The sequence below is a fragment of the Acidovorax sp. GW823-FHT02H02 genome (genome assembly GCF_058797075.1).
This window is the reverse complement of the sequence record NZ_JBXAJH010000023.1, coordinates 1-40,822: the sequence shown is the minus strand read 5'-3', so window position 1 is coordinate 40,822 and position 40,822 is coordinate 1. Positions and strand designations below refer to the sequence as shown.

The following is a 40,822-nucleotide window of genomic DNA, read 5'->3' as shown; positions in this document are numbered from 1 at the left end:
GCGAGCCGTAGGCTCGGTGAATTGGGGCTCTGACCCCAAAAACCCGTCGCAGACAGCAGGGTCGCCTTTTCTTTGCTCACTTTCTTTTGGCGAAGCAAAAGAAAGTGAGGCGCCCGCCGGGGCGAGACCCGGCCCCCGCACTCAACACAAGCACCCCGCCAAAACCCACGAACAAGCCAAGGCTTCGACAAGCTCAGCCCGAACGGCCGGGGAAAAATCTGCTGTCAAAAACAATAGCTACCCGCGCTTGATACATAAGCGCCATAGGCAAATACGCCAAACAACGCCATATCGCCAAAATCGACTCACCCCCCACGCAACTGCCGCAGCTTGATGAAAGCCAACGCCGCCATCACCGCATCATTGAGCGCGTCGTGCGCATCGCGCCGGGGCAATCCCAGATCGTCCATCAACGTTGCAAAACGCAGGTCGATGTCGGCGTTGGCCTGCTGCTGGTAGGGCGGCAGCTGCCGGAACTTGTGCTCGTAGTACAGCGCCGACACCTCGATCTTGGGCTGCGGCAGGCCCATGCCCAACAGGGGCCACAGGGCGCGGTTGAGCATGGCCACGTCGAATTCGAGAAAGTAACCCACCAGGGGCCGGCTGCCGATGAAGTGCAGCAGCCGGTGCAGGGCCTCCTGGAGGGGCAGGCCCTGGGCCACGTCGGCACTGCGCAGGCGGTGGATGCGCACGCTGTCGGCCGGCACGCCTTTATCGGGGCGCACCAGCAGCTCCAGCCGCTCGCTGGTCAGGATGCGGTTGCCGGCGATGCGCACGGCGCCGATGGCGATGATTTCATCGCTGCGCCGGTTCAGCCCCGTGGTTTCGCAGTCCAGCGCCACCCACTCATCGGGCGGTGGCGGATCGAACAGGAAGGCATAGGCCGGGTCGGCCAGGTGGTACTGCAACCAGGCGCGCCGCAAGCGTGCGAACGGGTTCACAGCACGTCCAGCTTCAGGCGCTGGTGCAGCAACAGCTTGAAGCGCTTGACCACCGCCAGCGCGTCCTTGAGCAGGTCGCGCTCCAGGCTGCTCAGGCGCTCGGGATCGACGTTGCCGGTGACCGGGCGCCCGGTGTCGAGCTCGGCCAGGCCGGCCTGCAGGCGCAGGCCCATCAGGAAGTGCAGGCTCTGCACCAGCGCATCGCCCAGCGCCGCGTCGATCACGCCGGCCTCCGCCAGCGCGGCGATGCGCTCGGCCGTACCGGTGGCGGCCACGCGCCGGGCCAGGGCCAGGCTGCGCACGCCGTGCACGATGGGGAAGATGCCCGCTTTCTTGAGGCTGATGGCACGGCCTTCGTCGCTCAGGCCGAACAGGCGGCTCCACCATCCGGCGGGGCCACCGAAGTTGTCCACCGCCGCGGCAAAGCGGGCCAGCATGGCATCGTTGTCGGTGGCCAGCGCCATCACGCGCTCACGCACGGTGGCCAGCAGCGTGGCATCGCCCGCCACCGCATGCGCATCCAGGAAGATGGCCAGCTGCATCAGGCTGTCGCCCTCGGGCTGCAGCAGCCACTGGCGCACGCGCTGGCTGAAGGCACTGACCGTGCCGCGCCAGTCGGGGTTGCTGACCATGATGCGGCCGGGGCACTCGGGGTAGCCGAAGCTGGCCAGCACCTCGGAAAAGCGCTGGCAGATGGCGTCGAGGCCGGGCGGCGCGGTGTAGCCGTCGCGCAGCACCAGGCCGTTGTCCTGGTCGGTCTTGAGCAGCTGCTCGCCGCGCCCCTCGCTGCCCATGACGAACAGGCAGCTGTTGGCCACCAGGTCGGCTGGCGCCACCATGTGCCAGGCGCGCTCGAACAGCCGGGCGTTGAGCTGCTGCACCAGCCGGGCCATCAGGCCGATGCGCGTGCCGCCACGGTACAGCGCCGCGATCAGCCGCGTGATCTGCGCCGCCGCCTGCGCCAGCGCCGGCAGGTCCTGTGCATGCTCGATCTGCACCGTGATCAGGTGCGAGTGGTTGGCCAGGAAGCTGAACAGGTCCAGCGCCTCCAGGATGCCGCGCACCTGGCCGTCGTCCTCCACCACCACCAGACGGTGCACGCGGCGGCGCAGCATGAGGGCCATGGCATCGCCCAGCGGGTCCGATGGCCGCACGGTGACCACCGGGCTGCTGGCCAGCGCACCCACCGCCAGCTGGGCCAGTGGGCGGCCATCGAGGATGGCGCGCTGCAGGCTGGTGTTGGTGAAGATGCCCAGCGCCCCGCCGGGCAGGCCCGTGACCAGCACGCTGGTGGTGCGCTGGGACTGGAACAGCCGCACCACCGAGACGATGTCGGTGGCGGCATCCACGGTGTGCGCCGGGCGCAGGAAGGCCTGGTCCACGCGCGCCAGGGTGAGCGACTGGCGCTCGTGCTGGTCGGCCCGCTGCGCCAGTGCGCTGAGCTTCTGGCCCAGGTCGGAAAACAGCAGCGCGCCAAAGGTGGTGTTGCGCGCGATGAGTTCGTTGACCGCCGCGCGCGCGAGCTGGTAGGCCACCACCTCCTCGGCGGCCACAAAGCGGCTGCCCACGCGCCCGGTCATCAGGCCACAGCCGTCAAAGCAGTCGTCCGGGCCGTAGGTGGCCAGCACCTCGTCGCCCTCGGTCTGGGTGACATGGCCCTTGATGATCACGAACAGGTGCGTGGGTGCCACGCCCACGTCCAGCACCACGGCACCCTCGGGGAAGTAGGCGATGTCCACGCTGGCGCGCACCAGGCGCTGCTCGTCCAGGCTCAGGCAGTCGAAGGGCGAGGCGTTGAAGTTGAAGGCATTGGGCATGGTCGGGCGATGCGTGGGCCGTGCGGTTGAACGGCCACTCCATTCAACCCGGCAGGCCTTGCGCCACGCTTGCAGCGGCGTCCCAGTCGCGCTCGAACCAGCAGTCGCCTTCGAGGCAGGCGCGCAGCATGGGCAGGCTGTCATAGCCCCAGAAGACCTTGCCATCGACCTCGAAGGCCGGCACGCCGAACACGCCGCGCGCGGTGGCGGCCTCGGTGTTGCTGCGCAGCAGCGCCTTGGCGCGTGCGCCGTCGTCATCACCGGGCTTGCGCTGCGGCTCCAGCGCGGCCGCCAGTTCCGTGAGCCGCTGTGCATCCAGCGCCTCGTGCCCGCCCTGCCAGACATGGCGAAACACGGTGCCCGTGACAAAGCGGTTGATGCGGCCGTCCTCGCTGCAGGCCAGGGCCTGGCGCAGCAGCGGCAGCGGGTTGAACGGGTGGCGCGCCGGCATCGCCAGCGGCACGCCGATCGAATGGCCCAGCCAGACGGCATGGCGGTAGGTCCAGGCGCGCTTGGGCACAATGCCGGCCGGCCCCGGGTTGCCATGTTGCTGGAGCAGCGCGCCCAGCAGCACGGGCCGGTATTCCACGCTGTGGCTCAGGCCCTCCAGCACCTCGGGCAGGCGCTCGAAGGCCAGCCAGGCGTAGGGCGAGACAAAGTCCAGGTAGAACGTGATGTGCTTCATGGCAGCTCCTTGGCCACGCCTTCCGGGGGAAAGGGGATGCCGGCGCGCTGCGCCAGCCGCGCCCAGATGGCCAGGCGCTCGGCGCTGTCGGCCTGCGCCCAGGCGCGGATTTCGGGGATGGTGCGAAAGCATCCTTCGCAACGGCTGCGGTCTTCGGTCATGCGGCACACCGAAATGCAGGGCGAAGGGACCACCTCCTCGGACCCCGCATCAAAATAGCCCGCAGTGCTTAACAGATGTGCGCGAGCAGCTATTGCTTCTGCAGTACTCATGCCCCCACCTCTTGGGCCACGTCCACCACCGGGGCGCCGGTCAGGCGCTGCAGATCCGAGGGGTGCAAGGGGAACACGCCGTGCGGGTGCCCGGCCGCCGCCCACACCACGTCAAAGCGCAGCAGGTCCTGGTCGATCAGCGTGACCGGCGGCGTGGCATGCGCGATGGGCGACACGCCACCAATCGAGAAGCCCGTGCGCTCCTTCACAAACGCGGCATCCGCCCGGCCGACCTTGCCCACGTGGGCCTCGACCTTCTGCTCATCCACGCGCCGGTCGCCCGAGGTGATGACCAGCACCGCCGCATCGTCGCTCTTGCGCCGGAAGATGATGCTCTTGGCCACCTGCCCCACCAGAATGCCCAGCACATCGGCCGCCTGCTGCGCGGTGCGCGCGGCGTCGTCGAGCATGCGGGGCATGTGGGGGTGGCCCGCGGCCTGCAGTGCGGCGGCCACGCGTTGGGTGCTTTCAGGAAAATCGGTCATGACAGGCAAGGCAGTGCGCGCGCCGCGTGACAGGTGCAGCCAGAGGGCACACACCGCCGGAACGCAGCGTACACACGGTTACAGTGTGAAACTTGTTCCCTCCATTGTCCATGAAGCTGCTCCGCGCCTGCCTGCTCCTGTGCTTCCTCGTTGCCAAGCTGGCCGTGGCCGGGGCCGCGCCCATCGTCCTGGATGACCACCCGCAAGGGCTGGCGCTGCAGGAGACCGGCCAGCTGCTGTGGCTCACGGATGACAGCGGTACGCTGACACTGGACGAGGTGCGGCAACCCGCCCACGCCAGCCGCTTTCAGCCCGCTCCGCCCACGCAACGGCACGACGACAGCGCCCAGCCCCACTGGTTCAAGGTGGTGCTGGAGCAACGCGCCGAAACCGGCGACTGGGTGCTGGCCACACAGACCACGGCGCTCAAGGACGTGCGCTTTCATGGCCCCTTCGACGCCACCGGCCGGGCGCTGGCGCCGCCGGTGCACACCGGCCTGTCGCAGCCGTTCGCCACCCGGCCCCTGGGCAGCGAGCGCTATGTGATGCGCCTGCAACTGCCCGGCCCGGGCGTGTACACCGTCTATGTCCGGCTGCTGGGCGAAACGGCCCCCAGCCTGGGCCTGTCGGTCTGGGACACCGCCGAATACCTGCAGTGGCGCCAGCACAAGCGGCTGTTCGACGGCATCTGCTACGGCATCCTGATCGCGCTGCTGGTCTACAACCTCGTGCTCGCAGGCATCTTCCGCGACGCCACCTACGGCTTCTACATCGGCCAGTGCGCCTTTGCGCTGCTGACGCTGGCCAGCTTCAACGGCCACGCGGCGCACTACCTCTGGGGCCACTGGCCCTGGTGGCAGGAGCGCGGTCACGTGGTGCTGCCCAGCCTGTGGCTGCTGTTCGGCGCGCTGTTCGCGCGCAGCTTTCTCGACACGCGGCGGGTGCCATGGCTGGACCGTTTGTTGCTGACCTGGGGCCTGCTGGCGGCATCGGTGGCCGTACTGGGTCTGCTGGGCCGGTTCGACGCCGCCCAGACTGCCAACGAGATCGTCGCCAGTGCGGGCGCCCTGCTCGCCACGGTGGCGGCCGTCATCATCCTGCGGCGCGGCTTCATCCCCGCGCAGTGGTATCTGGGTGGCCAGGTGCTGCTGTTCCTGTCGGTGCTGGGGGTGGTGCTGGTCAACTGGAGGGTGATCGATGCACCGTTCCTGCTGGCCAACGGCCTGCAGATCGGCGTGGCGGCCGAGCTGGTGGTGTTCGCCATCGCGCTGAGCCAGCGCATCAATGGCCTGCGCACGTCCCAGACCGCGCTGCGCCTGCATGCCGCCCACCTGGCACAGGCCGCCGCCACCGACCCGCTGACCGGCCTGGCCAACCGCACCGGTCTGGCGCACGGCGCAACGCCGGTGCTGGCCGATGGCGCTGCGCACGCCCTGATGCTGCTCGATCTGGACCGCTTCAAACCGATCAACGACACGCACGGCCACGATGCGGGCGACGCAGTGCTGCGCGCCGTGGCCACGCGCCTGCAGGCCCAGTTCCGCGCCGACGACATCGTGGCCCGGCTGGGGGGCGACGAATTCGTGGTCCTGCTCGCAGATCCCTTGCCCGACGAACAGTTGGAGGTGCTGGCCCGCCGCGTGGACAGCGCGGTGCGCCAGCCGGTGGATTTCCAGGGCCAGGCACTCACCGTGGGTGCCAGTACGGGCATCGCCCGCAGTCCGCAGGATGGCCGCACACTGACCGAACTGATACGCTGCGCCGACCAGGCCATGTACCAGGCCAAGCAGACCGGCAGCGGACATGCCTTCTGGAGCCAGGCGACGAGCTGAGAACCTGTTGACGATCTCGCAGGGGATCGCGTTGGAGCGCAATCGGGAGGAGTGGATGCTTCGGGTGCGCCGCATGGGCTGGTGCCCATGCAAGCAGCCGGGGCGGCCTTGTCGCCCGATTTCGCTCCAACCCTTGGGGCAGCGGTCTTTGCGGGCGGTCTGCGGCGTTGCGGCGCTTGTGGATAGCCGGGCTATCCACTGCGCACCGCGCCTTGCGCCCCCTCCCGCAAAGGCCGCTGCGCGACCCCTGGGAGATCGTGAACAGGCTCTCAGAACCTGGAGCGGGGATGCGCCCCGGCGCGTCAGTGCTTGCGCCGGGTGAGCAGGGCCACGGCCACACGCGAATTGGGCTTGCGGCCCAGAAAATCGCTGATGTAGGCCCCTGCATCGATGAGCAGGTCCAGGTCGATGCCTGTCTCGATGCCCATGCCTTGCAGCATGTAGACCACGTCTTCGGTGGCCACGTTGCCGGTGGCGCCCTTGGCATAGGGGCAGCCGCCCAGCCCGGCCACGGACGACTGGAAGTTCCACACGCCCAGCTCCAGCGCGGCCAGCGTGTTGGACAGTGCCTGGCCGTAGGTGTCGTGGAAGTGGCCCGACACCTCGTCGATGCCAAAGTGCTGCAGCGTGGCCTCCAGCGCCTTCTGCACCTTGCGCGGCGTGCCCACGCCGATGGTGTCGGCCACGTCCACGCGCTGCACGCCAATGCCCTGGAGCAGGCCGGCCAGGTAGGCCACGCGTTCGGGGGCAATATCGCCTTCGTAGGGGCAGCCCACGGTGCAGCTCATGGCGCCGCGCACGCGGATACCGGCGGCCAGCGCGGCCTCCACCACGGGCGCAAAACGCTCGATGCTCTCGGCGATGCTGCAGTTGATGTTGCGCTGGCTGAAGGCCTCGCTGGCCGAGCCGAAGACCACGATCTCGTCGGGCCGGTCCAGCACCGCCGACTCAAAGCCCTTGAGGTTGGGCGTGAGCACCGAATACGCCACGCCCCTCTGGCGCGTGATGCCGCTCATCACCTCGTGGTTGTCTGCCATCTGCGGCACCCATTTGGGCGACACGTAGCTGGTGACCTCGATCTCTTTCAGGCCCGCCTGTTGCAGGCGGTGCACCAGCTCGATCTTCACGGCGGCGGGCACCGGGGTCTTTTCGTTCTGCAGGCCATCGCGGGGGCCAACGTCGATGAGGCGGACGCGGGAAGGAATGCTCATGGGGGCTACCAGGTGAAGAGGTCAGTGGAGGCTTGATTGTCCGGCGTGCGCGCCGCCAGGGCCACCCCATATCCTGCCAGACCACTCACGGGACGTGCCATCAGCCGCCCGGCGTGCCGGCGCCTTCCACCTCTTGCCGCAGCAGGGCCACCATCTCCTGCGCTGCCAGCGACAAGGGGCGCCCGCGCAGCGTGATCAGCCCGATGGGCCGGTGCAGCACGGGTGCCTTGAGCGGGCGCGTGACCACCTCGGGCCGGCGCACCACCTGGGCGGCCAGCTCGGGCAGCGCACTCACGCCCAGTCCCGCCGCCACCATGGCCGCGATGGTGGCCAGGTGCTCCACCTCATAGCGCGGCGCAAAGCGGATGCGGTGGGTCAGCAAGGCCTCTTCCGCATACTGCCGCACGCTGGTACCTGCGGGCATGGAGATGTGCGGCAGCTCCGCCACGTCCGCCCACGCAACGGCGCTGCGGCCCCGGGCCAGCGGGTGCGCGCGCCCCATGAGCAGCACGAAGCGGTCGGACACCAGCGGGGTGTAGTCCAGGTCGGCATAGGCGGGGTTGGCAGCGGTGAGGGCAAAGTCCACCCGCCCGGCCCGCACCATGTCAAACGCCGGGCCGGCCAGGCTGTCGAACAGCTCCAGCTGCACGCCAGGGTGCAGCGCCGCAAACCGGGCAAACGCGCGCGGCACGGCTCCGGCTGCCAGCGACGGCAGCGCCGCCAGCGCAATGCGGCCCACCTGCAGCTGCGCCACCTCCTGCACGCGGCGCACGGTCTGCTCCATCTGGTGGCGCAGAAACCGCGCCTGCTCGGCAAACACCTCGCCCGCCAGCGTGAGCTGCACGGTGCGCGTGGTGCGCTCGAACAGGCGCACGTCCAGCATTGCTTCAAGCCGCGCCACCGTGCCCGACACGGCCGACTGCGACAGGTGCATCTGCAAGGCCGTGCGCCGAAAGCTCAGCGTCTCGGCCAGCGACAGGAACACATCCACCTCGCGGGCAGACCAATTAATCTTCATAGCCGATCAGTCTATCGAAAAAGACGTCTGGACCGCGCAATGCAGGCCGCCTAGACTGAACTGAACGCTCGCATACCGCTTGAGCAGCTTGAAAACGACAAGGAGACACGATGGAGAACAGTTCGCCGCGCAAGGCACGCACCGTGGTGGTGGGTGGAGGCACCATGGGGGCCGATGTGGCCGTGGTCCTGGCCCGGGGCGGCGCGCAGGTGACGGTGGTGGATCCCCACGCTGCACGCCGCGACCATCTGCTGCCCCACATTGCCCAGGAGCTGGCCGCTGCAGGCCAGACCACCCATGCCGGCCCGGTGCAGGTGTGCGCCAGCCTGCAGGAGGTGGACTGGACGGGCGTGGTGCTGGTGGTGGAATGCATCACCGAGCAGCTGGCCGCCAAGCAGCAACTGTTTGCCGAGCTGGAAGCCGTGGCGCCCCCCAACGCCGTGCTGGCAAGCAACAGCTCGGGCTTTCCCATCAGCGCCATTGCCCAGGGGCTGGCCACGGCGCAGCGCATGCTGGGCCTGCACTTTTTCATGCCCGCCCACCTGGTGCCGTTGGTGGAGGTGGTGCTGGGCGAGCGCAGCGACCCGGCGCTGGGCCAGTGGCTGCATGCCTTCATGCGCGGCTGCGGCAGCGTACCGGTGCTGGTCAAGAAAGACAAGCCGGGCTTTCTGGCCAACCGCATGCAGCATGCGCTCTCGCGCGAGGCCTTTGCACTCATCGACGAAGGCATTGCCTCGCCGGAGGACGTGGACGCCGCCGTGCGCTTTGGCTTTGGTTTTCGCTTCCTGGCGGCCGGGCCGGTGCTGCAGCGCGACCACGCGGGCATCGAGATCCACACCGCTGCTGCCGCCACCATGTACCCCACGCTGTCGAACACCGACGTGCCCGCCCAGGCGCTGCGCGACAAGGTGGCCCAGGGCCATCTGGGCATGAAGACCGGCAAAGGCTTCTTTGACTGGCCCGAGGACCGCAAGCAGGCCGAGCGCACGCGCTACGACGCGCTGCTGCGCCAGGGCCTGGCCCTGCTGGCCAGCGAGCTGCCCGCCATCGAGCCCCCCACTGATACCCCATCGACCACCGGAGCCCGCGCATGAGTGCATCGCCAACCACCCCCAGCCAGTGGGCCGACCCGCTGATCGTGACCGTGGCGCCCAACGGCGCCTACAAACAGCCCGCCGACCACCCGGCCGTGCCCATCACGCCTGCCACGCTGGCCACCAGTGCCAAGGCCTGCCTGGACGCAGGCTCGGCCATGCTGCACATGCACATCCGCGACGCCCAAGGCCGCCACAGCCTCGATGTGGAGGGCTACCGAGAAGCCCAGCGTGTGGTGCGCCAGGCCGTGGGCGATGCCATGGTCATCCAGATCACCAGCGAAGCCGCGGGCGTTTACCAGGCCCCGGAGCAGATCGCCATGGTTGAAGCCCTGCAGCCCGAGGCCGTGTCCATCGGCCTGCGCGAAATCGACAAGCCCGAGATCGGCGAAGCCGGGCTGCAACGCTTCTTCACCGGCCTGGCCCAGCGCCGCACCATGGTGCAGGTCATCCTGTACGACGTGGCCGACCTGCGGCGCTGGCAGGCCTTGCGCGCCAGCGGCGTGGTGCCCGATGCGCCGTGGTTCCTGCTGTTCGTGCTGGGCCGCTACAGCGCAGGGCAGACCTCCAGCCCGCGCGACCTGCTGCCCTTTCTGAACGCCCACGACGGCAACGAGCCCTGGGCCGTGTGCGCCTTTGGCGCCGCAGAAAACGCCTGCGTGGCCGCCGCCGCCGTATTTGGGGGCCATGCCCGCGTGGGGTTTGAGAACAACCTGCTGTGCAAGGACGGCAGCGTTGCGCCCGACAACGCCGCACTGGTGCGCCAGGCGGTAGAAGCGGCTCAGGCACTGGGTCGCCCGCTGGCCTCCGCAGCCGACATTCGGCAGCGCTTTGGTGCGCCCTGAGAGCCCCCTTTCACGTCAGCCATCGACATCAACCCGCAGCAGACGGGCTTTATCCATCCCCACAGGAGACAGACATGCACCACCGCCCCATTTCTTCGTCCACACCCCGCACCACGCGCCGCGCCGTGCTGCACGCAGCCTTGGGCATTCCCCTGGCCCTGGGCCTGGCGGGCCAGGCCGCCGCACAGACGGCCGCTACCGCGTTCCCGAGCAAGACCATCCGCTTTGTGGTGCCCTACCCGCCCGGCGGCCCCACCGACCTGATGGCCCGCATGCTGCAACCCGAACTGCAAAGCCGCCTGGGCGTGCCCGTGGTGGTGGACAACAAAGGCGGCGCCGGCGGTAACACCGGCAGCGCCGAGGTGGCCAAGCAGGCACCGGCCGATGGCCACACGCTGCTGCTGGCCGCCAGCGGCCCGATGGCGGTGAACCCCTCGCTCTACGCGAGCATGCCGTTCAACCCGCTGACCGATCTGGCGCCAGTGATCCAGCTGTCGGCCTTTCCGCTGGTGCTGGAAGTGCACCCCTCGCTGGGCGTCAAAACCCTGGCCGAATTTCTGGCGCTGGCCAAGGCGGGCAAGCCGGTGCTGAGCTTTGCGTCGGCCGGCAACGGCACACCGCAGCACCTGGCGGGCGAGCTGTTCAACACCATGGCAGGCGTGAAGATGGGACACATCCCCTACCGGGGCGCAGGCCCGGCGCTCAACGACCTGATCGGCGGGCAGGTGAATGTGATGTTCGACATCGTCGGCAGCTCGCTGCCCCACATCCAGGCGGGCAAGCTGATCCCGCTGGCCGTCACATCGAGCGAGCGTGCCAAGGTGCTGCCCAACGTGCCCACGATGGCCGAGGCCGGCATTGCAGGTTACCAGATCACGGGCTGGCATGGCATTGCGGTGCGCGCAGGCACCCCGCAGGCCGCCATCGACAAACTCAATGCCACGGTCAATGCGATCTTCAAGGAGCCCGCATTCCGCGCCAAATGGGAAGCCATTGGCACGCCCGTGGTGGGGGGCGCGGCGGCAGACTTTGGCGCGCTGATCAAGGCCGACGCGCAGCGCCTGGGCAAGCTGGTGCGCGATGCAGGCGTGACGGTGGATTGAAAACCGCGCGGCGGGGTGCCCTGGCTCAGTAGCCGCGCGCGGGGTTGACAATGCCTGCCACGGCCTCGCCCCGCTCCAGCGCCGCCATCTTGCACGCGATCTGGGCGATGCTTTCATCGCGCAATGTGCGCGCCGAGGTGTGCGGCGTGACGGTGATGCGGGGGTGCGTCCAGAACGGGTGGCCGGCGGGCAGCGGCTCGGTGCGGAACACATCCAGCGTGGCGCCCGCCACCTGGCCGCTGTCGATGGCGGCCAGCAAATCCTCGTCCACCAGATGCGCTCCGCGCGCCACGTTGATGACGTAGGCGCCGGGCTGCAGCCGGGCCAGCGTGTCCTTGTTGATCACGTCGGTGGTGTCGGGCGTGAGGGGCAGGAGGTTGACCAACACGCGGCTGGCGGCCAGAAAATCGTTGAACTGCTCAGCGCCCGTGAAGGCCCGCACACCCTCGATGGCCTTCGGGCTGCGGCTCCAGCCGTTGATCGGAAAGTCAAACTGCGCCAGCGCCTTGGCCACGCGCTCGCCCAGCACGCCCAGGCCCATCACGCCGACGGGAAAATCGCTGCGCAGGCGGGGCTTGCGATAGCCCCAGCGGCCCGCCTGGGTGTCGGCCTCGTAGCCGTCGAACTCGCGGAAATGGCGGATGACCGCGTGGCACACATACTCGGCCATCTGCACGGCCATGCCCGCGTCGTCCAGGCGCACCACCAGCGCATCAGGAGGCAGGCGCAGCTTGAGCAGGGCATCCACGCCCGCGCCGATGTTGAACAGCGCTTTGAGGCCCGTCTGCTCGTCCATGAACTGCTGGGGCGGCGCCCAGACCACGGCGTAGTCGGCCTGCGGCGCGCCAGGTTGCCACACGGAGATGTCAGCGCCGGGCAGCGCGGCGGCCAGCCCCTGAAGCCAGGGCTCGGCCTTGGTATCGGTACAGCAAAAGGTGATTTTCATGGCGCCCAAGGGTAACGGCATTGCACCCTGCGCGCTGTCACGCACGGGGTGCCCCGATGGGGCTTACGCCTTCTCGGCCACCACCAGCTTGAGCAGCTCTGCCCCTTCGGTCACCTGGTCGCCGGGTGCGTACAGCAGCTCCTGCACCACGCCATCGGCGGGTGCCGCGATGGTGTGCTCCATCTTCATGGCTTCCATCACCGCCAGCGGCTGGCCCTTCGTCACGGCATCGCCCGCCTGCACGGCAAACGACACCACCTTGCCGGGCATGGGGGCCGTGAGGCGCCCGCCCTCGGCCGCTGCCTCGCCCGAATGGGCTAGCAGGTCGATGGCGGTGATCTGCGTGGCGCCCAGCGGGGTGAAGACATGGTCCACCTCGCCCTGCGCATACACGGCGGCGCGCGTGCGCTGGCCGGCAAATTGCAGCTCTACGCCTTGCGCGCCGGCATTGAACGCCAGCGGGCCCGCCACCTGCGCAGCGCCTTCGCCCACGGCCAGATGCAGGCGGCCGCCACGCTCATAGGTCAGCCAGGCCTTGGCGTGCTCGCCACCAAACTCGAACTCAAAGCGGCGCTGCACCACGCCGTGCGTGTGGAAACCATCGCGGCGGCTGAACGGGTCCACGCCTTCGCTGGCGCGCTCGCGCAGCAGGGTTTGCACCACGGCAGCCGCAGCGGCCAGCGGCAGGCCGACGGGCTCCTGGTGGAACAGCACGGCCTGCTCGCGCGGGATGAGCGCGGTGTCGAGCTGGGCCTTGGCAAACGACGCGGTGCGCGCCACGCGGCGCAGGAACTGCACATTGGTCGCCAGGCCCACGATGTGGGTCTGCGCCAGGGCCTCATCGAGCCGCGCCAGCGCCTGTTCGCGCGTGTCGCCGTGCACGATGAGCTTGGCCACCATGGAGTCGTAGAACGGGCTGATGGTGTCGCCCTCGCGCACACCGTCGTCCACACGCACATCGGCGCGCGCAAAGCTGCTGTGCGCCGGCTTGCGGTACACGTGGAGCGTGCCCGTAGCGGGCAGGAACTGGTTGTCAGGGTTCTCGGCGCAGATGCGCGCCTCGATGGCGTGGCCAGTGATGCGCAACTGGTCTTGCTGCAGCGGCAGGGGTTCGCCGGACGCGACGCGCAGCTGCCACTCCACCAGGTCCAGGCCGGTGATCGCCTCGGTCACCGGGTGCTCCACCTGCAGGCGGGTGTTCATTTCCATGAAGTAGAACTTCATCTGCTCGGGGTGCTCGTAGCCGCCGGGTTGCTCGACGATGAACTCCACCGTGCCCGCGCCCACGTAGTGCACGGCGCGCGCGGCGGCCACGGCGGCTTCGCCCATGCGGGCGCGCAATTCGGCGGTCATGCCGGGGGCGGGCGCTTCTTCCAGCACCTTCTGGTGGCGGCGCTGCACCGAGCAGTCGCGCTCGAACAAATAAACGCAATTGCCATGCGTGTCGCCAAACACCTGAATTTCGATGTGGCGCGGGCGCTGCACGTATTTCTCGATCAGCACCGCATCGTCGCCAAAGCTGTTGATGGCTTCGCGCTTGCAGGAGTCGAGCGCCGCCGCAAAGTCCTCGGCCTTGTCCACCGCACGCATGCCCTTGCCACCGCCACCGGCGCTGGCCTTGATGAGCACGGGGTAGCCAATGCGGTCGGCCTCGGCCTGCAGCAGGGCGCGGTCCTGGCTGGCGCCGTGGTAGCCGGGCACCAGGGGCACCTGGGCCTGCTCCATCAGGCGTTTGGACTCGGCCTTCAGGCCCATGGCATTGATGGCGCTGGCAGGCGGGCCGATGAAGACCAGGCCGGCATCGGCGCAGGCCTGGGCGAAGTTTTCGTTCTCGCTCAGGAAGCCGTAACCGGGGTGGATGGCTTGCGCACCAGTGGCTTTGGCGGCCGCCAGAATGACTTCCCAGCGCAGGTAGCTTTCCTTGGGCGCGCTGCCACCAATGTGCACTGCCTCGTCGCAGGCGGCCACATGCTTGGCGCTAGCGTCGGCATCGGAATACACCGCCACGGTTTTCACACCCAGGCGGCGGGCGGTGGCGGCAACTCGGCAGGCAATCTCGCCACGGTTTGCAATGAGGATCTTGTTGAACATGTTTAAGCCACCTTGGCTGAGCCAGAAAAGAAAGAGGAAAGGCGCCGCACCACGGCGTGCAGAAACTTGAACAGCACCACCAGCAGCAGCACCGAAGCGATCACCATCACCACCAGCGCGATGCCGAACGCCACCGGGTACTGCGTGGCCAGCCACACCACGGCCACCACCAGGCCGTCTTCAAAGAACGACAAGCCCCAGTTGGAAAAAGGCTCGGGCGAGGTGTTGGCCGCCGCGCGCGTGGTCATCTTGGTGGCCAGCGCCGTGGCCGAGAGCGAGCCGCCCAGCAGCCCCGCCGCAATCGCCATGGTGGCGTTGTCGGCGCCAAACACACCAAAGGCCAGTGCCGCCCCCGCGGGCACGCGGATGAAGGCGTGCACAGCGTCCCAGGCACTGTCCAGCCAGGGCACCTTGTCGGCAAAGAACTCCACCAGCAGCATGAAGCCGCTGACCATCAGCACCACCGGGTGCTGCAGCATGGCCAGACCGGGCGGCAGGGGCATCCAGCCCAGCAGACCCATCATGCCGACCAGGAACACCACGGCATACAACCGGAACCCGCTGGCCCAGCCCAGCGCGGCGGCGAGCGCCAGCAGGCTGGGCATGTCGAGCCGCGCAGTGGCCGTGGCCGCCGCGTCGCCCACGGCCCGCGCGGTACCGCCATCGACATGCAGCCCCAGCGTGTGGAGCCACTGCACGATGTGGAGCCAGAGGGTGTCCATGATGGTGGTCGCTCGGTACGGGCAATTCAGGCAAGCAGCCAGGATGGCTTGCGCTTGTGGAGGAACGACTGCACGCCCTCCTTGCCCTCGTCGCTTGCGCGAATGTCGGCAATGCCTTCCACCGTGGCGGCGATCAGGCTGGCGTTGATTTCGCGCTCGGCCACCTCCATGACGAGCTGCTTGCACACGCGCACGGCATGGGGGCTGGCGCTGGTCAAGGCCTTGAGCAGTTCGTCCACCTTGGCATCGAGCTGATCAAGCGCCACCACCTCGTGCACAAAGCCGATGCGCAGCGCCTCGGCAGCGCCAAAGCGTTCGGCCGTGAGGAAGTAGCGGTGCGCCGCGCGTGCACCCATGGCGCGGATCACATAGGGGCTGATGGTGGCCGGGATGAGGCCCAGCTTCACCTCGCTGAGGCAAAAGCCCGCCGTGTCCACCGCTACCGCCATGTCGCAGGCGGCCACCAGGCCCATGCCGCCGGCATACACATCGCCCTGCACGCGCGCGATCGTGGGCTTGGGGCACTCGTAGATCACGCGCAGCATTTCTGCGAGCTTGCCCGCGTCGGCAATGTTCTCGTCACGCGTGTAGTCGGCCATGCGGCGCATCCAGTTGAGGTTGGCACCGGCGCAAAAGGCCGGGCCCTCGGCGGCCAGCACCACGGCGCGCACGTCAGCGCGTGCGCCCACCTCGGTGAAGGCGGCAGTGATTTCGGCGATCACCTCGTCGCTGAAAGCGTTGCGCACCTCGGGCTGGGTCAGGGTGATGGTGGCGCGGTAGCCGTCGTAGCGGATAGAAAGGGCAGACATTGGTATTGCCTCCGGCTTACATGCGGAACAGGCCGAACTTCGTATCCTCGATCGGCGCATTGCGCGTGGCCGCAAGGCCCAGCGCCAGCACGCGGCGCGTGTCGGCGGGGTCGATCACGCCGTCGTCCCACAGGCGGGCCGTGGCGTAGTAGGGATGGCCCTGGTCTTCGTACTGGCGGCGGATGGGGGCCTTGAAGGCTTCTTCTTCCTCCATGCTCCACTGCCCCCCCTTGCCCTCGATGCCGTCGCGCTTGACGGTGGCCAGCACGCCGGCCGCCTGCTCGCCACCCATCACGCTGATGCGCGCGTTGGGCCACATCCACAGGAAGCGGGGCGAGTACGCCCGGCCGCACATGCCGTAGTTGCCCGCGCCAAAGCTGCCGCCGATGATGATGGTGAACTTGGGCACGCTGGCCGTGGCCACGGCCGTGACCATCTTGGCGCCGTTGCGGGCGATGCCTTCGTTCTCGTACTTGCGGCCGACCATGAAGCCGGTGATGTTCTGCAAAAACACCAGCGGGATCTTGCGCTGGCAGCACAGTTCGATGAAATGCGTGGCCTTCAGGGCCGACTCGCTGAACAGAATGCCGTTGTTGGCGATGATGCCGACCGCCATGCCCTCGATGCGCGCAAAGCCTGTGACCAGCGTGGTGCCGTAGCGCGCCTTGAACTCATCGAACTCGCTGCCATCGACGATGCGGGCAATGATCTCACGCACATCGAAGGGCTTGCGCGTGTCCACGGGGATCACGCCATACAGTTCTTCTGCTGCAAATACAGGAGCCACTGGCGCTTTATCGGCAGGTGCTGGAGCCTTGTTCTTATTCAGGTTTTGCACGGCGTTGCGCGCCAGCTGCAATGCATGCATGTCGTTTTGCGCCAGATGGTCGGCCACGCCCGACAGGCGCGTGTGCACGTCGCCGCCGCCCAGGTCTTCGGCGCTCACCACCTCGCCCGTGGCGGCCTTCACCAGCGGCGGGCCGCCCAGGAAGATGGTGCCCTGGTTCTTCACGATGATGGACTCGTCGCTCATGGCGGGTACGTAGGCGCCACCGGCCGTGCAGCTGCCCATGACCACCGCAATCTGCGAGATGCCCATGGCGCTCATGTTGGCCTGGTTGAAGAAGATGCGGCCGAAGTGGTCGCGATCCGGGAAGACCTCGTCCTGGTTGGGCAGGTTGGCTCCGCCCGAATCCACCAGGTAGATGCAGGGCAGGTGGTTCTGCTGCGCCACTTCCTGCGCGCGCAGGTGCTTCTTGACGGTGAGCGGGTAGTAGGTGCCGCCCTTCACCGTGGCGTCGTTGCACACGATCATGCAGTCCACGCCACTCACACGGCCGATGCCCGCGATCAGACCCGCGCCGGGGGCGTCGTTGTTGTACATGTTGAGCGCTGCCAGCGGCGCCAGTTCGAGGAACGGCGTGCCCGGGTCCAGCAGCATCTGCACACGCTCGCGCGGCAGCAGCTTGCCCCGGGCCACATGCTTGGCGCGCGCGGCGTCACCGCCACCCTGGGCGACCTTGTCGAGCTGGGCACGCAGGTCATCGACGAAGGCGTGCATGGCGGCGGCATTGGCCTGGAAATCGGCCGAGCGCGGATTGAGTTGGGATTCGAGAATCATGCGGTTTTGCCTTCCTGTAAACCGAGCTCGTCCTTCATGGTGTCTCGGATTTTGAATTTCTGGATCTTGCCGGTCACTGTCATCGGAAAGCCGGTGACGAAACGGATGTAGCGCGGCACCTTGTAATGCGCGATCTGGCCCTTGCAGAAGGCGCGGATGTCGTCCTCGGTGGGGCGGGTGCCGGGCTTGGCGATGATCCAGGCGCACAGCTCCTCGCCGTATTTTTCGTCGGGCACGCCCACCACCTGCACGTCCTGCACCTGCGGGTGGCGGTACAAAAATTCCTCGATCTCGCGCGGGTACAGGTTCTCGCCGCCGCGGATCACCATGTCCTTGATGCGGCCAACGATGTTCACGTAGCCCTCGGCGTCCATCGTGGCCAGGTCGCCCGTGTGCATCCAGCCGCCTTCGTCGATGGCCTCACGGGTCTTGGCCTCGTCGCCCCAGTAGCCATGCATCACCGAATAGCCCTTGGTGCACAGCTCGCCGCGCTCACCGCGCGGCACGACAGCGCCGGTCTCGGGATCGACGATCTTCACCTCCAGGTGCGACTGCACGCGGCCCACGGTGGACACGCGCTTTTCCAAAGGCGTGTCGGCGTCGCTCTGGCAGCTCACGGGGCTGGTCTCGGTCATGCCATAGGCAATGGTGACCTCGGACATGTGCATGTCGGCCTGCACGCGCTTCATGACCTCGATCGGGCAGGGGCTGCCGGCCATGATGCCGGTGCGCAGGCTGGACAGGTCGAACTCGGCAAAGCGCGGATGGTCCAGCTCGGCGATGAACATGGTGGGCACGCCATGCAGGCCGGTGCAGCGCTCGGCCTGTACCGTCTCCAGCACCAGCAAAGGGTCGAAGCCGTCGCTCGGATAGACGATGGTGCTGCCATGCGTGATGCAGGCCAGGTTGCCCAGCACCATGCCAAAGCAGTGGTACAGCGGCACGGGAATGCACAGCCGGTCGGCGGGCGTGAGCTTCATGCACTCGCCGATGAAGAAACCGTTGTTCAGGATGTTGCGGTGCGTCAGCGTAGCGCCCTTGGGAAACCCCGTGGTGCCGCTGGTGAACTGGATGTTGATCGGGTCAGTGTTCTTCAGCGCGGCGCCAATGGCATCGATACGTGCGTCGCCCGCATTGCCGCGTGCCATCAGTGCTGAAAAACGCAGCATGCCGGGCTGCTCCTCGCCCAGCCCTGCCACATCGATCCACACCACCGTGCGCAGCGTGGGCAGACGCTTGGCGGCCAGCAGGCCCGGCCGGCACAGCGACAGCTCGGGGGCCAGCTCACGCAACATGCCCAGATAGTCGCTGGTCTTGAAGCTGGGCATGGTGACCAGCGCCTTGCAATCCACCTTGTTCAGCGCGTACTCCACCTCGACCGTTCGATAGGCCGGGTTGATGTTCACAAGGATCAGACCCACCTGCGCCGTGGCCAGCTGCATGAGCACCCATTCGGCGTTGTTGTGCGACCAGATGCCGACGCGGTCACCCTTGTCCAGCCCCAGGCCCAGCAACGCACTGGCCAGTTGGCGCGCCGCCTGGTGCAGCTCGGCGTAGGTGTAACGCAGGCCCTGGTGGCGGCTGACCAACGCCTCCCGCGTGGGCTGGCGCCCTGCCATGGTGGCAAAGAAGTCGCCCAGCGTCTGCTCGATCAAGGGGCTGTCGGTGGCGCCGCGCGCGTGACTGGGCGCGGCCGCCGGGTTGGCGAGGTCCATGTGTCGTCTCCTGGCTGCCGGCAGGGGGAACCCACCGCTGACATCGACCCACAGCATACGCCGCGTGCTGTCGCCGGAGTGACCGCCGTGGGTCAGAATGGTTGCAAATCACGCCACACAGAGACAAACTTTACCCATGTCCAGCGCCGCCTCCAGACCGCCCCACGCACGTACCTCGACGGCTGCCACGCCCATGGCTTTCGTGCAAGCCATCGTGCGCGCCTACGCAGTGCGTGGCATGGACCCGGCAGCGGTGCTGGCCCAGGCGCAAATCACGCCAGAACAAGCCGCCGACCCCACAGACCGCATCACCGCCAGGCAGATGGAGCTGCTGTCCGCCGGTGCCATGCGCGAGCTGGACGACGAGGCGCTGGGCTGGTTCTCGCGTCGCCTGCCCTGGGGCAGCTACGGACTGCTGGCGCGCGCCTCGCTGAGTGCACCCACGCTGGGCCTGGCGCTGGCGCGCTGGTGCCGCCACCATGCGCTGCTGACCAATGACATCGTGCTGCGCCTGGATACCGAGGGCAACCGCGCCCGACTGGCCATTCACGAGCACCGCGACCTGGGCGACCTGCGTGAGTTCTGCCTGGTGACCACGCTGCGCAACGCGCTGGGCGTGTGCAGCTGGTTCATCGACTCGCGCCTGCCCGTGCTGGCGGCCGAATTCCCATTCCCCGCGCCGGCACATGCCCCCGCCTACGCCGTGCTGTTCAGCGGCCCCACGCATTTCGGCGCGTCGCACGCGACCGTACATTTCGACGCGCGCTACCTGGCGCTGCCGCTCGCCCGTGACGAGGCAGCCATGCAGCACATGCTGCAGAACGCGTTGCCGCTCATCGTGCACCAGTACCGGCGCGACCGCCTGCTGGTACAGAGCGTGCGCCAGCTGCTGGCCAGCGCGCCCGACACCGCGCACAACGCCACCACGGTGGCCAGCCAGCTGCATGTCTCCACGCGCACCCTGCACCGCCAGCTGCAGGAGGAAGGCACGTCGCTGCAGGCTCTCAAGGACGAGGTGCGCAAGCGCCGCGCCATCGAACTGCTGCACCGCTCCAACCGCCCCATCAAACAGGTGGCCGAGGCGGTGGGCTTTGCCAGCGAGAAGAGCTTCATGCGCGCCTTCAAGGGCTGGACGGGCGCATCGCCCACCGAGTTCCGGCAGCAGGCCGCGCGGCTCGGCAACCGGCAACCGTAGCGGCCGGCCGCTCCGTCTTGCGCCGGATCAAGGCTCTAAGAGCCTGTTCACGATCTCGCAGGGGATCGCGTTGGAGCGCAATCGGGATGAGTGGATGCTTCGGGTGCGCCGCATGGGCTTGTGCCCATGCAAGCGGCCGGGGCGGCCTTGTCGCCCGATTTCGCTCCAACCCATCGGGCAGTGGTCTTTGCGGGCGGTCTGCGGCGTTGCGGCGCTTGTGGATAGCCGGGCTATCCACTGCACACCGCGCCTTGCATCCCATCGCGCAAAGACCGCTGCGCGACCCCTGGGAGATCGTGAACAGGCTCTCAGAGCCCGCCTCCCGCGGCGGCGTCACAAACCTGCACACCACTGACCCAATCTGGAACACCCGGGCGATGGGTTGTGACAGGAAACCCATCCACCCCCAGGCAAACGGGTTGGCACGAAGCTTGATTACTCCCCGAACAGCCGAACCATCCACTGCGGCCCACCTCCAGGAAACTCAAATGGACATGTTCGACCCCGAGCGCTTCAACCTCGACCTTGCGCATCCCTATCGCCAGAAGTACGACAACTTCATCGGCGGCAAGTGGGTGGCGCCGGCCGTCGCCCACGCCGCGCAGGCCGACCACCTGTACCCCGCGCGCCCGGCCTTCGACGGCTACAAGAAGTCGGGCATCGGCCGCGAGAACCGCAAGCAGGCGCTGTCGAACTACCAGCCAACCAAGAACCTGCCGGTAAGTTACAACCCAAAGGCGCTGGCTTCTTCTAAACCGTCCGCCACCCGGCCCCAGCCCGTCGCTGAGGGCCGGGTTTTTCTTGGCAGGGCGTGGGGGGACGATTGCAGTCCTGCTTCTCGTTCATCGCAATAAAGCGAGGGATCTTCCATGCATGTCGTCCGTCTCTGCCTCTGCGCCGGCTGGCCCCTGCGCCTGTCCACCGTGGCCAGCCTGATGGCGCTGGCCCAGGGTGCTGCCGCCCAAACCGGTGCCGCGGCGCCCCCTGCCCTGCCCGATGTCACCGTGCGCAGCACGCTGGTGCAGTCGCCCCTGGACTACACGCCGGCCGCAGTCACCATCGTCGATGGCGACCGGCTGCGGGACCGCCAGTGGCAAGTCAACCTGTCCGAAGGCTTGTCCGGCACACCCGGGCTGCTGCTGCAGAACCGCCAGAACTACGCGCAGGACCTGCAGCTGTCGATACGCGGCCACGGCGCGCGCTCCACGTTCGGCGTGCGCGGCGTGCAGATCTTTGTGGATGGCATCCCCTCCACCATGCCCGACGGCCAGGGCCAGACCAGCAACATCGACCTGCAGTCGGTCGAACGCATCGAGGTGCTGCGCGGGCCCTACTCCGCGCTGTACGGCAATGCCTCGGGTGGTGTCATCAACGCCTACACCGAGCGCGGCGAGGGTCGCCCGCGCGTGGACAGCAGCTTCGCCATGGGCAGCAATGGGCAGAAGCGCCTGGGCCTCAAGGCCCAGGGCGAGCAGGGCGGCGTGGGCTACGTGGTCAGCGCCAGCCGCTTCCTGACCGATGGCTTTCGCCCCCAGAGCGCAGCCGACAAGAACCAGTTCAACGCCCGCCTGGACACGGACCCCGGCGACAGCAGCCACCTGATGCTGGTGGCCAACCATGTGAACGTGGATGCGCAGGACCCCGGCGGCGTCACCCCGGCCGACTGGCGGGCCAACCCGCGCGCCACCGCGCAGGGGCCGCTGGACTTCAACACGCGCAAGAACATGCGCCAGACCCAGGTCGGCCTGGCCTACGACTTCCGTGTGGACGCCGCCAACGCGCTGCGCCTCATGGTCTATGCCGGCCAGCGCCACATCACCCAGTACCAGTCCACCCCGGTGGCCGCGCAAAAACCCGCCACCAGCGCCGGCGGCGTGATCGACCTGGGTCGCGACTACGGCGGCATGGATCTGCGCTGGGCGCATGACGCGCAGCTCGCGGATGCCCCCCTGAACCTGGTGCTGGGCCTGGCCGCCAACGTGGTGGAGGAAGACCGCCAGGGCTACAACAACTTCCTGGGCAAGCAGCTGGGGGTGATGGGCGCGCTGCGCCGCGACGAGCGCAACACGCTGAACAACGCCGACCCCTACCTGCAGGCCAGCTGGGCCTTTGCACCGCGCTGGAAGCTCGATGCCGGCCTGCGCTGGAGCAATGTGAAGTTCGTCTCGCGCGACCATTACATCGTCCCCGGCAATGGCGACGACAGCGGCAGCACGCGCTTCCGGCGCTGGCTGCCCATGCTGTCGCTGCAGCATGCGCTGAATGCCGCCACCCAGGTCTATGCCTCGGTCGGCGGCGGCATGGAAACGCCCACGTTCAACGAGATCTCCTACCGCCCCGGCGGCCTGCCTGGCCTGAACTTCGGCCTGCAACCCGCCACCTCCACCAGCGCCGAGATCGGCCTGCGCCAGCGCATCGCCGGCGATGTGCTGCGCGGCCAATGGACGGCGGCGCTGTTCCACACCGACACCAAGAACGAAATCGTCGCCGCCGACAACACCGGCGGGCGCGCCACCTACCGCAATGCCGGGCGCACGCGCCGCCAGGGTGCGGAACTGGCCACCCAGCTGCAGCTGGCGCGCCAGTGGCAGCTCAATGCGGCGCTCACCGTGCTGGACGCCAAGCTGCGCGACGGCATCTGCGACAGCAAGGGCAGCTGCGTGCCCGCGGGCAAGCGCATTGCCGGCACGGCCCGCACCCAGGCCGCCATCGGACTGGACTGGCGCCCCCACGACGACTGGCGCATAGGCGCCGACTGGCGGCACGTCAGCGCCATTGCCGCCAACGACAGCAACAGCGCCCAGGCCCCGGGCTACGGCGTGCTGGCCCTCAGCACGGGCTACACCCGGCAGTGGGGCCCATGGAAGCTCAATGCCTTCGCGCGCATCGACAACCTGGCCGACAAGAAATACGTCGGCTCCGTCATCGTGAACGAGGGCAATGGCCGCTACTACGAGGCCGCGCCCGGGCGGCAATGGATGGCGGGCATGAGCCTGGGCTACCAGTTCTGACCCATCCCGATCGCGGTTACGGCTCTCTTTTTCATAGTCTCCAGCGCTTTTTACACAAGGGCTGGAGGCTATTTTTCCTTGTATCGACAAGGGCCGCAGAGACGACACCCTCCGCAAGGGCAGGGCCGCGCAGCCATGGCGCCACCCCACCACTGGCAAACTTCTTGCTTTCCATAGGGGACATTGCCAGTTGTCAAGCATTCACATGCCCAGGACAATTTGCGGCCATGCCAATGCAAATGCCTGCGCGCATGCCTGGCGAACAGTGCGATACAACAAAGCTTCCGGGCCAACAGATGTCCCGGGGTCAGGAGACAAAATGGAAACCAGGCTGGTCGGGCAAGCCAATGTGGCGCCTGAGCAGGATGCCGTCGCACTGATCGACCAGGCACACCTGCGCTCCAAGGCCTTCGGCATCGCGTCGGACGACCGGCCCGATTATTCGGGCCTGGCGGCCAGCCACCTGAAGGGGGCCCTGGAGGAAAACCGCTTTCTCTTCCAGCATGCCGTGCCGGTCATGGAAACGCTGTACGGCCAGATCGCCAACACCCACAGCATGGTGCTGCTGACCTCGGCCCAGGGCATGGTGCTGCACTCCATGGGCGACAACGACTTCCTGGAGAAAGCCGACCGCGTGGCCCTGGTGCCGGGCATGGACTGGAGCGAACAGACCAGAGGCACGAACGCCGTCGGCACGGCCCTCGCGACGCAGCACGCCGTCACGGTGCACGGCGACCAGCACTACATGAACGCCAACCATGCGCTGACCTGCTCGTGCGCGCCAATTCTCGACCCCTACGGGCAGATCGTCGGCGCGCTGGACGTGTCCGGCGACCACCGCAGCTACCACCAGCACACGCTGGCGCTGGTGCGCATGTCGGCGCAGATGATCGAGAACCACATGTTCGCGAGCAGCTTCCCAAAGGCCGTGCGCGTGCATTTCCATTCCCGCCCTGAATTCCTGGGCACGCTGGTCGAGGGCATCGCGGCCTTCACACCCGAGGGACGTTTCGTCTCGGCCAACCGCAGCGCGCAGTTCCAGCTCGGCATGTCGTTCGGCGGCCTGCAGGCGCACACCTTCCCCTCGCTCTTCAACCTGCCGATATCGGCCTTGTTCGAGCTTTTCGGCAGTCCCAACGCGGCACCGCGCCAGCTGTGCCTGCACAACGGCGTCACGGTCTGGTGCCGCACCGAGGTTAAGCCCTCCGGCCCCTGGGCCACACCCATCGTCTCGCCACTGGCCGACAGCGGCACGCCGGCGGCGCGCAGCAGCTGCGGCAACGGCAATGCGGCGCGCACGACACAGCTGTCGTCCCTGCAATACCTGGACACGGGCGATGCGCAGCTGTCGGGCGTCATCGCCAAGCTGCGCAAGGTGGTCGACCGCGACATTCCCGTGATGATCCTGGGCGAGACCGGCACCGGCAAGGACCTGCTGGCACAGGCCATACACCACGACTCGGCCCGCGCACGCCAGCCCTTCGTGGCCGTCAACTGCGCCTCCATCCCCGACACGCTGATCGAGGCCGAGCTCTTCGGCTACGAGGAGGGAGCCTTCACCGGCGCGCGCAAGAAGGGCGCGCCGGGCAAGATCCAGCAGGCCCATGGCGGCACGCTGTTCCTCGACGAAATCGGCGACATGCCCAAGCACCTGCAGGCGCGCCTGCTGCGTGTGCTGCAGGAACGCAAGGTGAGTCCCCTGGGGGCCGGCAAGGAGGTGGAGGTCGATGTCACCGTCATCAGCGCCACGCACAAGAACCTCAAGGAGCTGATCGCGCGCGGCGACTTCCGCGAGGACCTGTACTACCGCTTGAACGGCCTGGTCGTGCGCCTGCCGGCGCTGCGCGAGCGCAGCGACTTCGAGGTCGTGGTGAAGAAGGTGCTGCACGCGCTCGATGGCGGCGTGGACATCGCCATCGCCCCCGAGGTAATGGAACTGCTGCAGGCCTACCACTGGCCCGGCAATGTGCGCCAGCTACACAACCTGCTGCGCACGGCGACCGTGATGGTGGACGACGACGGCATCATCCGTCTGGCGCACCTGCCCGACGACTTCCTCGACGAGCTGCGCGCGCCCCTGCGTCCCGTGGCCATTCCCCTGCCGGCGGAGGAACCTCCGCTCGTGCCCTGCGTGGGCGCGCCGCCGGCCCCCGCCGCCGATGACCCCGGCGAAGACAACCAAAGCCTGCAGGACGTGACCATCAACGCCATGGCACAGATGTTGCGGCTGCACAAGGGCAATGTGTCGGCAGCGGCCAAGGCGCTCGGTGTTTCACGCAACACCATCTACCGCAAGAAGAACCTGCTGCCGCCCGATCTACTTGATTAGGGCCTGTTAGCAGGCCCAAGCGACAGGAGGTTTCTTCCATGCAGCAGTCCCGCTACGACCGTTTTTCCGTCCTCCTGCACTGGCTCATGGCCGCGCTGATCCTGGGGCAGATCGCCCTGGGCCTGTGGATGATCGGACTGCCCAAGGACAGCAGCGGCCTGCGTGCGGCCTGGTTCAACGTGCACAAGTCATGGGGCATGGTGCTGGGCCTGCTCATCGTGCTGCGCCTGACCTGGGCACTGCTGCGCCCGCGCGTGGCCGCCTTGCCGCAGGCGCGCCACCTGCAGCTGGCGGCCAGTGCTGCGCATGGGTTGCTGTACCTGCTGATGCTGGTGCTGCCGCTGTCGGGCTTTCTGGGTTCGGTGTTTTCCGGCTACCCGATACGCTTTTTCGGCATGCAACTGCCCAAGATCACCGAGCGCTGGGACGGCGCCAAGGAACTGCTCAGCGGCGTGCACCAGGTGTCGGCGGTAGCCCTGATACTGCTCATCGCACTGCATGCACTGGCCTTCCTGTACCACCAGCTCGTCATGAAGGAACCGCTGCTGCAGCGCATGCGCTGGGCTCGCTCCGTTGCTCCAAATTGACACAAGCGCTGTGACACCCGCAATGGTGCCGGCAGCGACCCCCACAACAACACCGGAGACATTCCCATGGCAGGCACAGCCCCCAAGCCACACCATCCACTGCACCGCAAACGCCCGCTTTCCTGGGCCCTGGCGGCACTGGTCTGCCTGGCATCCATCCCTGCAGCACAGGCCACGGGCGTGCCCGACAGGGTCTATGTGTCCAACGAGAAAGACCACCGGCTGCAGGTGTTCAACACCCGGGGCGACCGCCTGGGCGAGATAGCGGTCTGCCAGCGCCCGCGCCACATGATGTTCCTGCCCGGGCATGCCCAGATCATCGTCAGCTGCGGCGACAGCGACCAGCTGGGCATCGTCGATGTGACGGCGGGCAGGCTCGTCGCCACCGTGCCCGTGGGCGAGAGCCCGGAGATCTTCGACCTCAGCCCCGATGGCAAGACCGCTTACGTGTCGATCGAGGACGACAACGTGCTCGCCGCCTACGACATCGCCGGCAAGAAGCCCCTGTTCCAGGTGCAAACCGGCAAGGAGCCCGAGGGCGTGCTGGTCACGGCCGATGGCCAATTTGCCTACGTCACCTCCGAGGCCGCCGACGCGGTGCACCTCATCGACCTGGCGCAGCACAAGGTCGTGAAGACCATCAAGACCGGCAAGCGCCCGCGCCGCCTGGCGCTGCTGGCTGCCGCCAATGAACTCTGGGTGACCAATGAGCTGGAGGCCTCGGTGGCCGTGATCGACACCACCAGCCAGCAGGTCAAGCACAAGATCGCCTTCAACGTGCCGGGCGTGCCCACGACCGACATCACCCCCGTGGGCATGGCCATCAGCCCCGACGGCGCCAGTGTCTGGGTGGGCCTGGGCCGCGCCAACCGCGTGGCGCGCGTGAATGCGGCCGACAAGACCGTCACGCACCAGGTGCCCGTGGGTCGGCGCGCCTGGGGCCTGGCCATGCACCCGGATGGCAAGACGCTGTACGTGGCCAACGGCCTGTCGGACGAGCTGACGCTGATCGACACGGCCGCGGCCAAGCCGCTGCGCACCGTGCCCACGGGGCGTACGCCGTCGAGCGTGCTGGTCGAGCCATGAAAGCCATGCGAAAAACGCTGCAGTTGCTAGCAGTAGGCAGCATGCTCGCGTATGGCCTGCCGCTGCAGGCTGCCACGGCGCGCAAGGTGACGCTGGCCGTGATCTCCGTGGCCGACGACGCGCGCTATGCCAAGCGCCGCCTGGAGCTGGCCTACCCCAACCAGCCCCAGGGCCGCGCCCTGCAGGGCGTGGAACTGGCGGTGGAAGACACGGCGCTGGAACTGCAGGACGCGGGCCTGGAACTGAGCGTGCGCGACCTGGTGCTGCCCAGTGCCGCCGACCTGCCCCGGGCACTGCAGGAGCTCAAGGCAGCCCAGGTCGTGCATATCGTGGCCGACCTGCCCGAAGCGCCGCTGCGCGCGCTGGTGCGCAGCGGCCCTGACGTCCTTGGCGACATGGTGGTCTTCAATACAGGACTGCCCGAAGACAGCCTGCGTGGTGAGGGCTGTGCCCCGTACTTGCTGCACACCGCCCCCAGCCAGCAGATGGAGGCCGACGCCCTGGCCCAGTTCCTGGCCGCGCGCCAATGGCGCAAGCTGCTGGTGCTGCGGGGCACGCAGCCGGCCGATGCACCGCTGGCAGCGGCCTGGGCGCGCGCGCTGCCGCGCCATGGCCTGGAGGCCGTGCAGACCAGGGCCTTCAAGCTCAGCGGCGAAGCGAATGAACGCGACCTGGCCAATGTGCGCAAGCTCAGCAGCGAGCCCGGTTACGACGTGGTCGCCGTGCTCGACAGCGATGGCGAATTTGCCCGTGGCGTGCCCTATGCCACGCAATGGCCACGCCCGGTGGTCGGCGCGGCCGGCCTGGTGGCGCAGGCCTGGCACCCGCAGTGGCAGCGCTATGGCGGGGCGCAGCTCAACCGGCGCTTCGCCAAGCTCGCGCAGCGCCCCATGCAGGGCCAGGACTGGGCCGCCTGGATGGCGGGCAAGGCCGTGGTTGCCGCATTGGTCGACGCGCCCCAGTCCAGCGTGGCGCAGCAGTTGCAAAGACTGCGCAGCGGCGCGGTGGCGCTCGATGGCTTCAAGGGCCAGCGCCTGACATTCCGCCCCTGGGACGGGCAATTGCGCCAACCCGTCCTCCTGTCCCATGGCGACGCCGTGGCCGCCATGGCGCCGCTGGGCGAATGGCTGCGTGCCGGCGAGGCGCTGGACACCCTGGGCATGGATGCGGCCCAGAGCAGCTGCAGGAATTAAGCAAGAAACGGCTTCAGCCCTTGCGCATCCAGCGCAAGCAGCTATGAAAATTGAAGGGCATTCACCATGGCGAACCGCCGCAACGTACTGCTGACAGGGTTGTGGGGCATGGTGGCCCTGCCTTCCCAGGCCACTGAAGACCCCACGGGGGGCGACCCCTTGGGGTCCATGCAATGGCCGGATTTGCGCAAGACATACCTGGGCAATGCGCAGGCGCGGTTCACCGACAAGGTCCTCGTGCGCGCCCCCGCCTTTGCCGACGACGCGCTCAACGTCCCGCTGCAGATCGACGCCCGTGCGCTGCAGGCACAGGGCGGTGGCATTGCCCGAATGATCGTCATTGCCGACCGCAACCCCATCCGTGAAGTACTGACCTTCGAGCCGCTGCGCGCGCTGCCGCTGCTGGCGTTTCGCATCCGGCTGGAGCAGGCCTCGCCGATCCGCTGCCTGGTGCAGACGCACGATGGGCAATGGCATGCGGGCGGGGTCATGGTGCAGGCGGCGGGCGGTGGTTGCACCGTGCCGGGCGTGACACGCGCCGACGGCTCCTGGAGCCAGACGCTCAACCAGGTGCAGGCCCGCTTTTTCACCAACCTCGCCGACGCCAGCCGGCGCCTGCGCCTGCAGGTCATGCACCCCATGGATACCGGCCTCGTGGCGGGCATACCGGCGTTCTACATCGAGCAGCTGGAGCTGCGCGATGCCGGCGACCAGCCCTGGTGGCGGTTGGCGCTGCACGAGCCGGTGTCGGAAAACCCGCTCATCACGCTGGAGATGCCCGCGCAAGGCCCGCGCGAGTTCCGCCTCGTCGGCCAGGACAACAACGGCAACCGCATCGATGCCGGGGTGCGGGCATGAAAGCGTGGAGCATCCTCGCCATTGCGCTGGCCTGCTGCACGGCGGCCGTGGCGCAAGGCACCCGCCAGGCACCCGACCAGACCCGGCTGGACTACCGCCTGCAGCCGCGCCAGATCGCCGCCGACACCTGGGTGATCGAGGGCGCGGTGGCCGACTTCCTGCCCGCCAACGGCTGCAACATCATCAACACCGCGTTCATCGCCACCGGCGATGGGGTCGTCGTCGTCAACACCGGGCCCTCGCGCCTGTACGGGGAGCAGCAGCGCCGGGCCATTGCGGCCGTCACGCCGCAGCCCGTGCGCATGGTGCTCAACCTCAACCTGCACCCCGACTATTTCTTCGGCAATCAGGCCTGGGGCGGCGTTGCCACACAGGCCCTGGCGGGCAGCATCGCGGGCATGCGTGCCGAGGGCGGGGGCTACGCCGACAACCTGTACCGCCTGTGCGGCGACTGGATGAAGGGCACCGAGCCGACGCCCGCGCGCGAGGCGCTGGAGCCCAAGGCTTTCACCCTGGGCACGCACCGCCTGGAGCTGCGCCGCCTGCAAGGCCACACGCAGGACGACCTGGTGCTGCTGGACGCTACCAGCGGTGTGCTGTTTGCCGGCGGCCTGGTGTTTGCCGAGCGCGTACCCACCACCCCGCACGCCCATTTCGCCCAATGGCTGCAAAGCCTGGCGACCCTGGAGCAATGGCGCCAGCAGGGCCAGTTCAAGCTGCTGGTGCCCAGCCATGGCCCCGTGGACAGGGGCTTGCAGGGCATCGCCCAGACGCGCGACTGGCTGCAATGGCTCACGGCCCTGCTGGAGGGCAGCGCCCCGCAAGGGGTGGACTTGAGTGAACTGCTGCACACACCCATACCCAGCCGATTCGCCAGCTGGGCGGCGCAGCCGGCCGAACTGCAGCGCAGCCTGGTGCAGTGGTACCCCGCCTATGAACGGAGGGCGCTGACGCGGCCACCACAGTGAATGCGCCGAGCGCATGTTGCCTTTTGGAGCAACCTGTTCACAGGGACTTGCTCCACGAAACAACGCCTGCCCGCAGCCTGCCCCGGGGCTGCCCTGCGCAGGCCGCGCGGCGCGGCGCCTGCCTCTGTGGCATGGATATTGCGCATCTTTCATCGCCAAGGGTTCACGTCCAAGCCTGGGCGTGGCGCACTGACATGGCTTTTCCCACAACACAGGAGACAAACGATGAAACGCACGCTATTGAGTTTGCTGGTGATGCTCGCGGCCGGCCAGGCCGGCGCGGTCGTGACCGACAAGATGATCCATGACGACGCGAACACGCCGGACGACGTGTTGTCCTGGGGCCTGGGGACGCAGGGACAGCGCTTTTCCGCCCTCACCGGCATCAATGAAGGCAACGTCAACCGGCTGACGCCCGTCTGGGCCATGTCCTTCGGCGGCGAGAAGCAGCGCGGCCAGGAAAGCCAGCCGCTGGTGCACAACGGCAAGATGTTCGTCACCGCCTCGTACTCGCGCATCTTTGCGCTCGATTCCAAAACTGGCAAGAAGCTCTGGAAGTACGAGCACCGCCTGCCCGAGGGCATCATGCCCTGCTGCGACGTGGTCAACCGCGGCGCCGCGCTGTACGACAACCTGGTGATCTTCGGCACGCTCGATGCGCAGCTGGTGGCGCTGAACCAGGACACGGGCAAGGTGGTGTGGCGCGAGAAGATCGATGACTACCAGGCAGGCTACAGCTACACCGCCGCGCCGCTGGTGGTCGACGGCATGGTGATCACCGGCAACTCCGGTGGCGAGTTCGGCGTGGTCGGCCGCGTCGATGCGCGCGACGCCAAGACCGGCAAGCTGCTGTGGACCCGCCCCACCGTCGAAGGCCATATGGGCTACAAGGACGGCAAGGAAAACGGCATCACCGGCACGCTCAATGCCACCTGGCCGGGCGAGACCTGGAAGACCGGCGGCGCCTCCACCTGGCTGGGCGGCAGCTACGACCCCAAGACGGGCCTGGCCTACATCGGCACCAGCAACCCCGGCCCCTGGAACAGCCATGTGCGCAAGGGCGACAACCTGTACTCCGCCTCCACCCTGGCGCTGGACGTGAAGACCGGCAAGATCGTCTGGCACTACCAGTCCACGCCCAACGACGGCTGGGACTTCGACGGCGTGAACGAGTTCATCACCTTCGACATGGATGGCAAGCGCGTGGGTGCCAAGGCCGACCGCAATGGCTTCTTTTACGTGATGGACGCGGCCAACGGCAAGCTGCTCAACGCTTTCCCCTTCGTGAAGAAGATCACCTGGGCCACGGACATCGACCTGAAGACGGGCCGCCCCAATTTCGTGGCCGAAAACCGCCCCGGCGACCCCACGGCCCAGGATGCCGATGGCAAGAAGGGCAAGTCGGTCTTTGCCGCCCCCGGCTTCCTGGGCGGCAAGAACCAGATGCCCATGGCCTACAGCCCCAAGACCGGCCTGTTCTACGTGCCCACCAACGAATGGGGCATGGAAATCTGGAACGAGCCCATCACCTACAAGAAGGGCGCGGCCTACCTGGGCGCGGGCTTCACGATCAAGCCGCTGTTCGACGACCACATTGGCGCGCTGCGCGCCATCGACCCCAAGACCGGCAAGGTGGCCTGGGAGGTGAAGAACGAGGCGCCGCTGTGGGGCGGCGTGCTGGTGGCCGGCGATCTGGTGTTCTGGGGCACGCCCGAGGGCTACCTCAAGGCTGCCGATGCCAAGAGCGGCAAGGTGGTGTGGCAGTTCCAGACCGGCTCGGGCGTGGTGGCCCCGCCCATCACCTGGACGCAGGACGGCGAGCAGTACCTGAGCGTGGTCTCCGGCTGGGGCGGTGCGGTGCCGCTGTGGGGCGGTGAGGTGGCCAAGAAGGTCAACTTCCTGGAGCAGGGCGGCTCGGTCTGGACCTTCAAGATCATGAAGTGACGGGTCTTTGATGCCGCTGGCGGCACGTTCCCGGCCATGGGGCCGGGCGCGCCCGCCCATATTTTTTGCCACCAGCGGACTCACCCTCCGTGCCACGCAACGACAGCACCTCCATGAACAAGACCCCATCGAGGCCCGACCGTCTCTGGCTGGCCCTGCTCTCGACCCTGCCCGCAGCGGCGGCCGCGCAGGCCGTCGACATCGACAAGGTCCACCGCCTGCCGCAGGTGGAAGTGGTGCACCAGGCGCCGTTGCCCGGCCTGGACGTATCGGTGGAGCAATACCCCGGCAATGCGCAAATGCGCAGCGACGCCCAGATCGAGCGCGCCGGGGCCACGAACCTGGCCGACTTCCTCAACCGCAGCATGCCCGGCGTCGTCAGCGCCGACATCCAGGGCAACCCCTACCAGATCGACCTGAGCTACCGCGGCCACCGCCTGTCGCCCCTGCTGGGCTCGCCCCAGGGCCTGTCGGTGTACCTGGACGGCGTGCGCATCAACCAGCCGCTGGGCGATGTCATGGACTGGGATCTGGTGCCCGAGATGGCTTTGGCCGATGTGGCCCTGATTCCCGGCACCAACCCTTTGTTCGGCCTCAACACCCTGGGCGGGGCGCTGGTGCTGGGCACCAAGTCGGGCTTGACGCACCCGGGCACGGAGGTCGATGTGTCCTTTGGCAGCCATGCGCGCAAGCGTGTCGAATTCGGCCATGGCGCACGGTGGGGTGAGGGCTGGCACGCTTATGTCGCCGGCACCTGGTTCGACGAGAACGGCTGGCGCGAGCGCTCGCCGGGCCACCTGGGCAACCTGTTCCTCAAGCTCGGGCGCAATCTGGGCGACACCTCCTGGGCGCTGAGCTACACCCATGGCCGCAGCCACTTGACCGGCAACGGCCTGCTCAACCAGAGCCTGTACGACATGCAGCCCAACGCGGGCTACACCTTCCACGATCAGACCCGCAACCGTGGCGATTTGCTGAATTTCCAGCTGACGCACTCCATCACCCCAAACGACCAGCTTTCGCTGGTGGCCTGGCACCGCTCTGCGCGTCGCAACGGCAGCAACGGCGATGTGAGCGGAAACTGGGCCGAATGGATAGAGAGCTGCGAAAAACCCGGTACCGCCCATTGCACCAACCCGGCGGCACCGGGCTATATCCGCAACAACGCGGTGTTCAACGTGAGCCAGGCGCGGTATTCCGAGGCCGGCACGACGCTGCAATGGACGCGCCAGGCCGGCGCGCACCAACTGGCCCTGGGCGCCGACCTGGCGGGCAGCACGGCCGACTACGACCATTACCAGCAGGAAGCCCTCTTCGACGCCAACCGCGTCACCCAGACTATCCCCGGATCGGACCTGGAGCACGAGGTGTCCCTGCGCGGACGCAGCACGCGCCTGGGGCTTTTCGCTGCCGACACCATCAGCCTGACCGAACACACGCAGCTGAGCCTGTCGGCGCGCTGGAACCACAGCCGCGTGCGCAACGACCTGGGGCACCCAGCACCCTACGAGCGCGAGAGCTTCACCTACAGCAAGCTCAACCCGGCCATCGGTATCACGCACGCCTTCACCCCGGCGGCCACCGGCTTTGCCAGCCTGTCGCAGGGCACGCGCATGCCGACCGCGCTGGAGCTCGGCTGCGCCGACCCGGCCCAGCCCTGCACACTGCCGACCGGCCTGCAGGCTGACCCCTACCTCCAGCAGGTGGTCACCCGCACGCTGGAGCTGGGCGCGCGGCTGCGCCCGGCCGACGGCGTGCTATTGACCAGCGCCCTGTTCCGCTCGGTGAACAACGATGACATCGCCTTCATGCGCGCGGGCATCTCGCAGGCGGGGTTCTTCAACAACATCGGCAAGACCCGCCGCCAGGGCCTGGAGCTCAGCGTCCATGTGCAGCGCGGCACCTGGGACATGCGCGCCAGCTACAGCTACCTGGACGCCACCTATCAGAGCAGCGGCGTGCTCTTCGGCCCCCTGAGCACGGCCGCCAGGCCCAACGAGTTCCACCCCGGCACGCGCATGGCCGCCCTGCCGCGCCATGTGTTCAAGCTATCGGCCGACTGGCGCGCCACGCCCACCGTGGTCGTGGGTGGCGACTGGCTCGCCATGGGCTCCCAGGTGGTGGCCGGCAACGAGAGCGGCTCGCGCCCCAAGCTGGGCACCGTGGCCGGCTACGGCCTGTTCAACGCCCGTGCCAGCTGGCAGGTCTATCCGGGCTGGAAGGTCTACGCGCGCGCCAACAACCTGCTCGACAAGCGCTACGTCACCTACGCCACTGGCAGCGAGGACGCCTTCCCCGGCGGCGTGGCGGTCCGGCCCGGCGACGACATGGGCTCTTCGCGCTTCGTCGCGCCCGGCATGGGCCGCAGCTTCACCGTCGGCATGCGCTACGAATGGCGTTGAAAAACCCTGGAAGGCCGCGCAGGCATTCCAGGGTTTTGCATTGGCGCCGCAGTCAGGGCGCGGTCAATGTCAGGCCATGCTGCTTGAAAATCGCCAGCAGTTCGCCGCTGCCGCGCAGTGACTGCAGGGCCTGTTGCAGGGCCTGGCCCAGCTCCTCGTTCCTGGCCTTGATGGCCATGCCCACCAGCCAGCCCTGGGACGGCACGCCCGCCAGCGGGAGCTCGCCGATCGCCATCTGCTCGGACCTCGGCTGCGCCTGGAAGATTGCGGACTCCGCCTGCGCGCGCGTGACATAGGCGGCGGCCGCCTCGCCCTGCAACACCGCCTGCACGGCCTTGACGCCGTTTTCGTACAGGTGCACCTGTGCGCTCAGCAAGCGGTTGTCGTGCCCGATCAGGGCGCTGGCTGCGCCGGTGCCGCGCTCGGTGGCCAGGGGCACGCCCCGGAGGTCGGCAACCCCCGCCACCTCCGGCAGGCGCCGCTTGTCGCGCACCAGCACGACCTGCTCGCGCATGTACGGAGCAAAGATCAGCGCCTGCCTGTTCTGCTGCATGAAATACTTGTCCACGGGCACGTGTAGCATCACGTCGGCCGGACCGTAGCCCAGGTAGTGGCCCTTCCAGACCATGTTGCGCAGGTCGTCGTTCATGTTCTCGTCGCCATCGAAGGGCAGCAGGGACAGCTGCAACCCCATGGCACGCGCCAGGGCCTGCGCCAGCGACACGTCCAGCCCCTGAATGCCCTGCGCCGACTTCGCGGAAAACGGCGGGAAGTCGTTGTACAGCGCCACCTTGAGCGCGCCGTTGGCGCGGATGCGCTCCAGGCCGCTCGGTTCTTCCTGTGCATGGGCCGCGCCCATACCGGCGAGCAGCGGCAGCAGCCCCAGCACCAGCTGGCGGCGGCCCGTCGATGGCGGTTTGTGGGATGCGCCGTTCATGGTTCGCGCCGCGATTCGAGATAAGTCTTGATGGCCCACAGGGCCTCCTGGGACAACATGCCCTCGAACGGCGGCATGTACACCCGGCCGTCGCGCGTGCGGCCCCGGCGCGCGGTGCCCATGAAGTAGTCGTTGACCTCCTTGAAGCAGGCGTTCTTCTTCAGCGCGTCCGCCAGGCTGGTGCACTCCTCGTCGAGCTTGCGCAGGTCGGGGGCAATGCCGCCGGATATGGCCTCCAGCCCGTGGCAGCGGGCGCAGTTCTGGTTGTAGCCGGATGCGCCGATGCGCACCGCCTCGGCCTGCGCGGGGCCCTTGCTGTAGGGGTTGTCCTCCAGCCATTTCTGCCCCACGGGCGGCAGGGTGCGCGTATCCACGGGCTGCGGGGTCACGTCCCCATGCGCCCAGGCGGCGCCCAGGCTGGCGACCAGCGCAAGAGCGAGGGCCGATGGTGCGCCCTTGCGGGCCCATGTCTGAACGACGGAATGCATGGATGTCTCCTTGGTCTCTGGTGGTACCAGCCTGCAGCAAGAACCAGGCCATGCTGCGCGCCACACGGTACGCACCATGCCCCGCCGCACTGTGACAAGCATTGCTCCGCTTTGGAGCACTTGAGCGCGCCGTGGCACGCTGCCGCGGTGTGGGGACGGGCAGGCCGGCGCCGTGCCAGCCGACGGCATGGCATGGGCGTGGGGGCTTGGCATTTTTTTTGCTGAGCTATGCCCATACTGTTTTTGCGCGTCCCGTGGTCCCTGCCGAATACCATCAAAAAAAACCTGCCATGCACTTTGACGCTGCCAGCGCACCAGAGCACCACCACTCCGGCGCCCCCACCATGCTGCCCCATCTTTCGCGCCACCTGCGCCTGCAGTACCAGACCGCCCAGACGCGCTGGGTGCTGCGCTCCTCCGAGGACACGGTGCAGCTCAACGACAGCGCCGCCGAGATACTGCGCCGCTGCGACGGACGCCACACCGTGGCGGACATCGTCTGCGAGCTGGAGGCGCTGTACGACATCCAGGGCATCGGCCCCCAGGTGCAGGAACTGCTGGCCGAGGGCATGCGCCGGGGCTGGTTAGACTGATGGGATACCCCCCTGTGGCGCTACGCGCCTTCGTTTGGGGCGCGCCGGTTTCGTAGGTTGTGGGTGGCGCGTAGCGCGCTGCTGGTTTATAGATCAATCGGACATAACGCTTATGCGACAAGCGCTGACAGCTATCAAAAAGTGCGCCCCATGGGCAGCCCTTCTGCTGCTGTTGCCTTGCGCGGCGCAGCCCTTGCCTTCGCTGCCCGTCCAGGACGTGGCCCTGCTCGCCGGCAACTGTGTCACTTGCCACGGCCCCGGCGGGCGGCCGCCAGCCGAAGCCTCGGGCAGCATTCCGGCCCTGCGCGGCCGCAGCAGCGCCCTCTTGCTGGAGCGCATGCAGGCGTTCAAGGCCGGGCGGGTGGCCGGCGCCACCGTCATGCCGCTCCTGATGCAAGGCTATGACACGGCCCAGATGCAGGCCCTGGCACGGTGGTTTGCCGCCCTGCCCACGGAGACGCCGTGATGGCGGCGTTGCACCGCCGTCAACTGCTGCTTGGCGCCGCAAGCCTGGCCGCACCCGCCGTCGTGCGTGCGCAAGGCGCAGGTGCGCGCGTGGTGGTGGTGGGCGGCGGCTTTGGCGGCGCCACGGTGGCGCGCTACCTGCGCACCTGGGCGCCGCAGGTCCAGGTCACGCTGGTCGAGCCCGCCGATCGCTTCTTCACCTGCCCGTTCTCCAACCATTACCTGGCGGGACTGCGCAGCTGGGACAGCATCGGCCACGGCTACGACGGCCTGCGCGCCACGGGCGTACAGGTCGTGCACGCGCGGGCCGAGGACGTGGATGGCCAGCGGCGCAGCCTGCGCCTGCACACCGGCCAGGAACTGCGCTGGGACCGCCTGGTGCTCTCGCCCGGCGTGGACATGCGCTGGGACGCGCTCGAAGGCTACGACCGGGCGGCCGCCGAGCTTGCACCCCATGCCTGGAAGGCCGGCGCGCAGACCCTGCTGCTGCGCCGCCAGTTGCAGGCCATGCCCGACGGTGGCCGGTTCGTGATGGTGATTCCCGACAACCCGTTCCGCTGCCCACCCGGGCCGTATGAGCGTGCCAGCCTGGTGGCGCACTACCTGCGCCAGCACAAGCCGCGCAGCAAGCTGTTGCTGCTGGACGCGAAGAACAACTTCTCGAAGAAAGCGCTGTTCCTGCAGGGCTGGAAGGCCTTGTACGGCGACATGCTCGAATGGGTCAGCCTGGCGCAGGACGGCCAGGTGGTGCGCGTGGATGCGCGGACGCTGGAGGTGGAGACGGCCTTCGGCACGCGCCACAGGGCCGACGTGCTCAACGTCATCCCGCCGCAGAAGGCGGGGCTGATCGCCGAGCGCGCGGGCGTGACCGACGCCAGCGGCTGGGCCCCCGTGCGCGGCGAAGACCTGGCATCGCAACGCGTGGCCGGCATCCATGTGCTGGGCGACGCGGCCCTGGCCGGGCCCATTCCCAAATCCGGCTTTGCGGCCAACAACCAGGGCAAGGTAGTGGCGGCGGCCATTGCCGCCGAATTGAGCGACAAGGCGCCCCCCACGGCCTGGTACGCCAACACTTGCTACAGCCTGCTGGCGCCGGGCTACGGCATCTCCGTGTCGGGGGTGTACCGCGCGCAGCAGGGGCGCCTGGTGGACCTGCCGCACAGCGTGGGCGTGAGCCCGCTGGACGCCCCGGCCGGGCACCGCGCCGCCGAGGCAGCCCACGGCGCGGATTGGTACGCGGCCATCAGCGCGGATATCTGGGACCGCTAAGGGCTGCGGCCTCGCGCGGCCCGCGCTGCGCGAGCTGAAGCAGCCGCTCCAGCGCCTCGCCGTCGCCGTTCTGCGCCAGCGCTTCCCACAGCCTGCGGGCACTCTGGTAGTCGCCCAGCAGGCAAGCGGCCTGGGCCTGCAGGTGCTGGTCTCGCTCGTCAACGGCTGGCTGGAGCATGGCCCGGGCCGCCCCGAGCAGAGTGCGCGGATGCGCGGCAGCCATGGCGCGGCTCACGGCTTGCTGCTGAGCACCCAGCCGGCCAGCAGTTTCAGGTCCTGCGCGCTGAGGCTGGAATGCGCAGGCATGGCTGCCCGCCCCCACTTGCCCTTGGAGCCCAGTTGTATGGACTGCGCCAGCGAAGCCACGGCATCCTTGTCGCCGGCATACTTCTCGGCCACCGAGTTGAATGCCGGGCCGACGATCTTCTCGGCGGCGGCGTGGCAGCTGTAGCAGCCGTTGGCCTTGGCGATCTCGGCCGCTGAGGCCAGGTCGGTGGAGGCATGGGCTGCGGCGGCAGCCCACAGGGAGGCGAGGAGGAAGACGTTGCGCACGGAGAGGGCCTTTCAGTGGGGTTCATGGACTTGCCACCTGCCTGGGGCAACATCCATGCCAACCTGGCCGCCACGCCGGTCCACCCCGCAGTGCGCACTTACGTACCAGGGTGCCCGCAAAGTGTTCAGATTTGAAGCAGGAGCTGCCACAAATCGGGGGAGCCCCGGGGACAGGTGACGGCGCCCAGCGGCGCCATGTTGCTGATCGCCCGCGAAGTGCGGCGCCAGCCCCACCTTGACCAGCTGTATCTCGACCTTAGAGCCTTATATGGACGCCCCGAATAAGCCAAGCCCTCACTCACTGAAGTCAAGACGGTAAAGATTGCACCCGTATATCCGGACTTTCTGTGGCACGAGCCACGGTCCCTGATGGGAGTCGCTGGTGAATGTCCTATCGGTTTAGCGCACTCGAAGTGCCACGCTCTAATCGGATTGCATCCACCACGGTCTGACCTGTCTTGCCATCACTTCATGATTGCTTGAGCAATCGGTGGTTTTCTCCTGATCTTCGTTCTGGCCTCGGTTTTTGTGGCTCAGGCCAGCTCTCGCACGTAGCCTGGCTCATAGCTGCGTTCGTGCGCCAGCAAGGCCCACACGATGCGGGCATTCTTATTGGCCAGCGCCACCGCCGCCACATTCTTGTTGCGCCGCTGGACCACACCATTGACCCAGCAGCACTGCGGACTGTCCTGGTCTTTGTTCTGGGCGTGGTAGATCACCGAGCGCGCACCGTGAATCAGCAAGGTTCGCAGGTACGTATCGCCCCGTTTGCTGATGCCCAGCAGGTTTTGTTTGCCCCCGCTGGAGTGCTGGCGCGGCACCAGGCCCAGCCAGGCTGCCACCTGCCGGCCATCTTTGAAGCTCTTGGCATCGCCCAGTGAGGCCACCAGCGCACAGGCCGTAATGGGGCCAATGCCGGGTATCTGCTCGAGCTTGCGGCTCAAGTCGCTTTGCCGATGCCAGGCCACAATTTGTACCTCTAGCTCCTGCACCTGGCGATCGAGCTCCTGGAGGTGTTCGAGCAGGCGCTGTATCAAGCGCCGAAACGCCCCGGGCAGCTCGTTGCAAGCATCCTCTATGAGTTGCGGCACCCGCTCGGTGATGTGGTGTCTTCCCTGGGCAATGACGAATCCGAACTCAGCGAGCAGGCCCCGGATCTGGTTGGCCTGGGCGGTGCGGGCCTTGACAAAGCCTTGGCGCGCCCGGTGCAGGGCCAGCACGCCTTGCTGCTCGACGGTCTTGACCGGCACAAAGCGCATGCTCGGGCGCGTGACCGCTTCGCAGATGGCCTGGGCATCTGCCGCATCGTTCTTGTTGGTCTTGACATAGGGCTTGACGAACTGTGGCGCCATCAGGCGCACGGTGTGGCCCATGCTCTGGAGCTTGCAGGCCCAGTGGTGGGCACTGCCGCAGGCCTCCATGCCAATCAGGCAGGCGGGCAGATTGACAAAGAAACTTGCCATCTGCTCGCGCTTGAGTGGTTTGTTGAACACGGTCCTGCCATGCTCATCAACGCCGTGGACCTGAAACACATTCTTGGCCAGGTCGATGCCAATGGTTGTAATCTTCATGGTGGACGCTCCTGCTGGTTCGAGTGGAAAACTAACGTCTCCACTGTGGCACTTTCGATGCCGTTTAGGGTGGGGGCGTCCATCCCATTGGTTCACGATCTCGCAGGGGATCGCGTTGGAGCGCAATCGGGATGAGTGGATGCTTCGGGTGCGCCGCATGGGCTCGT

At 67.7% G+C, this 40,822-nt stretch carries 36 protein-coding genes; 18 read left to right on the top strand and 18 right to left on the bottom strand.

The window, feature by feature from the left end; all coding sequences use genetic code 11:
* Positions 1-305 precede the first annotated feature (305 nt).
* The 5 genes from AC1RDS_RS19440 to AC1RDS_RS19420 are packed head-to-tail and all read right to left on the bottom strand — an operon-like array spanning position 306 to position 4,200.
* Positions 306-941 (bottom strand): 3'-5' exonuclease, encoded by a 636-nt coding sequence (locus AC1RDS_RS19440; protein WP_287880105.1) that lies wholly within the window; start codon positions 939-941, stop codon positions 306-308.
* Positions 938-2,758: a DUF294 nucleotidyltransferase-like domain-containing protein gene (locus tag AC1RDS_RS19435; RefSeq protein ID WP_348682757.1), complete on the bottom strand. Its 1,821-nt coding sequence runs from the start codon at positions 2,756-2,758 to the stop codon at positions 938-940. Before AC1RDS_RS19435 ends, AC1RDS_RS19440 begins: the two co-directional genes overlap by 4 nt.
* 43 nt (positions 2,759-2,801) lie before the next feature.
* Positions 2,802-3,443: a 2-hydroxychromene-2-carboxylate isomerase gene (locus AC1RDS_RS19430; protein WP_287880101.1), complete on the bottom strand. Its 642-nt coding sequence runs from the start codon at positions 3,441-3,443 to the stop codon at positions 2,802-2,804.
* Positions 3,440-3,715, bottom strand: a complete 276-nt coding sequence (locus AC1RDS_RS19425) for a DUF1289 domain-containing protein (protein ID WP_092701523.1) — start codon at positions 3,713-3,715, stop codon at positions 3,440-3,442. Before AC1RDS_RS19425 ends, AC1RDS_RS19430 begins: the two co-directional genes overlap by 4 nt.
* Positions 3,712-4,200, bottom strand: coding sequence for a YbaK/EbsC family protein (locus AC1RDS_RS19420; RefSeq protein ID WP_092701520.1), 489 nt, complete (start codon positions 4,198-4,200; stop codon positions 3,712-3,714). The genes AC1RDS_RS19425 and AC1RDS_RS19420 overlap by 4 nt, the downstream gene beginning before the upstream one ends.
* Before the next feature lie 110 nt (positions 4,201-4,310).
* On the opposite strand from AC1RDS_RS19420, the gene AC1RDS_RS19415 reads away from it, so the two are divergent.
* Positions 4,311-6,032: a diguanylate cyclase domain-containing protein gene (locus AC1RDS_RS19415; protein ID WP_348682756.1), complete on the top strand. Its 1,722-nt coding sequence runs from the start codon at positions 4,311-4,313 to the stop codon at positions 6,030-6,032.
* A 302-nt stretch (positions 6,033-6,334) separates the two neighbouring features.
* Here the strand turns inward: AC1RDS_RS19415 and AC1RDS_RS19410 are convergent, their stop codons facing one another.
* Both AC1RDS_RS19410 and AC1RDS_RS19405 read right to left on the bottom strand, forming a co-directional pair.
* The gene (locus AC1RDS_RS19410) at positions 6,335-7,243 is read right to left on the bottom strand and encodes a hydroxymethylglutaryl-CoA lyase (RefSeq protein ID WP_092701514.1); all 909 of its coding nucleotides are present in this window, start codon (positions 7,241-7,243) and stop codon (positions 6,335-6,337) included.
* 100 nt (positions 7,244-7,343) lie between these two features.
* A complete protein-coding gene (locus AC1RDS_RS19405) occupies positions 7,344-8,261 on the bottom strand; it encodes a LysR family transcriptional regulator (RefSeq protein ID WP_092701511.1) in 918 nt (305 codons plus the stop codon).
* A 110-nt stretch (positions 8,262-8,371) separates the two neighbouring features.
* Here AC1RDS_RS19405 and AC1RDS_RS19400 point away from each other — a divergent pair, with 110 nt between their 5' ends.
* From AC1RDS_RS19400 to AC1RDS_RS19390, 3 genes are all read left to right on the top strand, one after another.
* On the top strand, positions 8,372-9,355 hold the full coding sequence (locus AC1RDS_RS19400; protein WP_092701508.1) for a 3-hydroxyacyl-CoA dehydrogenase family protein: 984 nt from the start codon (positions 8,372-8,374) through the stop codon (positions 9,353-9,355).
* On the top strand, positions 9,352-10,200 hold the full coding sequence (locus tag AC1RDS_RS19395) for a beta-keto acid cleavage family enzyme (protein WP_287880090.1): 849 nt from the start codon (positions 9,352-9,354) through the stop codon (positions 10,198-10,200). Before AC1RDS_RS19400 ends, AC1RDS_RS19395 begins: the two co-directional genes overlap by 4 nt.
* Positions 10,201-10,274: 74 nt before the next feature.
* A complete protein-coding gene (locus AC1RDS_RS19390; RefSeq protein WP_287880087.1) occupies positions 10,275-11,303 on the top strand; it encodes a Bug family tripartite tricarboxylate transporter substrate binding protein in 1,029 nt (342 codons plus the stop codon).
* 25 nt (positions 11,304-11,328) lie between these two features.
* Here AC1RDS_RS19390 and AC1RDS_RS19385 read toward each other — a convergent pair whose 3' ends face one another.
* From AC1RDS_RS19385 to AC1RDS_RS19360, 6 genes are all read right to left on the bottom strand, one after another.
* A complete protein-coding gene (locus AC1RDS_RS19385) occupies positions 11,329-12,249 on the bottom strand; it encodes a 2-hydroxyacid dehydrogenase (RefSeq protein ID WP_092700384.1) in 921 nt (306 codons plus the stop codon).
* Positions 12,250-12,312: 63 nt separating this feature from the next.
* Positions 12,313-14,340, bottom strand: a complete 2,028-nt coding sequence (locus AC1RDS_RS19380) for an acetyl-CoA carboxylase biotin carboxylase subunit (RefSeq protein WP_092700381.1) — start codon at positions 14,338-14,340, stop codon at positions 12,313-12,315.
* 2 nt (positions 14,341-14,342) lie between these two features.
* Entirely contained in the window at positions 14,343-15,062 is a 720-nt protein-coding gene (locus AC1RDS_RS19375; RefSeq protein WP_092700378.1) for a DUF4126 domain-containing protein, read from the bottom strand.
* A 26-nt stretch (positions 15,063-15,088) separates the two neighbouring features.
* Positions 15,089-15,871 (bottom strand): enoyl-CoA hydratase/isomerase family protein, encoded by a 783-nt coding sequence (locus AC1RDS_RS19370; protein ID WP_092700375.1) that lies wholly within the window; start codon positions 15,869-15,871, stop codon positions 15,089-15,091.
* A 16-nt stretch (positions 15,872-15,887) separates the two neighbouring features.
* Positions 15,888-17,492, bottom strand: coding sequence for a carboxyl transferase domain-containing protein (locus AC1RDS_RS19365; protein WP_092700371.1), 1,605 nt, complete (start codon positions 17,490-17,492; stop codon positions 15,888-15,890).
* Entirely contained in the window at positions 17,489-19,207 is a 1,719-nt protein-coding gene (locus AC1RDS_RS19360; RefSeq protein WP_287880076.1) for an AMP-binding protein, read from the bottom strand. Before AC1RDS_RS19360 ends, AC1RDS_RS19365 begins: the two co-directional genes overlap by 4 nt.
* A 136-nt stretch (positions 19,208-19,343) precedes the next feature.
* On the opposite strand from AC1RDS_RS19360, the gene AC1RDS_RS19355 reads away from it, so the two are divergent.
* From AC1RDS_RS19355 to AC1RDS_RS19305, 11 genes are all read left to right on the top strand, one after another.
* Positions 19,344-20,402, top strand: a complete 1,059-nt coding sequence (locus tag AC1RDS_RS19355; RefSeq protein ID WP_348682548.1) for an AraC family transcriptional regulator — start codon at positions 19,344-19,346, stop codon at positions 20,400-20,402.
* A 488-nt stretch (positions 20,403-20,890) separates the two neighbouring features.
* Positions 20,891-21,256 carry a hypothetical protein gene (locus AC1RDS_RS19350; protein ID WP_092700362.1) on the top strand — a complete coding sequence of 122 codons (366 nt, stop codon included), beginning with the start codon at positions 20,891-20,893 and terminating at the stop codon, positions 21,254-21,256.
* An 81-nt stretch (positions 21,257-21,337) separates the two neighbouring features.
* Positions 21,338-23,413, top strand: coding sequence for a TonB-dependent receptor domain-containing protein (locus AC1RDS_RS19345; protein WP_425285671.1), 2,076 nt, complete (start codon positions 21,338-21,340; stop codon positions 23,411-23,413).
* Between the two features lie 319 nt (positions 23,414-23,732).
* A complete protein-coding gene (locus AC1RDS_RS19340; RefSeq protein WP_287879417.1) occupies positions 23,733-25,742 on the top strand; it encodes a sigma-54-dependent Fis family transcriptional regulator in 2,010 nt (669 codons plus the stop codon).
* Between the two features lie 38 nt (positions 25,743-25,780).
* Positions 25,781-26,329 (top strand): cytochrome b, encoded by a 549-nt coding sequence (locus tag AC1RDS_RS19335; protein WP_287879414.1) that lies wholly within the window; start codon positions 25,781-25,783, stop codon positions 26,327-26,329.
* A 66-nt stretch (positions 26,330-26,395) separates the two neighbouring features.
* The gene (locus AC1RDS_RS19330) at positions 26,396-27,415 is read left to right on the top strand and encodes a YVTN family beta-propeller repeat protein (protein ID WP_348682681.1); all 1,020 of its coding nucleotides are present in this window, start codon (positions 26,396-26,398) and stop codon (positions 27,413-27,415) included.
* A gap of 5 nt (positions 27,416-27,420) precedes the next feature.
* On the top strand, positions 27,421-28,608 hold the full coding sequence (locus AC1RDS_RS19325) for a type 1 periplasmic-binding domain-containing protein (protein ID WP_492227236.1): 1,188 nt from the start codon (positions 27,421-27,423) through the stop codon (positions 28,606-28,608).
* A 66-nt stretch (positions 28,609-28,674) separates the two neighbouring features.
* Positions 28,675-29,466, top strand: a complete 792-nt coding sequence (locus AC1RDS_RS19320) for a quinoprotein dehydrogenase-associated SoxYZ-like carrier (RefSeq protein WP_092700348.1) — start codon at positions 28,675-28,677, stop codon at positions 29,464-29,466.
* Entirely contained in the window at positions 29,463-30,434 is a 972-nt protein-coding gene (locus tag AC1RDS_RS19315) for a quinoprotein relay system zinc metallohydrolase 1 (protein WP_092700345.1), read from the top strand. The genes AC1RDS_RS19320 and AC1RDS_RS19315 overlap by 4 nt, the downstream gene beginning before the upstream one ends.
* 225 nt (positions 30,435-30,659) lie before the next feature.
* Positions 30,660-32,378, top strand: a complete 1,719-nt coding sequence (locus tag AC1RDS_RS19310) for a PQQ-dependent methanol/ethanol family dehydrogenase (RefSeq protein ID WP_092700342.1) — start codon at positions 30,660-30,662, stop codon at positions 32,376-32,378.
* A gap of 89 nt (positions 32,379-32,467) precedes the next feature.
* Positions 32,468-34,780 carry a TonB-dependent receptor gene (locus AC1RDS_RS19305; RefSeq protein ID WP_092700339.1) on the top strand — a complete coding sequence of 771 codons (2,313 nt, stop codon included), beginning with the start codon at positions 32,468-32,470 and terminating at the stop codon, positions 34,778-34,780.
* Between the two features lie 52 nt (positions 34,781-34,832).
* Here AC1RDS_RS19305 and AC1RDS_RS19300 read toward each other — a convergent pair whose 3' ends face one another.
* Both AC1RDS_RS19300 and pedF read right to left on the bottom strand, forming a co-directional pair.
* Complete coding sequence (locus tag AC1RDS_RS19300) at positions 34,833-35,717, bottom strand: substrate-binding periplasmic protein (protein WP_348682679.1); 885 nt, start codon at positions 35,715-35,717, stop codon at positions 34,833-34,835.
* Complete coding sequence (gene pedF, locus AC1RDS_RS19295) at positions 35,714-36,205, bottom strand: cytochrome c-550 PedF (protein ID WP_092700333.1); 492 nt, start codon at positions 36,203-36,205, stop codon at positions 35,714-35,716. Before pedF ends, AC1RDS_RS19300 begins: the two co-directional genes overlap by 4 nt.
* A gap of 290 nt (positions 36,206-36,495) precedes the next feature.
* On the opposite strand from pedF, the gene pqqD reads away from it, so the two are divergent.
* From pqqD to AC1RDS_RS19280, 3 genes are all read left to right on the top strand, one after another.
* Positions 36,496-36,798: a pyrroloquinoline quinone biosynthesis peptide chaperone PqqD gene (gene pqqD, locus AC1RDS_RS19290; protein WP_244273728.1), complete on the top strand. Its 303-nt coding sequence runs from the start codon at positions 36,496-36,498 to the stop codon at positions 36,796-36,798.
* A gap of 193 nt (positions 36,799-36,991) precedes the next feature.
* Entirely contained in the window at positions 36,992-37,264 is a 273-nt protein-coding gene (locus AC1RDS_RS19285; protein ID WP_092700330.1) for a c-type cytochrome, read from the top strand.
* Complete coding sequence (locus AC1RDS_RS19280; RefSeq protein WP_287879395.1) at positions 37,264-38,532, top strand: NAD(P)/FAD-dependent oxidoreductase; 1,269 nt, start codon at positions 37,264-37,266, stop codon at positions 38,530-38,532. The genes AC1RDS_RS19285 and AC1RDS_RS19280 overlap by 1 nt, the downstream gene beginning before the upstream one ends.
* Here AC1RDS_RS19280 and AC1RDS_RS19275 read toward each other — a convergent pair.
* The 3 genes from AC1RDS_RS19275 to AC1RDS_RS19265 all read right to left on the bottom strand — a co-directional run bounded on the left by AC1RDS_RS19275 (position 38,507) and on the right by AC1RDS_RS19265 (position 40,655).
* Entirely contained in the window at positions 38,507-38,755 is a 249-nt protein-coding gene (locus AC1RDS_RS19275; protein WP_492227235.1) for a hypothetical protein, read from the bottom strand. The two genes, AC1RDS_RS19280 and AC1RDS_RS19275, sit on opposite strands and share 26 nt — an antisense overlap.
* Positions 38,756-38,763: 8 nt before the next feature.
* Complete coding sequence (locus AC1RDS_RS19270) at positions 38,764-39,084, bottom strand: c-type cytochrome (protein WP_287879390.1); 321 nt, start codon at positions 39,082-39,084, stop codon at positions 38,764-38,766.
* A gap of 533 nt (positions 39,085-39,617) precedes the next feature.
* On the bottom strand, positions 39,618-40,655 hold the full coding sequence (locus AC1RDS_RS19265) for an IS110 family RNA-guided transposase (protein WP_348682678.1): 1,038 nt from the start codon (positions 40,653-40,655) through the stop codon (positions 39,618-39,620).
* Positions 40,656-40,822 lie beyond the last annotated feature (167 nt).

Excerpts from the sequence above, each read along its gene's own strand:
- AC1RDS_RS19435 (WP_348682757.1), bottom strand. The coding sequence starts at position 2,758 with ATGCCCAATGCCTTCAACTTCAACGCCTCGCCCTTCGACTGCCTGAGC.
- AC1RDS_RS19430 (WP_287880101.1), bottom strand. The coding sequence starts at position 3,443 with ATGAAGCACATCACGTTCTACCTGGACTTTGTCTCGCCCTACGCCTGG.
- AC1RDS_RS19425 (WP_092701523.1), bottom strand. The coding sequence starts at position 3,715 with ATGAGTACTGCAGAAGCAATAGCTGCTCGCGCACATCTGTTAAGCACT.
- AC1RDS_RS19420 (WP_092701520.1), bottom strand. The coding sequence starts at position 4,200 with ATGACCGATTTTCCTGAAAGCACCCAACGCGTGGCCGCCGCACTGCAG.
- AC1RDS_RS19415 (WP_348682756.1), top strand. The coding sequence starts at position 4,311 with ATGAAGCTGCTCCGCGCCTGCCTGCTCCTGTGCTTCCTCGTTGCCAAG.
- AC1RDS_RS19410 (WP_092701514.1), bottom strand. The coding sequence starts at position 7,243 with ATGAGCATTCCTTCCCGCGTCCGCCTCATCGACGTTGGCCCCCGCGAT.
- AC1RDS_RS19405 (WP_092701511.1), bottom strand. The coding sequence starts at position 8,261 with ATGAAGATTAATTGGTCTGCCCGCGAGGTGGATGTGTTCCTGTCGCTG.
- AC1RDS_RS19400 (WP_092701508.1), top strand. The coding sequence starts at position 8,372 with ATGGAGAACAGTTCGCCGCGCAAGGCACGCACCGTGGTGGTGGGTGGA.
- AC1RDS_RS19395 (WP_287880090.1), top strand. The coding sequence starts at position 9,352 with ATGAGTGCATCGCCAACCACCCCCAGCCAGTGGGCCGACCCGCTGATC.
- AC1RDS_RS19390 (WP_287880087.1), top strand. The coding sequence starts at position 10,275 with ATGCACCACCGCCCCATTTCTTCGTCCACACCCCGCACCACGCGCCGC.
- AC1RDS_RS19385 (WP_092700384.1), bottom strand. The coding sequence starts at position 12,249 with ATGAAAATCACCTTTTGCTGTACCGATACCAAGGCCGAGCCCTGGCTT.
- AC1RDS_RS19380 (WP_092700381.1), bottom strand. The coding sequence starts at position 14,340 with ATGTTCAACAAGATCCTCATTGCAAACCGTGGCGAGATTGCCTGCCGA.
- AC1RDS_RS19375 (WP_092700378.1), bottom strand. The coding sequence starts at position 15,062 with ATGGACACCCTCTGGCTCCACATCGTGCAGTGGCTCCACACGCTGGGG.
- AC1RDS_RS19370 (WP_092700375.1), bottom strand. The coding sequence starts at position 15,871 with ATGTCTGCCCTTTCTATCCGCTACGACGGCTACCGCGCCACCATCACC.
- AC1RDS_RS19365 (WP_092700371.1), bottom strand. The coding sequence starts at position 17,492 with ATGATTCTCGAATCCCAACTCAATCCGCGCTCGGCCGATTTCCAGGCC.
- AC1RDS_RS19360 (WP_287880076.1), bottom strand. The coding sequence starts at position 19,207 with ATGGACCTCGCCAACCCGGCGGCCGCGCCCAGTCACGCGCGCGGCGCC.
- AC1RDS_RS19355 (WP_348682548.1), top strand. The coding sequence starts at position 19,344 with ATGTCCAGCGCCGCCTCCAGACCGCCCCACGCACGTACCTCGACGGCT.
- AC1RDS_RS19350 (WP_092700362.1), top strand. The coding sequence starts at position 20,891 with ATGGACATGTTCGACCCCGAGCGCTTCAACCTCGACCTTGCGCATCCC.
- AC1RDS_RS19345 (WP_425285671.1), top strand. The coding sequence starts at position 21,338 with ATGGCGCTGGCCCAGGGTGCTGCCGCCCAAACCGGTGCCGCGGCGCCC.
- AC1RDS_RS19340 (WP_287879417.1), top strand. The coding sequence starts at position 23,733 with ATGGAAACCAGGCTGGTCGGGCAAGCCAATGTGGCGCCTGAGCAGGAT.
- AC1RDS_RS19335 (WP_287879414.1), top strand. The coding sequence starts at position 25,781 with ATGCAGCAGTCCCGCTACGACCGTTTTTCCGTCCTCCTGCACTGGCTC.
- AC1RDS_RS19330 (WP_348682681.1), top strand. The coding sequence starts at position 26,396 with ATGGCAGGCACAGCCCCCAAGCCACACCATCCACTGCACCGCAAACGC.
- AC1RDS_RS19325 (WP_492227236.1), top strand. The coding sequence starts at position 27,421 with ATGCGAAAAACGCTGCAGTTGCTAGCAGTAGGCAGCATGCTCGCGTAT.
- AC1RDS_RS19320 (WP_092700348.1), top strand. The coding sequence starts at position 28,675 with ATGGCGAACCGCCGCAACGTACTGCTGACAGGGTTGTGGGGCATGGTG.
- AC1RDS_RS19315 (WP_092700345.1), top strand. The coding sequence starts at position 29,463 with ATGAAAGCGTGGAGCATCCTCGCCATTGCGCTGGCCTGCTGCACGGCG.
- AC1RDS_RS19310 (WP_092700342.1), top strand. The coding sequence starts at position 30,660 with ATGAAACGCACGCTATTGAGTTTGCTGGTGATGCTCGCGGCCGGCCAG.
- AC1RDS_RS19300 (WP_348682679.1), bottom strand. The coding sequence starts at position 35,717 with ATGAACGGCGCATCCCACAAACCGCCATCGACGGGCCGCCGCCAGCTG.
- pedF (WP_092700333.1), bottom strand. The coding sequence starts at position 36,205 with ATGCATTCCGTCGTTCAGACATGGGCCCGCAAGGGCGCACCATCGGCC.
- pqqD (WP_244273728.1), top strand. The coding sequence starts at position 36,496 with ATGCACTTTGACGCTGCCAGCGCACCAGAGCACCACCACTCCGGCGCC.
- AC1RDS_RS19280 (WP_287879395.1), top strand. The coding sequence starts at position 37,264 with ATGGCGGCGTTGCACCGCCGTCAACTGCTGCTTGGCGCCGCAAGCCTG.
- AC1RDS_RS19275 (WP_492227235.1), bottom strand. The coding sequence starts at position 38,755 with ATGGCTGCCGCGCATCCGCGCACTCTGCTCGGGGCGGCCCGGGCCATG.
- AC1RDS_RS19265 (WP_348682678.1), bottom strand. The coding sequence starts at position 40,655 with ATGAAGATTACAACCATTGGCATCGACCTGGCCAAGAATGTGTTTCAG.